Genomic DNA, 42,165 nt, shown 5'->3' with positions numbered 1-42,165 from the left:
GCGAGCTTGCAAGAGCTAAGCGAATCAGCAAAGGCGAGCGAGCGTGCGAGCTTGCAAGAGCTAAGCGAATCAGCAAAGGCGAGCGAGCGTGCGAGCTTGCAAGAGCTAAGCGAATCAGCAAAGGCGGGCGTGCGAGCTTGCTGATAGGCCACCCATAGCGGTCTAGAAAAATTTTCGGCAGGAGAGATTCCGCCGGCGCCCTCATTTCAGAGCGAATGAGGCACCGACGGGGCTCTCCTGCTCTCTTTTTAAGATTTTTTGGAAAAATTTTGAAAATTTTTTGCCCGGGTCGAAAACCGCTTATTTTCGCGGAATTTTGGGATTTCAGCCCGAAGAAAACACGCTTAAAAGTGGTGGCGGTTACTGAAAAATTGCCACCGGAGCCCTCTGCTGTGTCGGTTCGATTTGCACGGGTTGAAAAACTGTCATAAGCTTATTGAGGTTCGAGCGACGGTCTGAGAAATCAGAGTGAAGTTCCTACTAGGCCCCCATCGTCTAGCGGCCTAGGACGCCGCCCTTTCACGGCGGTAACACGGGTTCAAATCCCGTTGGGGGTACTGCAAATCCTCGGATTTGCAAAGCCAAGTTGGATGATATAGAGTTTATCTCTGTTGAAATCAACGATGGCCCCGTAGCGCAGTTGGTTAGCGCGCCGGCCTGTCACGCCGGAGGTCGCGGGTTCAAGTCCCGTCGGGGTCGCTCCGACCGCGTAAGTTCTCACTCGATGAGATGCGCGGTTGTGGCATATCTAAGGGTATGCCTGGCTCTGTAGCTCAGTTGGTAGAGCGTACGACTGAAAATCGTAAGGTCACCGGATCGACGCCGGTCGGAGCCACAAACCACTCACATGGGCTTCTAACGTGTGAGTGGTTTTTTATTTTAAGCCTTAGCGAGGTACGCGCCCCGCTAAGGCTTTTCTTGGGTTATAGGACAAATCTGTGTCCCGCCCCGGGCGCGCTACCTAAGATGTGAGTAGAAAAGCACGTCCTCAAACATGCTGGGCGACTATCAAGAATAGGAAATCGCACCGAGTCGCCGCTTCAGTGACGTTTCGCCGGTTCGTGACCGGCGAAGTTCGGCAGGGAATCTACTAACCACAAAGTTGCAATTTTGGTTCTTATTCAGAGGTTTTAAGAACCAAAATTGCAACTTTTGAGTTATGGGACAGCTCTATATTCCAGCCGGCTCCTTACAATCCAACGTTCAGTCACTTTGCCAGAATGGGGCCGTGTGCCGAGTCACCGTTTCAGCAAAACACGGTAATTATTAAAGTTGCCATGATCGCCGAGGGGCCATTTTTGTACCGAAAATCTGCGAAAAACGGTATAAAAATGGCCTCTCGGGAGAAGCTCTGGGCGGCTAACTGCGCCCTAGCCCCTACTCAGCCTTTTCTGAGGACGCCGAGCCCGAGGTAAAACCTGTGGGCTGGTCGGTGAGGCTGAGGTCGCGAACAATTCTCTTGGCCAGCTCTACCGAAGACTGGGGATTCTGACCGGTGTAAACATTGCGGTCTGCAACAACCTTGGAGGTAAAGGGCAGCACCGCCTTCTCGTAGTTCACTCCTGCTTTCTTGAGCTCGGTCTCCAAGAACCACTTGGCCTTCCAGGCAAAAGGATTCATGCGTTCTTCCACATTGGAAAGGCCGGTCATGGTGAAGCCGGAGAAGGCATTGCCCGAGTTGGTCTTAGCAGCAAGAACAGCCGCCGGCGCGTGGCAGAGCAGGGCAACCGTGCGCCCTGAATTAATCCGCTCTACCAGCAGCTTGCCCGAGGTCTCGTCGTAGGCGAGATCCTCCATGGGGCCGTGGCCGCCGGGGTAGAAGACCACATTGTAGTCGGTGTGGTCAACGTCGGAGAGATTGAGCGGGTGGTCAATCTGATCCTTAATGCTCTTCAGATAATCCACAATTTCCTGGCGCTTCTTGTGGGAGCCACCCATAGGGCCAATGCTAATGCGGTCAAGAGTGGGCGCTACGCCACCGGGGGTAGCGATATCAACCTGCCAGTTGGCCTCAGTGGTGAAAATGCGGTGTGGCTCCGCTAGTTCCTCGGCCCAGAAGCCGGTGGGGTGCTCGCTACCGTCTTTGAGGGTCCAGTAATCTGCTGCGGATACTACAAATAGAACTTTGGCCATGGTTAACATCCTCTCTTACCAAGTCTACTTATGAGTATTTCACAGGCGAGGGGCCAAAAATAGACCTTATTTTCTCGGCTTAACGGTCAATTTTTGGCCCCTCGCCTCCAGCAGAGCAGGCTAGCGCTCAGTCAGAGAAAGCAACTCCTCGTGCACCGTGGTGTCTCCGGTAAGCTCCGGATGGAAGGAGATTCCCAGCAGGTTTTCCTGCCTCACACCCACCACTTCGCCGCGATAGCGGGCGGCAACCTCAACCTTCTCACCCCAAGAAATCACCCTGGGGGCGCGAATAAAAGCCGCCCTGACAGGGCGCGCTGAACCGGCGGCGTCCTGCCAGGTAAGAGTGGTTTCGGCGGAGTCTACCTGCGAGCCGAAGGCGTTGCGGCCTACCTCGACGTCGAGTAAGCCCAGCGACTGCTGCCCGGGGGCTGGGTCGGCGATAGACCGAGCCAGCATAATGAGCCCGGCACAGGTGCCCAGGGTAGGCAGGCCGGCGGAAATCGCTTCAATTAGCGGTTCCCGCAGGCCCAGAATTCGGCTCAGCCGGTCAATCGTGGTGGACTCCCCGCCAGGTAGTACCAGGGCATCGAGTTCTGTGAGCTGCTCGGGTTTTTTTACCAGGACGACCCTAGCACCCAGCTGCTCCAGTAGCAGGGCGTGGTCGGCCACCCCGCCCTGGAGGGCAAGAACGCCCACGGTTTTTTCCAAAGCTACTCCTTATTAATGTGGCCGGTTCCGCTTCTGCGCTTTACCAGCCGCGCTCTGCCAGACGGTGGGGTGCGGGCAGGTCAGCCACGTTGATACCCACCATTGCCTCACCCAGGCCGCGGGAGGCATCTGCAACCGCTAGCGGATCATCGAACTGGGCGGTGGCTTTAACAATTGCCTTAGCGCGAGCCTCGGGGTTGCCCGACTTGAAGATACCCGAGCCAACAAACACGCCATCGGCACCGAGCTGCATCATCAGGGCGGCATCGGCGGGGGTTGCCACGCCGCCGGCGGTGAAGAGAACCACCGGGAGCTTGCCGGTTTTTGCCACCTCAAGCACCAGGTCGTAGGGGGCCGCCAGCTCTTTTGCCTTGACGTAGAGCAGGTCGGGGGAGGTGGCATAGAGCGCCTGAAGCTCGGCAATCTGAGACTTGATGGTGCGAATGTGCTTGGTAGCTTCGGACACATCGCCGGTGCCAGCCTCGCCCTTGGAACGAATCATGGCAGCACCCTCGGTAATGCGACGCAGAGCCTCACCCAGGTTGGTGGCACCGCAAACAAAGGGCACGGTGAAGGAATGCTTATCGATATGGTTGACGTAGTCAGCGGGGGAGAGCACCTCGGATTCGTCGATGTAATCGACCTTCAGCGCCTCGAGAACTTGTGCCTCTACGAAGTGGCCGATGCGGGCCTTTGCCATGACGGGAATAGAGACGGCATCGATGATTCCCTCAATCATGTCGGGATCACTCATGCGGGCAACTCCGCCGGTGGCGCGAATATCGGCGGGAACCCGTTCCAGGGCCATGACGGCCACAGCGCCGGCGTCCTCGGCAATTTTTGCCTGCTCGGGGGTCACGACGTCCATGATGACACCGCCCACCAGCATGTCTGCCAGGCCGCGCTTGACCAGGGGAGAGCCGGTGATGTTTTCGGTTGAATTCTTGTTTTCGCTCATGGGCACTAGCTTGCACCCGAAAACTGGTCTAAATTAGTTCCAGAAAGATAGAAATTTTTTAGACCAGTTGGAAAGTGCGAACTTTTCCCTGGGGGTAGGGTCGTTTCCCTGCCGATTTTCTACAGGGAAACGACCCTACCCCCAGGGAGAACCGAGAAGAAAAACCATGCCCCGCTACTCAACCTCCACCGATCTGCCGCTGACCATTGAGAAACAGGCGGTGGGCTCCATCCCGGCCCAGCTTGCCGAGCAAATTCGGGAGCACATTTTGGCTGGCACCCTCAAGCCCGGCGACCTGCTACCCTCTAGCCGCGGGCTGGCTAGCAGGCTTGAGATTTCCCGCGGCTCTGTGGTTGCCGCCTACGAGCAGCTTGCCGGCGAGGGCTACCTCAGCGCCCATAAGGGCGGCACCAGGGTGGCCGAAAACTTGGAATTACAAAAAATTATTCCGCAGGCATCCGGCGATAGTGCAGAGGGCAACGAAGAGAGCCAGCAGCCCCTGCCCCTTCCCCAGCGTCAGCTCATCGATCTCAGCCCCGGCACCCCAGACACCAGCCTGCTTGCCAGTTCCGCCTGGCGGTCTGCCTGGCGAAAAGCCGCTGCCGAGCCCGGCAAGTATTATCCGGCAGCAGGTTCCCCTGAGCTACAGGTTCAACTGGCTGAGCACCTGCGCCTGATGCGGCAGATGGTCCGTGAGCCTGCGGAAATTCTGGTCACCGCCGGTGCCCGCGATGGTTTTCGCCTGCTTCTCTCGGCCCTGCGCCAAGAGAACCGCCAGCGCCCCCTGCGCATTGCCGTGGAGAACCCCGGCTACCCCTCGTTACACCAGATTCCGGCGGCTTTCGGCCACGAAATCATTCCGGTTGCCGTCGATGAAAAAGGCCTCAACCCCGAGAAGCTGCCCACCACCAACCGCCCCGACCTGGTGCTGGTTGCCCCCAGCCACCAGTACCCTCTGGGCGCCTCGATGCCGGTTGATCGCCGCCTTGAACTGTTGCGTTGGGCGGAGGAGAACAGCGCCTACATCGTTGAAGACGACTATGACTCTGAGCTGCGCTATGTGGGCGACCCCCTGCCCGCTCTGGGTGCGCTGGCTCGCCAGCAGGGTATCGACAGGGTGGTGACCCTGGGTTCTTTTACTAAGACCCTCACCCCCGGCCTGGGGCTGGGCTACATGCTGACCCCGCGCCACCTCTTTGAACCGGTGAGCCAGCTCCGTGAGGTGCTGGGTTCGCCGGTCTCGGCCCTGCTTCAGAGCGCCCTGGCCGACTTTCTTGCCGAGGGCGGGGTGCGCCGTCATATCGCCCGTATGCGCCGCACCTATAGGAGGCGCCGGGAGCTTCTGCTGAATACCCTCCACAGCGCGCAGCTACCGCCCTATGTTCGGGTTCTTCCCATGGACGGCGGCCTGCACGTGGTACTCGCTTTCACCGGTTCCTCCGCCACCGAGCAGCATGAGGCCCGCGTGGTACAGACCCTGGCGCAGGCGGGGGTAGGCGTTGCTGCGCTGGGGGATTATTGGGCGCACTCGGGGCACCTTTCCGGTGCAGAGAATCAGGACGACGCCGCTGCGGCTCGCGGGGTAGTGATTGGCTTTGGCGGTGCGCAGGAGAGGGCTTTGCTGGCAGGTGTGAAGCTACTGGTTAAGGCTCTCTAGTCGGTTTGATACCCTAGACGGGTGACTTTTCAGCAGCTTCCCCAGCCTAATTCAGCTTCTCAGACCCACCGTTCGCTTCAGGGTGCTCTGACCCTGCCAGCCTTTGTGCAGGCCGGTGTCTACCTGGTTTTTGGGCTTATTACGGTCTTCTGGCAGCAGCCCACCGCTACCATCGATGCGGTTCTGCTGGGGCTTTTTATGCTTGCCCTGGGAGCCTCAACTGCTCTAATGGGGGCTCGGCTGAAGCCCTATGATCCCCAGCTGACCCAGAGTCTCAACTCCATCGCTATGTTGCTGGCGGGCGCTGCGGCGCTGACCCTGGTGTTGGGAACCAGTATCTTCTGGATGAGCATTATTGTCTCGGTAGCGCTGGGTCTTGCCAGTATTCTCAAAATCTTTTGCGGAGTGCGGGCCAAGCGCTCCCTGCCCTTTATCGCCAAAGACTGGCAACTTGAGGGAATTATTATGACCTGCGCATCGGTGGGTCTGCTCATGATGAGCAGCATCGGCTCTAAGGCCGTGCTGGGTACCGCCGGCGGTGGCGCGATTATTGCCGGGGTCTTCTTGCTCATCGGCGCTCTGTCGATTGCTAGCGAAGCAAAGAAACTTGAGCGGGACTAGTAGACTTAGAGGCAGATCATTTTCAGGAGGATTTTTCGTGGCTAACAAGCGCTCCCACGGTATCAAAGAACAAATCTCAGGCCCGCTGATTATTGCGGCGGTTTTGGCGGTTGTTACCTTTTTTGGGGTATCAATTTTTGGTGCCGGCGGTACCAACAATACCCCGCCCTACGTGCTGGGGCTGACCATTGCGGGCGCTGTTTTTGTGGTGACCCTGGTTGTCTGCGCAACCCTGATTCTGGTGGAGAAGCCCAATGACCCTGAGCTGGGCGAAGGCACCGGTATCAACCGTTCCTCTGCCAAGCTCTATGCTGAGGCAAAGGCCCGCCGTGAAGCTGAGGCCCGTAAAAAGGCAGCCGAAGGAAAGGACTAAGTTTTTTTTAAAAGGTCGTAATAGCAGCCCGAGAGCGCCTGGTCAACTGGCATCGGGGCTGGCGTTTAAGGGAGGTTGACCAGCGCTCTCGGGCTGGAATCTACTTTTTGAGCAAAGCCTCTAGGCGTTTACGACATCGACCGTCACCGCAAGATCGTCGCCCAGCCGATGGTGGATAATCTGGGCAACCTTGCGAGCTGTTTCGGGAACGCTGGCGTGAGGGGCGGTACCCACGCGAATAGAAAGAGTGTCTTGCTTCGAGAAGAAGGAGCGGGATGCTCTTTTGTCGTCTCCCCGGCTAGTGGAGTCGGAGGATTCTGCCTGGGGAGCAGACCCCAGCACCTGCTGCACCACCGACTGAACGGTGGACGCCGCCGCTGAAGCTACTCGGGCAACCCTGCCGGGTGCGGTCACGCGGGGATAGATTTTTTCAATGCATTCTAGGTCAAGTACCTCGTCGCGTACCTGAGCCAGAAGTTCCGCTGAGAACCTCTTGGAGGCTTCTACCTCTGTATCCTGCGGTTCAAGATAGATCTGATCTGCCATTAGCTCACACCCGATTCAGCAGGAGATAACTTCGCGGGGTCCTCAGAAGAACCCGTGCTTTCAAAAAATTCGTTGAACTCGATGCTGATTTTCTCAACATTCATTTCGCTGACCCGCGCCAGCTCTGCGACGATGAGCTCCCGCAACCTGATAGTGGACTGAACCCTGTCTCCACCGGAACGCAACGAAGCGGTGACCTCAACGGTCACGGGGGCGCCTAAGGTCTCGAGATCTCCGTGCAGGCGGCACTTACCAATCAGCACGTCGTCCAGGGTATCGGCGGCAGAACGCACAGCAGCAATCACCGCACCCTCGGTCACCGACAGCGAATCCTGCTCAAAGTCAGAAGCCAGGGGAATAGAGCGGCCCGACCGGGTCTCAAACACAATGTTGCTCAAAATGGTATCGAGCCAGCCGGTGTCTTGGGTCTGTTCAGCCAGATCATGTTCTTTCAAATCGCTGGTAACTCGGGTCAACTGACGCAGCGAACTAACACGCTGGGAGCATATGGGGCACCGGTCAATGTGGGCTGAGAGGGCAGTGTGCTCGCTAGTTTCTACCTGGTTCTCTTCGTCTAGAAGCCAGTCACTGAGCTCATCAAGCGTGGTGCTCTGTTCGCACTCTGCCATCATTTCCACGCATCCATTCCGTCAATCAAAGTACCTCGCGCTCGCGCAAGCCTACCCCGCACAGAGGCTTCTGAAATCTGAAGCGTCTGAGCTATCTCCTTATAGGAGAAACCACCAACTTCCCGCATTGTCCATACCTGGCTTTGCTCGGCGGGAAGCCTACGAAGTAACTCGTTAAGCGCACCCAGCTGAGAGCCCTGAATAGCATTTTGTTCAGGTGATATACTATTATCTGCCGACTCCAGAACTTCATCAAGCTCTGACGTTACTTTTCGCGATCGAATGTGATCGATTGCTGTACGGTTGGTGAGCGTCATCAACCAGGATTTAACCTTGGAAGGCTCTTGAACGGTATCAATCTTCTTCCAGGCCTTGATGAGCGTTTCCTGAATCACGTCATCCGCATCGCTGGTTCCACCGAGTAGACGAATTGCGTATGCCCGCATGAGCGGTGCATATCGCTGGATGAGTATCTGGAAGGCGGTGTTGTCTCCACTTCCAGCCCTATCACACAGCAGGCTGTCAGACGCTGTCTGAGCATCGAGCGGTGGTGCCACTACTAGCTATCCTTTCTCACGTTGAGTTCGTGAGCTTTGAGGGCGGTGAAGCTAGAAAGATGCTCGTGTAGCCAGCACCGAGCCGACTTTCCAGCAATAGATAAGGATACAGCGCAGCGACTATCTCGGTGAACAGGAACACACCAAAACCCACTGAGCACATGTGTATTAGGGGAAATTATGGGGATAGGAGCTTTTGTTCTATCTTTTAAGGGGACAAAGAGATATAGCACAAGCTCTGGATTACATATGCGCCCAGGGAAATCTCTATGTAGCCCGCCGGTGGTGGTTCCGCGAGCTCTGGTCGTTGCTCGCCCCCACGGCGGGAAAGTTTTTAGATGACGGCACCTCCAAGAGGTAATTGGTCGAAGCGTCCGGGGGCGCCGTCATCAATAAGACGACCCTCTCACCAGAAGTGTCACGGTTTTTCTAAAAATTATTTAAAACTTCCCAAACGCAGCGAATTGAGCACCACAAAGACGGAGCTAAAAGCCATAGCCGCACCGGCAATCATGGGGTTGAGCAGGCCTGCGGCGGCAATCGGAATTGCCACCACGTTGTAGCCAAAAGCCCAGAAAAGGTTGGACTTAATGAGCTTTAGTGTTGCCCGCGAGAGTCTGATTGCGGTGGGAATGGAGTGCAGGTCTGAGCGCATGATGGTCATATCTGCGGCCTCCATAGCAACATCGGTGCCCGAGCCCATCGCTATGCCCAAATCAGCCCGGGCCAGGGCAGCGGCGTCATTCACACCGTCTCCGACCATAGCCACGCCCTGTTGGTTGGCCTGTAGTTTCTCAATCTGAGAGACCTTGTCTTCGGGGCTGACTCCGGCGAAAACATCGGCGGGGTCGATGCCCACCTGCTGAGCTACGGCGCGTGCCACCGGGGCGGCGTCACCGGTCAGTAGCACCGGTTTCAGACCCAGCTCCTTGAGTTCGGCAATGGCCTTTCGAGCCTCTGGCTTGGGAGTATCCTGTAGGCAGATCAGCCCTGCCGGCTGGCGGTCAATGGCCACGATAATGGTGGTCAGTCCGCGCTCTTGCTGCTGGCGCAGGGCCTCGCGCTGGGAGCCGGTCAGCTGGATTCCTTCGGACTTCAGATAGGATTCCTGCCCCACGTGCACCGGGCGGGCGTTGGGCACCGCGGCGGCGTCGTCCTGAATCTCGCCCCTCACGCCCCCGCCGGCGGCAGAGACGAAATTCGTGACGGCGGGCAGGCTACCCTGGGCGCGCCCGGCAGCGGCGATTGCTGCGGCAATGGGGTGCTCGGAGCGGGACTCGACGGCGGCGGCAGCGGTGAGGACGGCGCCGGGGGAGAAGGTCTCGAAGGCCAGCGTATCGACCACCCGCAACTGGCCAGCGGTGACAGTGCCGGTTTTATCCATAACGATGGTGTTCACGTGCCGGGTGTCCTCAAGAACCTGGGCCGATTTGATGAGAATGCCCAGCTTAGAGCCGCGTGAGGTGCCCGCTAACAGGGCGGTGGGGGTCGCCAGACCCAGAGCACAGGGGCAGGCAATCACCAAAACCGAGACAGAGGCGATGAAAGCGGCGTTGACGTCGCCGGTGAAGACCAGCCAGCCCACCAAAACCAGCACCGCAATAGCAATCACCACCGGCACAAAGACCGCAGAAATGCGGTCGGCCAGGCGGGCAATCGGAGCCTTGGTGGACTGGGCCTCAGCCACCATGCGGCCCATCTGAGCCAGGGTGGTTTCGCTACCCACCCGGGTGGCTCGCACGGTCAGGGAGCCGGAGGTGTTGATGGTGGCTCCGATAACGGTATCGCCGGGGTTAACCTCTACCGGCACGGACTCACCGGTGAGCAGAGAGGTATCTACGGCAGAATGGCCCGAGATAATCTCACCGTCGGTGGCAATCTTCTCACCGGGCTTGACGATGAACTCGTCGCCGGGCAGAAGGTCTTTCACCGGAATCTGAATTTCCCTGCCCTTCTGGAGCACGGTTGCCGTTTTGGCACCGAGGTCAAGGAGCTTTCGCAGGGCCTCAGAGGACTTCCGCTGGGTGCGGTGCTCAACGTAGCGACCAATCAGCAGAAAGAGGGCCACCATGGTGGCGGAGTCAAAGTAGAGCAGGTGATCCATGCCCATACCGGCATGGGCGCTGTCTGCATGACCGGCGTGGGCGGTCATGGCGGGGTCGGCTAGCAGCTGCACCAGGGAGAAGAGGAAGCTGGCGACGATACCCAGGGAAATCAGGGTGTCCATGGTGAAGCTGGCGTGTTTGATATTCACCCATGCTGACTTATGGAAGGGCCAGGCTGCATAGGTTGCCACCGGAATTGAGAGAGCCAAGACTACCCAGCCCCAGTGCGGAAACTGGAAGACCGAGAACATGGAAATCAGAAAAACCGGAACCGCAAAGACAGCGGCAACAATAATGCGCTTCTTAAAAGAGGCGAGAGAGCGCAGGCCCTCATCTTCTTCGGCCTCTTGCGCATCATCTGACTTCAGCCTGGCGGTATAACCGGCACCCTCTACGGTTTCAATCAGCTTTTCATCGCTGATACCCTCGGGCGCCACTACCCGCGCCGATTCCAGGGGCAGGTTTACCGAAGCGCTCACTCCCTCGAGCTTGCCCAGCTTCTTCTCAACTCTTCGCACGCAGGAAGCGCAGGTCATGCCGCCAATCTCAAGATTGACAATGCGCTCCTTGCTGTCAAAGAGGTCTTCTGTGCGTTCGGTGGTATTGGTGCTCATGATTGCTCCTTGTTATGAGCTGCGGGGTCGAGCGGCCATTTTTAGACTGATTTTTGTGAAAAATCAGTCTAAAAATGGCCACTCGGCGGGAGGGAGGCTACTTGACCAGCTCGTAACCGGCTTCTTTGACGGCGGCCTCTACCGCGGCGTCGTCCAGCTCGCCCTCGTGGTCGATAGTCACGGTGGATTCGCCGCCGGCGACGACTTCAACATTGACGTCCTTGACGTTCTCGATTTCCTGCAGTTCCTCCGAGACGCTCATAGCGCAGTGGTTGCAGGTGAGGCCGGTGGCTTTGATAACGGTTGCAGACATTGTTTTCTCTCCTTTTTCTTACTCCCGGTAGTCCGGGAAAGTCTCTAGCTCTTCATCAGGCGCGAGATGGCGGCTGTGGCCTCCTGCACCTTGCGCTGAAGAATGGCGGGGTCTCCGGTTTCCTCTGACTCCTGGGCCGCCCCCACCACGCAGTGGCTAATGTGCTCCTCAAGCAGGCCGATGGATACCGCGTGCAGGGCCTTATTAATGGCGGAAACCTGGGTCAGAATATCGATGCAGTACTGGTCTTCTTCGACCATGCGCTGGATTCCGCGCACCTGCCCTTCAATACGGCGCAGGCGCTTGAGGTAGGCATCTTTGTTGGAGGAGTAACCGTGGGGCGGCTGAGGGGCCTGGTTCTCGTGGACTTCTGCCGTGTTCATACTTCCACGTTATACCCCCAGGGGGTATATGGCAAGGGGTGTGACGGCGCGTGACGACGGGTATGGCGGTACCCAATGATGTTGACCGGCAAGTGGTCCCCGTAGCGGCCAAATGGCCGGGCACGGGGCCACTTGCCGGTCAGGCGCGGCCCGGGCAAATCTCCCGCCAAGCCACCGCCCCAGCTTCTCAGCCTAAAACTAAGCATGCGATAGTGTTAAGGCATGGCTTCTTTTATCGAGGATTACGCCCTTCTCTCAGACATGAACACCGGTGCGCTGGTTTCCCGGGCTGGCTCAATTGACTGGTTCTGCGCTCCCCGGTTTGATTCGGGCGCGGTTTTTACCGCTCTGCTGGGCGATCGTGAGGACGGCCGCTGGCTGCTGGCGCCCCTGGAGTCGGTCAATCCCTCTCCGGTAGAAGAAGTCCGTACCGAGCGCTCCTACCGCGAGAACACCTTTGTGCTACAGACCGTGTGGCACGTGGGCGATGCCAGCGTGCGCATTACCGACTTCATGCCGCTTGCCGGAGGCACCTCGATTGTGCGCAACGTTGAGGGTCTGACCGGCGAGGTCACCATGCTGCAGGAGCTCAACCTGCGCTTTGATAACGGCAAGACAACACCCTGGGCAACCCGCTATGAGGGCCCCATCGATCCGGCTACCGGCCAGCCCGATGAAGACCAATCTATGCTGGTGGGCATGGCCGGCCCCCACGCCCTGGTTTTCCGCGGCTCGCCCATGCCCGAGGGCCAGTACGGCAACCACACCGATACTTTCACCGTCTCTGCCGGGCAGAACTTTGTGTTCTCACTGAGTTACTTTGCCTCTAACCACAATCCTCCGGCGCCGATTGACTATGCCACCTCGCTAACCTACGCGCTGGATCAGTGGAGCGAGTGGTCGGGCCTCTACGTCAACGAGCTGCCCGAAGAAAGCGCCCAGGAGCCCGAGGCAGAAACCGGGCAGACCCCGACTGGAAATGACCCTGCTGAAACCGAGATTTCCGCGGTGCGTACGCTCCCTGCCGATGCGGGCGTGGGCGGGGTAGCGGCGTCCAGCCAGCAGAACCTCCGCTCGCAGGACGACGCCGCGGCGGGCGTACCCGAAATCGAGAACTCCAACACCCAGGCGCTGGAAATTGACTCGGAGACCTACCACGAGCTGGTGCAGACCTCGGTGCAGCCCATTGTGCCCAGCACCCCCGAGGAGATTCAGACCCAGAGCGATGACACCTACCGGGAGGCCCGGTTGCGCTCGCTGCTGGTTCTGCGCGCGCTGATTTCCCGGGAAACCGGTGGTCTGGTGGGGGCGATTACCACCTCACTGCCCGAGACTATCGGCGGTCGGCGCAACTGGGACTACCGCTTTGCCTGGCTGCGCGATGTTGCCATGGCAATGGATGTGACCCTGGTGCACGGTCACGAGCGCGAAACCGCGCAGCTGCGCAACTGGATTCTGCGGGCCCTGGCGAACAATCCGCGAAGGCCCCACGCGGTCTACGGCGTGGCGGGGGAGAAGGATGACCTTGACCGTCGTCTGAACCTGCCCGGCTATGAGGGCTCGCAGCCGGTGCGCTCGGGTAACGGCTCTGACGACTCTTTCCAGGGCGATGCTCTGGGTCAGGTGCTGGTGACCTTTGCCAACCTGCGCGATAACGGGGTGGGGGAAGACCACCTTTCCTGGCCCCTGCAGAAGGCTCTGCTCAACGCGGCGGCTGACCGTATTGGCCAGCCAGACCGGTCTATCTGGGAGATTATGGGGGATCCGGCGGTCTTTACCCACTCGCAGGTGATGCTCTGGGCGGCCTTTAACGCCGGTGTTTCTGCGGTTGAGGAGCACGGTATGGCCGGTGACGCAGTACTTTGGTCTGAGTGTCGCGATACCGTAGCGCGCGAGATTCTGACCCGCGGCTATAACGCCGAGCTGAACTCTTTTGTGCAGACCTACGATGGTTTTACCGTGGATGTCTCCCTGCTTCAGCTGGCTCAGGTGGGCTTTGTCTCCTGGGATGATCCGCGCATGCTGGGTACCGTGGAGCAGATTGAGAAGCAGCTTCAGCACCCCTCGGGCATGATTCGCCGCTATATCAACCGCAACGGTTTTGATGGGTTTGAGGACCAGGACCCGCCGCATTTTGCCGCCTCGCTATGGCTGGCGGAGCAGTACATTCGCTCGGGCAGGGAAGCCGAAGGACGCCGCCTGCTCGACACCGTGCTTGAGGCGGCTAATGATCTGGGACTGATGAGCTCCGAGTATGACTTTGACTCAAACCGCATGACCGGTAATTTCCCGCACTCGCTGGCTCATATTGCGCTGATTCGCGTGGTGGAGGCGCTGGGAATCTAAGCCTGTTGCGCCGCCGAATGGTGGATTTTAGGCTTAAATCTAGCGATTTTAAGCCTAAAATCCACCATTCGGCTTGGCTTCCACTTCTGCGAGCTGGCTACTAGGCTTGGGAGTATGCCTGAAACTCCCGTAGCGATGCCCACCGCAGAGCATGACCCCTACCTCTGGCTCGAAGACCTCAACGATGAGACTGCCGCCTGGGCGGCCGAGCGAAGCGAAGAATCCCTGAGTATTTTCTCGGGTAAGCGGTTTGAGCGGCACCTGCGGGAAGCCGACGAAATCATGTCCTCCAAAGACAAGCTGGTGCTGGGCACCCGCCGCGGCGACTATGTTTACGCCTTTTATGCAGACGGCGACCACCCGCGAGGCCTGTGGCGGCGCACCCACAAGCATGACTATGACGCCTATGTGAGCCCCGAAACCGAGCCCGAGTGGGAGGTTCTGCTCGACATCGCCGAGCTGGGCAAGGCCGAGGGGCAGCCCTGGGTCTACGGTGGCATGAAAATATGCCGCGACGGTTATGACCGCGCCTTGGTTACCCTCAAGCCCGGCGGCTCAGACACCAACGTGATTAGAGAGTTTGACCTAGCCACCAAGGAGTTTGTTCCCGACGGTTTTGTGAAGCCACTGAGCAAGGGCGATATGCGCTGGCTCAACCGCGACACCGTTCTGCTCTCCCACAGCTTTGAAAACGAGGTCACCCGAGCGGGCTACCCCCGCACTGTTCGACTGTGGAAACGCGGCCAGGCAATCGAAGAAGCCTCCCTGCTACTCGAGGGTCAAGAGAGCGACATGGCGGTCTCGGGCCATAACTTCAACCTGCCCGGCTTCGAAAAAACCATGGTCTACCGGGCCATCAACTTCCGCAACTTCGAGCTCTATGACATGAACCGCCAAACCTATGAGCTTACCCGCCTGCAGGTGCCCCAGTCTGCTTCCAGCGGTGCGGTACGCGACTGGATGACGGTGCTCCTACGCGAAGACTGGACCATCGAGGGCACCGTTTTTAAGGCGGGTTCCCTGCTGGTATTGCCCTATACCGATGCCAAAACCACCCCGGTCGCCGCCCGCGTGCAGGTCATCTACGAACCCACCCCCGCGACGTCCTTACTCAGCTACTCGGGCGTGAAAAACGGCATCTACTTCACGGTGCTCGACAATGTGCGCACCCGCCTCTTTTTCGCCGAGGACGCTGCCGACAGCTGGGTGGTGCGCGATATTCAGCCTGACATTGGCGACTTCAATAACATCCGCGTGCAGCCGGTTAACCCTGAGTCCCGCAACGGGGTGAACCTGATCGTCAGCGGGTTCCTGACCCCCTCAACCCTCTACCGCGGTAGCTTTGAGGGCGATACCGCCTTCACCGCCGAGAACTTTAGGGTGCGGAAGCTGCGGTCGGCTCCGGCGCGGTTTGATGCCTCGGGGCTTCAGGTGCGCCAGCGCTGGGTAACCTCGGACGACGCCACCCGGGTTCCCTACTTTGTGGTGGGTGCTCCCGCCGCCCTGGACGGTAAGGAGCCGGCTCCTACACTCCTGACCAGCTACGGGGGTTTTGAAGTTTCGCAGACCCCCGCCTACAACGGGCTCATTGGCAAGGGTCTGCTTGAAAAGGGCTATGTATACGCCGTGGGTAATATTCGCGGCGGTGGTGAGTTTGGCCCCGCTTGGCATCAGGCAGCCCTGCGGGAGAACAGAATCAAGGCCTACCAGGACTTTGCGGCAATTGCCCGGGATTTAGTTTCTGCCGGCATTACCACCGTTCCCCAGCTTGCTGCCAAGGGTAGTTCTAACGGCGGATTGCTGATGGGGAATATGTACACCCGCTACCCGCACCTCTTCGGTGCCATTGTCTGCCAGGTGCCCCTGCTGGATATGAAGCGCTACTCGCACCTGTTGGCGGGGGCTTCCTGGGTGGCAGAATACGGGGATCCCGATACTGAAGACTGGGATTTTCTTAGGGAGTTTTCTGCCTACCACAACGTGAATCCCGCGGATATTCACCCCACCATGTTGCTGACCACCTCTACCCGTGACGACCGGGTGCACCCCGGCCACGCCCGCAAGTTCATGGCCCTGCTCGAAGATTTGGGTAAGCCCGTACACTACTTCGAGAACTCCGAGGGTGGCCACGCGGGCGCCGCCGACGTCAAACAGCGGGCTCACATGTTCGCCATGATCTTCACCTACCTGGACAACGCGATTCTGCCCTAGGCATGCCTAGCGAGAGGCCACTTTTAACCTGTTTTTAAGCAAAAAGCGGTATAAAAGTGGCCTCTCGCGGTGTCAAAATCTTTCCATGAAACTTTTTGCCCACCGCGGACTCTCCTCAATCTTCCCCGAAAACACCCTGGCCGCCTTTAGGGCCTGCACCGACCACGGGGTGAACTGGATTGAGACAGACGTGAATATTCTGGGTGACGGCACCGTGGTGGTAATCCACGACTCCCACCTTGAACGAACCACCAACGCTAGCGGTTCCATCTACAATCTCACCGCTGCCGACCTAGATTATATTGACGCCGGCGCCTGGTTTAGTACCGAGATGGCGGGGGAGCGGGTTCCCACCCTGGCTGAGCTAATCCAGCTGATGAATCAGACAGGGCTCAATGCCAACATCGAGATTAAATCCAATGAGCAGGGAGCGGCCCGAACCCGCGAACTCATGAGCGGAGTTCTCAGGGAACTTGAGGCCCTCAGGCCCGAGCGCGAGGTCATCATTAGCTCCTTCAACCACCTGATTCTGGCAGAGCTCAAGCGTCTGGCACCCCAGTACCGGGTGGCTGCTCTGATGACTAAGGAGATGATGGGCGCTGACTGGCGCTCGGTGTTGGAACTCATCGGCGCCGAGACCATTCATCTTGAGAGCAGGGGGCTCACCGAGAACCACGTAAAAAAGGTTAAGGACGCTGGTTTTGCTATCAACGTGTGGACCGTCAACGAGGGTGAGCGGGCTAGCCAGCTTAAAAACTGGGGTGTAGACGGCGTGATTTCCGACTATGCCCACGCCTTCCGCGAGCTGGAGCACAGCTAGACTTCTAAGCCTGAGATTTGGCTAGATTTTAGCCTGGTATCTTCTGTAAAAAACTTTCTTTCGAAAGCAGTTTGAGATTTTATAAGGGGAGTTTCACCTAGTGAGGCTTCCCTTGTTAGTTTCTATGACTCAGCTCATGTGGTATAGATTTACTTGAAAGGTAAAACGATGTGTGGGAGGGTTTTAACCGTGAAAAACACCTCTTTCTGATTCCTCGTGGGAACCTGCTGACACTGTGAAACTTCCTCAACCCCGGGCTGGTCGCCGGGGTTGAGGTGTTTAAAGGGGGTCTCGGGTTTAGGAGCGGTGCTTTTGCGGTTCCCGCCAAAGTGGTAGGTTCAAAATAACTGGTATTAAAAATACTGGATACCCTGCACGGAAAGGCTGACCCATGACCACCCAAGACTACGACTGGAATTCCCGCTCCCCAGAGGTTCAGGCAGACCAAATTGCAGCCTACGATGAGATGCGCGCAAAGTGCCCGGTAGCCCATGACGAGTACATGGGCTACTCCCTCTTCAAGAATGAGGACATTCAGTTCGCCCTGGCCCACCCCGAGATTTTCTCCAACGCGGTATCAACCCGCCACATCGCCGTCCCCAATGGAATGGACCGACCCGAGCACACCCCCTTCCGCGCGATTAATGATAAGTACTTCACCGATGAGCGCCTGGCGGAATTTGAGCCCAAAATCCGCCGGGTGGTGCGCCAGCTGGTGGAAGAACTGCCGCGCGGTGAAGAGGTTGAGATTATGGAGGACTTCGCCAAGCTCTACGCCATGCGCGTGACCAACGCTTTCATGGGCTGGCCCGACTCGGTGGAGAAGCCCCTGCTGGACTGGATGGAGAAAAACCGCCTCGCTACCCTGAAACGCGACCGCGAAGAGATGGGCAAAATCGCCCTGGAATTCGACGGTTACATTCGCGAGCTGCTGGATGCCCGCCGCGAGGCTCCCGCTGATCAGGACGTTACTGCCGAGCTGCTGCACGACACCGTGAAGCTGGACGGCGCCGAGGCAAGGACCATGACCGACGAAGAGATCGTCTCGCTAATTCGTAACTGGACTGTGGGCGAGCTTTCCACTATCTCGGCCATTGTGGGCGTGATTGTAAACTTCTTCGGTGAGAATCCCGAAGAAGCTGACCGTCTGCGGAAAGCCCCCGAATACATCGGCCATGCGGTAGAGGAAATCCTGCGCCTGCAGGATCCGCTGGTGACCAACCGCCGTGTAACTACCCAGGAGGTTGAGGTGGGTGGTCGCACTATTCCGGCGGGCTGCCCGGTAACCATTAACTGGACCAGCGCTAACCGCGATGAAGACGCTTTTGAAGACGCCCATACCTACAAGCCCGAGCGCTCGCAGAAAAATAATCTGACCTACGGCGCGGGTATTCACGTGTGCCCCGGTGCTCCCCTGGCTCGTTTGGAGCTGCGCATTCTGGTGGAGGAACTGCTGGCGGGCACCTCATCCATTAAGGTTCGCTCCACCGAGAACGCCCAGTTCCCCGTGGCGGGCTACTCCTCGGTCAAGGCGGTTATTCGCTAGGCTAGACCCATGACTATTCTGAAGAAACCGTTGCGCCTGCCCTGTGGCGTTACGGTAAAGAACCGCTTTTTCAAGTCAGCTATGCACGAGGGGCTGGGGAGCAAAACATATGCTCCCACCCAGGCCCATGTGAGTCTCTACCACCGCTGGGCAGCCGGTGGCTCCGGGGTCTTGGTGACCGGCAACGTGATGGTTGACCGTAACCACCTGGGCGAGCCGGGCAACGTGGTGATTGAGGACGAGCGGGATCTCGCTATACTCAAAAAGTGGGCTGCTGCGGGAAGCCGAAACGGCACCCAGCTGTGGATGCAGCTCAATCACCCCGGCAAGCAGAGCCCCAAGAGTATCAACCAAGAGCCGATAGCCCCCAGCGCCCTTGCCTTTGACGGCGATCTCGGCAAGCTCTTTGCGACTCCCCGCGCCATGACCGAAAGCGATATTCGCGAGGTTCAGGCACGTTTTATCACCGCCGCCGTCATTGCCAAAAAGGCCGGCTTCACCGGTGTTCAGATTCATGCCGCCCACGGCTACCTGATTAACCAGTTTCTCTCACCCCTGCACAACCAGAGGCAAGACAGTTACGGCGGTAGCCTGGAAAACCGCCAGCGTTTTCTGCTTGAAATTTATGAGGGTATGCGGGCCGCGCTGGGCCAGGATTTCCCGATTTCGGTCAAGCTCAACTCCTCCGATGGCGCCCTGGGCGGCTTCTCGGTAGCCGACTCCCTGAACACTGCCCAGCGCCTGAGCGAGCTGGGCGTCGACGTCATTGAGGTCTCCGGCGGAACCTACGCCGCGCCCACCATGCAGGGCGAGGGCGGTTATAACGGCGAGCCGGGCAAGGCAATCTTTGCTGACTTTGCCCTGCGCCTTTCCGAGCTGGTGGATACCCCGGTGGCCCTGACTGGTGGTTTCCGCACCGCTGAGTCAATGGTTGAGGCGGTCTCAGCGAGTGTCTCAGACCTGGTGGGCATAGCCCGGCCGCTGGTGCTAGACCCTGACCTGCCCCTGAAGGTCTTTGCTGGTAAGCTACAGCCGATTAAGCTGCCCCGCATTAAAACCGGGGTGCAGAAAATTGATGACTCCGCCGGTTCTATGCTGGGTATTATCTGGTACGAGCTACAGATGGCGCGCCTGGCTAAGGGGCACCTGCCCCGTTATACCAAGGACGCCGCCGCGCGGGTGATACTGCATGCTGTGGTCACGCACGGCCCGGCGGCTTTGAAGAGACGCAGAGCCTAATTCCGCGACTAGGTTAGTTGTCAGGCCTTATCGGGTAGCTGAGCTCCTCGTAGGAGAACCTGGGGTCGGGGTCGCAGGTGGTCTTGTACTTGGTGGTTGAAAGTTCGCTAATCTTCTTCACGTAGTTCTGGGTCTCGCCGTAGGGTGGCACACCCTTGAATTCTTCAACGGCGCCGGGGCCTGCGTTGTAGCCGGCTAGGGTCACCTGCATGAGCTCCTGCTCATTCTCGGCATAGGGTTGCAGACGATCTTTCAGATAGGCAAGGTAGCGGCCCTGTGCCTCTATCGAATCGTGGGGGTCAACAATGTCTCCGCCCCGACCCCAGATTTCCCAGGTCTCGGGGGTGAACTGGGCCAGCCCCTGAGCCCCGGCATGGGACGATACCCCGGTGCGCCAGTGGCTCTCGGTCTCAAGCTGGGCGGCAATTACTCCGGGGCGAAAGCCCGACTCAGCAGCGGCGTCCTCAATAGCATCCCGCACTTCAGCGGGGGCGTAGGTCAGATCGGTCATACCGCAGTAGTCCTCATAGGTGGCGGCAAGCCCGGTAACGCCCCCGGCTAGTAGCACACCGGAGGCTACAACCTGCCAGTGGGCCAGAAGCCCGGCCCCCACGCGGAGGGCAGGGTTGCGGCGCTGAGGTGAAGTTTTCTCTTTGCTCATCGCCTATAAGCCTAACTTACTCAGCATGCTTGATACCGTGTGATGTACTGCGCGAAAGTTGAATTTTAGGCTTAAAAACCGGCAATTTAAGCCTAAAACCACCGCTCGGCGCTAAGAGACTTCTATCAGTCCTCTAGCACCGCGCTCCATCTCCGCAAAGGAATGGTTCACAAAGGTATAGGTGCCCGGCTCTAGGAATTCCATCTCCACAAAGCCGCCCTGCGCCGAGGCAAGATCCAGGGCCTGGGCATGGCCGCCCTCTGTTCCAAAAGCATCGCGGCCGTTGCGCAGAAGGTAGCCGCCCTCCTTATAGACGGTGTCAAACTGCGAGCCCACCACGTGAAAGGAACAGCCCTTAGAAGGTCCCGCCGCTAGCACCCACAGGCGCACGCGCTCACCCGTGCGGGCCTGTAGCGGGGCAGAAACATACTGGTTGGCGTGGCCGTTCCACATGGTCAGGCTGGCAACGCCCGCGTCCACCGCCTCGGGTAGAACCTCCACCAGCTTGTTGCCGTTCTCTGCCCGATCACCGGTGAGCTGAAGGTAAGTCTCGTTCTGCACCAGCACATACTCGCGGTCCACCTTATTCAGGGACGACGGCGCGATAATCACCGCCCCAAACATACCCGCAGCGATATGGGTAGACATGGGGGCGGTAGAGCAGTGGTAGAGCCACACACCCGAACCTCTTGCCTCAAAGCGGTAGACCAGGCGCTCGCCGGGGGCGATGGTGCGCATGTTCTCATCGGGGGAGACCATGCCCGCGTGGAAATCAATCGAGTGGCCCATCTGGGCGTGATTGACCAGGGTGATTTCAAAAATATCGCCCAGGTTGCCGTGCAGAACGGGGCCCATGTAGCGGCCGCCAAAGGTCCATGCCTTCAGGGAGTAGCCGGGGGCAATTTCTTCGGTGATCTCTGAGACGTCCAGGGTGAGCCGGTGAACGGTACGGCCCTCTTCAAGTTCTCCCTCGGGCACGGGCTCCAAAACAGCCGAGCGGGTCTCAAAATCTTGGCCGGGGTCAGCCGCTAAATCTATCTCGCTACTGGGAAGGAGCTTCTGCGCCCCGGATGAGCCGTGATCGTGGGTAGCGGCCGCCGCGGCGTCGTCCTGTGCTCCGCTAGCCACCACGTTGAAAGTCATGCCCATGGCGCGGTGGCCGACGATGGTGCACCAGCCCTCTAGGTCGCCGGTAATCACGCCGGCGTCGAGCTCTTTGGTGGCGCCGGGGTCAATGCGGCCGGTCTCCACACCCGACTCCAGGGCGAGGTCGTGCACGTTGGTGTCATCGGAATTATAGACCTCAAGAACCAGCCGGTTGCCTGCCGGCACCTCAACGGTATCGGGCACAAAGCGCATGTTTGCGTTGGCTTCGACGCGCACACGGGTGGTTTGGCCGGTGCCGCCGGTGGTCTGTGCGCCGGAGCCGAGGCGGAAGAGTCTGGACGCCGCGGGGTCGGCTGCAAAGCCCACGGCAACTGCCGCCAGCGCGGCTGATCCGCCGATGAGTAGTTCGCGGCGGGCCCGGGGTTTTTCGGGCGCTACCTGCTCGGGGGTGCGGTGGGGTGGCTTCTCGCCCCGAGCGCGGGCGGCAATCATCTCTTTGCGGGCGGCAATGGACTTCTTGACCCCGCGCATCATGAGCGGGATAAATGCAGCCAGGGTCATAGCTCCCAGCAGGGAGGTGGTGGTGCGAACCCAGGAGCCGGTGATTGAGGCGGGCAGGGCGAAGAAAACCAGGCAGATATTGATGATAGCTACCCTGCCGAAGGAGAAGCGGTTGAATTCTTTATTGGCGGCGCGTACGGCGGCCGGGCCCCCGCCCATGCCCACCGGTAGCAGATAGCTCATAGCGCCCAGGAGCACCTGGAGCAGAAAACCGCCCACCAAAATGGGGGTGGTAGCGCGCAGGTTGAGGTTTTCAAAGTCGGTGGTAAAGACCATCACGGCGTTGACCGCCACCCCGATGATGAGCCAGCAAAAGCCAGCTGCCACCGAGAGGGTGGGGTATTCGCGGGGCGGTTTTTTGGCCGCGGTGCGAACCATGAGTAGCCCTACGCTGAGCAGCCCCAGCAGGTAGAGCACCATACCTGCCCCGGCGAGGGCGTTGATACCTGCCAGGGCACCGGCCACGGTTACGGCAATGCCCAGGCACATTCCTAAGAGGGAATATACAGAGGTTTTCAAAGCTGAATCGTGGATTTTGGTGCGCAGCATGGTGGGCCAGAGGGTCAGTAGGGTTCCCACCACGGTAATTCCCACAAAGCCCATCATGTTAACCGCTTCGTGGCCCACCAAGAGACGGGCATGCCAGCGGGCGGTCAGCGAATCGTTGGCGAGAATTGCACCAAAGGTGGCACCCACCGGCAGAAGCCAGGCGGCGGTAATGTAAAAGCGCACGGTGGTGTCAAAACGGGCCGGAAGTGCCTGGCGCAGCTGCTTGAGCAGAAAGAGCCCGTGCCAGGCGGCCATAAGCCCCACCCCGAGAGAGCCAAGAACGGTCACCGGATAGATATTGAAGAGAACACCCACCATCAGCACCACAATGGAGGCATTGAGCAGATAGATGCGCAGCACCTGCCACTTGCGGGTTTCATCGGGTAGGCGGTGCTTGAGCAGGGCCTCGGTAAAGTGCTGGCCCCAGACAAAAATCGAGTTGGTAATCAGGCCCAGGGTGACCATATGAACCATGAGCCAAATGGCATCGGGAATCCAGCGGTGAATAAAGAGGGTCACAAAGAGCACCATCATCCAGATGCTGACCGGCTTAGACGCTTTGCGGTGCCAGCTGGCTCGTCCGCTGGCTTTTGCCCTGATTTCTTTATCGCTGAGGTTCGAGCCGGGGGAACTCAGATTCAGATTGCTCAAGGGTTTCTCCGCTGCTGGGCATTAATTGGTACGTTTTATGCAATTATAGGCGGTAGATGCGGCGCTCCTTATAGACGGTTCGTCACAGCTAGGTCGTAAGATGTAGACCAATGGATATCATCATCACTCTCATCTCTGCCCTGCTCATCGGTGTGGGAGCCGTGGGCATTATCTACCCCATTCTGCCCGGATCGCTGGCGGTACTCGCCGGTGTGGTGCTGTGGTCCCTGGTGATTCGCGGCCCCGAGGGCTGGACGACGCTGGCTCTAGCGGGTGCCCTGGTGCTGGTGGGTATGGTGGCGCAGTTGGTTTTGACGGGCCGCACCCTGAAACGCGAACGCATACCCAATCGGTCTACACTTTTTGCCGCCGTGGGCGCCGTCATCGGTATGTTCCTTATTCCGGTGGTGGGCCTCTTTGTGGGCTTTGCTCTGGGACTCTACGCTAGCGAGGCACTACGCCGCCGGGGCCTTCTGGAGGCCCTGCCCGCAACCCTGGCAGCCCTGAAATCGATGGGCCTGGGAATCGTGGTGGAGTTTACCTGTGCTTTGCTGGCGGGAACAGTCTTTACCATCGCCGTCATCACCTATTTTGTGACCGGATAAGTAGGGCGATAACCGGTAAACTAGCCAGCGTGAAAGCTTTGCCTACTTCCGTAATTCTTGTGGCCACCGCGATTATTCAGGCGCTGGGAATGTATAAGTGGACCGGCGACTCCATGGTGGTTTCCGGCCAGATCTTCTTTCCCATTCTGTTTGCTCTGATGGCCTTCTACCTGGTCTTCCGCAACCCCGAGACCGGCTCTCGTTTCTCTAACGCCCACATCGTTTTGCTGGGCCTGGGCGTTATTCTGCTGGTTGCCACTCTCGCCGGTACCGTTGCCAGCATCTTCTGGCTCTACCCCCAGGTCTTTATCTACTACACGGCCTTTCTGCTGCTGGTGATTGAGCTGGGTCTGCGCATTGCCGCCCTACCCAAGAAGACCCCCAGCGAAAAGCCCCGCAAGGTCTCCAAGCGCGAGCAGCGCCGCAACCGCGGTTCCAACCTGGTAGCCAGCGTGAAGTCAACCGATAAGAACGAAACCAAGTAGAAGCCCATGAACCCAGCAGTCTCCTCCCGCGCGGCCCAGGACGAGCCCCGGCGCGCCCACTCTACCGCCGCCGTCATCGCCTATCTCATCTTTGCGCTGGTCTGCGCGGGCAACCTCTGGTACTCGCTCACCCTGGGAGGACTCGACTTTACCGTCTACCGCTCCGGTGCTATGACCGTCTTTGATAACGAGGGCTTCACCAAGGAGCTCTACGTTATCGACCTGATGCGCCTGGGCCCCGACTTCTCCCTGCCCTTCACCTACCCCACCTTTGCCGCCCTGCTCTTTGTACCCTTTGCTTTCATGCCCAAGTGGGCGGGTATTACCATCATGATGCTGCTGGCTTTCGGCATCTCCTGGTGGCTGGCTACCTGGATCTACGACTACGCGAACCAGCGCGGCCGCAAGATTCCCTTTCAAGACACCTTTGGTCGCACAGGCACCATTGCCCTGCTAGCGGCGATTATTCTGCTCTCGGGCCCCTGGCGCCGCGGGCTGGGTCTGGTGCAGGTCAATCCGCTGATTATGCTGTTGGTGCTCTGGGACCTGGTGCGCCCGGCAACCAGGGTTCCCCGCGGTCTCTTTATCGGTATTGCCGGCGGTATTAAGCTCACCCCGCTAGCCTTTGGCCTGATTCTGCTTATGCGCAAGGACATCAAGGGGGTTATCACCCTGGGTCTCTCCTTCGCTGCAACCCTGGCGATTGGCTTTGCCCTGTTGCCCCGCGAATCCGTGGAGTTCTGGACCTCGGCGGTCTCTGACCCCTCCCGCGTGGGCAACATCAACTACGCCGATAACATCTCGATTCAGGGCTGGCTCATGCACCTGGGTCTTGGTGAAGGTGCCCTGCTCTCGATACTGCACTACGGCCTGATTCTGCTGCTTCTGGTGGGAGTTGCCGCCCTGCTTCCCCTGCTGGAAAAGCGCGGTATGCTCATCTCTCAGATTGCGCTGAACGCCTTTTTGATGCTGTCGATGAGCCCTATCAGCTGGTCTCACCACAACACCTGGCTACCGCTCATGGCGGCTGCCCTGTGGCTGGATGCCTTCCCCGCCTTCTTCTCCCTGCTCTCGCGCGCCGCGCGCAGGACGGCGCAGGTTCTCACCTGGGTTGCGATGGTGGGCCTCTACATCTCCCCGCTGTGGATTGCTATAGCTCTCTACGGCTCAGACCAGGAGCTGGACGACGTCACCCCGCTACCTCTCTTTGTCTCTGCGCTACCAATCATCTGCCTCTTTGCGGTGGTGCTGATGTGGATTTACGCGGGCGTGAGATACCGCAAGCAGCTGGCCCGCTAGGCTAGCTGGTGGCGCGGATAGATGCGAAAGGACGCCGCCCCTCACCTTTTCGAACCTACGAAAGGGGAGGGGCGGCGTCCTTTAAAACTTGGGCTAGCGCGCCTTACTTCTTGGTGGAAGCGGCGTAGAGCAGGCCACCTGCGATAGCCAGGTTTTTGTAAGCCTGCAGCTTGTGGGTGTTGCGCTCATCGCCTTCGTGCTCCCAGAAAGCGTGGCCAACCAGGGTGGTAACAACCATCTGACCGGCCAGAACGGTTGCTGCGGGCTGGGGCAGAATGCCCAGACCCAGGGCAATACCGGAGGCAACCATGCTGGTGCCAGCAATCTTAGAGATGGTCTTGCCGTCAGCGGGAAGCTGGCCAGCTACACCGTACTTAGAAGCGGTGTTCTCTACAGCGCCACCAATGTATTCTGCGCTCTTGATCTGGTTGAGGCCGCCCTCAATCATAATGGGGGCCATGAGTGCGCGTCCTAGGACTTTTGCGATGTTCATTGTGTTCCTTTTGTAGGGTAATCGTCTATAGGTTGCTCTAGCAACGAATTTAACTTTACCGCTTTAGCCTAACAAAAGTGAAAGTTTTACACGTAAAGCAATGTGCGTAATGTGTCACGTTGTCTAGAATCTGTAGCCTTTCTCAAACAGGGAGAACTAGGCAATCGCGGTGCCCAGCAGCATACCGATTAGGTAGGTAGCTGCCAGCGCCAAACCGCCACCAACCACCACGCGGATTGCCGCCCGCACGTAGCGGGGCGAGCCACCCCACTTAGCACCCAGGGCACCGGTAATAGCAAGAGCCACCAGCACTCCAATGAAGGTTGCGGGAATACGAATGGAAACAGGCAGCAACAGAATCAGCAACGTGGGCAGCAGCGCACCCAGCAAGAAGGCGCCGGCCGAGGCGAGGGCCGCCGTCCAGGGAGAGGGAATATCTTCGGCGTCAATACCCAGCTCGAAGTCCAGGTGGGAGCCCAGTGCATCTTTGGCGGTCAGCTCGCGCGCCGCCTGCAGGGCGGTGTGCTTGCTCAGACCGCGCTGGGTTAATAGGCCCGCCAGCTCGGCCAGCTCTGAGTCGGGGTCGGTTGCCAGCTCGTGGCGTTCCTTCTCAATCAGCGCGTGCTGGCTATCAACCTGAGAAGAGACAGAAACGAACTCGCCCAGCGCCATAGAAATAGAACCGCCCACCACAGCAGCGGCGGCTGCAATGCCGATAGCGCTGGTGGAGGTGGTAGCACCGGCAACACCCACCACGGTGGCTGCCACCGAAACAATGCCGTCATTAGCGCCCAGCACCGCGGCGCGCAGGCGGTTGAGCTTCTCCTGGTAGTCAGAGTTGGCGTGCGGCTCGTCCCCGTGAAAATCGAAAACGGGGTTCTCGTGGGAGACCCGGGCCAGAAGGTTCTCGCCCTCGGTGGTGCGACTCAGGGGGCTAAGCGAAGGTTCAACTGAAGCTGTCATGCTTCAAGTAAACCCCTATAAAACCGCAGAATCTAGGGAGTTTGCGCTTGCTTGCTGGGCCGGGGCGCCAGCCTAAAATCCGGGTAAGTTAGCACTGGCATACCGGGGTATCAGCTACCCCTGAAACCCGCGAAAAATCAAGGAAGATAGCCTAAAACGCAGGCAAAAGGCCCGAATTTTTAGCTCTCCAGTCTTATCTCAGAGGTAAAAATTCGGGCCCTGTACGCTAAAAAATTATTTGAAGGTGACTTCCCACTCACCGGCAAACATGGTGTCAAAGTACATGGGGGTTCCGCCGTCGCTGACCCGCACGCTACCGGTGCCGTCGTAGGGGGATTCGCCCATCATGTCGATGGTCATCATCTCCAGCTCGGGGTCGTAGGTGCGCAGCGAGTAGTTTCCGATGTCATCGGGGGCGTTGTACTTGATGTGGGCCTTGGTGGTGGAACCCTTGACAACAAATGCCTCGCCCGTGTTGCCGGTGATGGTGTCGTCGCTGGTGTAGACCGGGGCATCAGCGGCGGGGTGAACGCGAATGGTCCAGTCGCCGCTGGCGGTAATCTCAAACTCTTCGGTCTTTCGATCGCTACCTGAAACATTGAGCCAGAAGGAACCCTGGTCTTCGCTTCCCTCATCCAGGCTGACGCTCGCGCTGTCGCCTGTGTTCTCACCGGCAGAATCCAGGCCCGAGATAGAGAAGGAGTTGTAGGTGTCGCGGGTGCTCTCGAAGCCGTATTCCACCCAGCCCTCTTGGCTGCCGGCGGGCTGCTCGATTTCAATCACGTCGTCGCCGCTACCGGAGTATTCCTTGTAGTTGCCCGAGCCCTCGCTCAGCGCAATTGCGGCACCGCCCCTGCTCGAAGAGGAGCTCGTGTCGCTCGCTTCAGAAGAATCATCTGACTTGAAAGCAACCGCGAGAATCAGCACCAGCGCCAGAATCAGAGCCAGCAGAATCGCACCGATAATGGTCAAAATACCGGCTGTCGTGGTGAAAAAGTTCTTCTTCTGCGGCGGCGTCCTGCCCGGTCTCGTCGTCTTCTACCCAGAACTTCCAGCCCTCGGGGGCGGGACCCCAGGCGGGGTCGGGCTGCCAGCCCGGCTCGGGAGCCCACCCTTCGGGAGGGGTAGGCCAGTTGGGCGGAACATGAAAACGCAGAGCCATGAGATTCACTTTCACGGGATAGGTAGAAACGATATTCGGTCAATACCATACACAGAATTTACCCAGTTTTACTGCATGTAACGAGTGGTTACAGGGGCTCTCGCGTAGGCTGGATACATGACTGAGAATCGGCAGCCACACGAACCTTTGGATAGGCGGGAAATTCCCTGGGCTAGGCAGGGTGTGCCCCCTGTACCACCTATAGCCCAACAAGCTCCCGCTATACCCCCTTATCAGGGCGGGAATCCCCCGGTGTATTCCCCCTACGGCATGTGGGCGCAGGTACCCACCGAACCCCGCGAGCTGGCCTATCATCGACTCGGCTTTGCCGACCCGAAACACCGCTGGTGGAAGCCCCTGATTGAGGCGCTGATTGGCGGGCCAATTTTTGTGGTGCTCTCAATCCTGGTGGCCATTCCCTACATGGTCTATCTCTTCCAGAGTTCCGGCTCAGCCAACGAGATGGACTTTGCCCTGCAGGATCTTCAGAACAGGGCTGTGGAGTACCCGGCAGACTTTCTGATGGTGTTCCTCTCGATTGTTATCATGTGGCCCTGCCTGCTGATTGCCCGTATTTGCATGGGGCCCAAGCCCTGGGGGCTGATTCACTCGGTGCTGGGTCGGATTCGGTGGAGCTGGCTTGCCCTGTGTGTGGCGATTTCCCTTGTCTTTTACGTGATTGTTCCGGTCACTATTGAGCTACTAGCGGGCGGGGAACTGGCTCCCGAACCCCACGCCCACGGCAACCGGCTTCTGTTGATGCTGGGCCTGGTTCTTCTGGTGGTGCCCTTCCAGTGCTATGCCGAGGAGCTGGTCTTCCGCGGCTACCTCATGCAGACAGTGGGCCGCTGGCTCAAGCACCCGGCCTGGGCGATTATTTTACCCGCACCCCTGTTTATGCTCGGGCACGCATATGACTTCTGGGGGCAGGCTTCGATTCTGGTCATGGGCTTAGCCGCCGGTTTCATGGTCTGGTATACCGGCGGACTTGAAGCGGGTATCGCCATGCACGTGGTCAATAACCTCTACCTGATGATTTTGGGTGTGCTGGGTATGGCCGACCCCTTCGCCCAGGGCGGCACTACCTGGGTGGATTTCGTCTGGGCCGTGGGCGCTGAAGTTCTACTGGTGCTGGTGGTTATGTTTGCCGCCCGCAAGGTGGGAGTCTCCCGAACCCATACCTATCGGGTGGAGGTGCGCTAGCTTCATCCTCTCCCGCGAGGGGTCACATATCGTTCAAAAATCCCTTATTTTGGGGTGAAAATTGAATGATATGTGACCCCTCGCGGCGGTTAAACTGGGGGCATGACCAACCAAGCACTTGACCCCCGTGAAAACATTGAAGACCTGGCCCGCTTCGTAGAGGCTTCACCCACCAGCTACCACGCTGCCCACAGCGTTGCCGAGCGTCTTGCGGCAACCGGTTTCACTGAGCTCAAAGAAGATGAGCCCTGGGGCTCCGAGGTGGCCGACGGCAAGCACTTTGTGGTGCGGGACGGCGCTGTTATCGCCTGGATTTCCGGCAGCGGTGGAGCAGGCAGCGGCTACCGCGTGCTGGGCGCCCACACCGACTCACCCAGCTTCAAGGTCAAGCCCAAATCATCTCTGAAAAACTTTGGTTGGAATCAGGTGGGCGTTGAAGTCTACGGCGGTGCCCTCTTGAATTCCTGGCTCGACCGAGAGCTACGCCTGGCGGGCCGACTGACCGTTCGCTTGGGAAGCCAACTGCGCGACGTCCTCGTCTCCACCGGCCCCCTCGCTCGTATTCCGCAGCTGGCTATCCACCTCGACCGCTCGGCCAATGACGGCCTGAAACTCGACCGACAGAACAACCTCTACCCCGTCTGGGGCGCGAGCACGGTGGAGGCAGACGTGCTCGGCTATGTTGCCGAACACGGAACCGCTGAGCAGATCAACGCCGCCGACATTGTGGGTTACGACCTGCTCTTTGCCGACACCCAGCCGCCGCGCACCTTCGGCGCCCAGGAGGAATTCTTCGCCTCGGGGCGACTCGATAACCTCTCCTCTGTTCACGCCGGTATGACGGCGCTACAGCGGCTGGCGGCCTCGGGGCAGCAACTCGAGCAGACCGTGATGCTGGCGGCCTTTGACCACGAAGAACTCGGATCTCAGTCTCGCTCGGGAGCCTGCGGGCCCTTCCTCGAGGATGTTCTGGTTCGTATCTCAACCGCCCGGGGCGAGAGCGCTGAGGAATACCGCCGGTCTCTCGCTTCTTCTGTCTGCCTTTCCTCTGACGCCGGGCACCTGGTGCACCCCAACTACGCGGGCCACCACGATGTTGCCAACCGACCTGAAGCCGGAGCGGGACCTCTGTTGAAAATCAACGCCAACCAGCGCTACGCTACCGACTCGGTGGGGGCCGGTATTTTTGCCCTAGCCTGCGACCGGGCGGGAGTGCCCTACCAGGAGTTCGTATCCAACAACAACGTACCCTGTGGATCCACCATTGGGCCGCTGACCGCCACCCGGCTGGGTATGCGCACCATCGATGTGGGTGTGGGTCTGCTGTCCATGCACTCGGTGAGGGAAATGTGCCACGTTGATGATATGGCCTATCTGGCTCGGGCAATTGAGGGCTTCTTTACCCTCTAGCTGGATATACTAAGGGGATTTAGTTTCTCCTTACGAACGGCTATTTTCTATGGCATCTCAGGTTGCAGCTCTGCTGGCCAGCGACACCGCCGAGCGGGTTGACTCAATGAACGAAGCGCAGGCTCGGCGGGCGCTGAAAACCCAGCTCCACCGGGTGCGCTTGCTGACCCTCTCCAGCTTTGGCTTTATTCTTTTTATCGCACTGATGCTGGTGAACGTGCGAAACCCCAGAAACCCGGTGGATCAAGCAATCTGGGATTTCTTCGTTTCGAACCGGGCGGGGTGGATGGACCCGGTGGTTGCCTTCTTCACCCAGTCTTTCAACACCCTGCCCGACATCGTCTACTCGCTGGTGGCAATCATTGCCATTGGTATCTGGCGTAAATCTTGGTGGCCGGCGCTGACCATCTCGCTGTCTATGATTTTGGCGCCTGCCGCTATGGTGGTGGTCAAGAACGTGCTGGATCGCTCGCGCCCGCCGCTGATTGACCGGCTGGTGGAGGAAACCTCGTTTTCTTTTCCCTCGGGGCACTCGACCGGTATTGCCGCCCTGGTGGTCTCGGTGTATTTGGCAATGCACGCGGTACTCTCCCGTCGTGCCCGCTTGATTGTGGGTATTCTGCTGGCCCTGCTGGCTATTGCCGTGGCCTGCTCCCGTCTCTACGTGGGCGTACACTGGGGCACCGACATTCTGGCTGGCCTGACCCTGGGCACCACCGTGACCTGCCTGGTCTATGCGGTCTTCCCGCAGATTATGCAGAGAAAGTAGGTGGCCTCGGGTTTTCCCTGGGGTTAGTGACGTTTCCCTGTCGATTTCCTACAGGGAAACGTCACTAACCCCAGGGAGAAGTGGCCGCCGGTTAAAGTTCCAGATTCTGGCACTCCGCAGCAGGGCATATGCCTGGTGGGCGGGGTGTCATTTTTATACCGTTTTAAGCGATAGAAGCAGCTCGTTCAAAGGAGAATTCCGTGGCTGAACACACCCCTCTCGGTATCGACCCCGACTGGTGGCGCCAGGCGGTGGTCTACCAGATTTATCCCCGCTCCTATGCTGATCTCGACGGCAACGGCATCGGAGATCTCAGGGGTATCACCTCTAAGGTTCCCTACCTCAAAGAGCTGGGCGTAGATGCGGTCTGGCTTTCGCCTTTCTACCCCTCCCAGCTGGCAGATGGTGGCTACGACGTAGATAACTACCGCGATGTTGATCCCAAGATTGGCAGCCTGGCTGACTTTGATGAGATGTCTGCGGCCCTGCACGAGGCCGGCATTAAACTGGTGGTCGATATTGTTCCCAACCACTCATCGAACCAGCACGAATGGTTCAAGGCTGCCCTGGCGGCAGGCCCCGGTTCCCCTGAGCGTGACCGTTACATTTTCCGCGATGGTCAGGGCGAAAACGGAGAGGAACCGCCCAGCGATTGGGTTTCTATCTTCGGCGGCCCCGCCTGGGAACAGGTGGAAGACGGCCAGTGGTATCTGCACATTTTCGCCCCCGAGCAGCCCGACCTCAACTGGCGCAACCCCGAGGTGCACGAGGATTTCAAGAAGACCTTCCGCTTTTGGTCTGACCGCGGGGTAGACGGTTTCCGCATTGATGTTGCCCACGGCAATGCCAAGGGCGATATGTGGGGAGACCTCCCCTCCGAAGAAGAGCTGCAGGCAATGCCCAAGGACGGCACCCACCCCATCTGGGACCGCGACGAGGTGCACGAAATCTATAAGGAATGGCGCGAGGTCTTCAACGAGTATACCCCGCCCCGCACCGCAGTTGCCGAAGCCTGGGTGGAGGCCGACCGTCGTCCTCCCTATGCCTCTCCCGAGGAGTTGGGTCAAGCCTTCAACTTTGACCTGCTCTCTGCCCGCTTCGATGCCGGTGAATTCCGCGAGATTGTTACCAGAAACCTGCAGCTTTCTGCGCGGTCGGGCTCGTCGAGCACCTGGGTGCTGTCTAACCACGACGTGGTGCGCCATGCCAGCCGCTACGGCCTGCCCTTTGCTGAGGGCGAGAGCAATGAGCAGGTGGCCCGTCAATGGATTCTGGACGGCGGCGCTGAGGCTGATCTCGACCGTGAGCTGGGTGCGGCGCGGGCTCGTGCGGCAACCCTCTTTGAGCTGGCGCTGCCCGGCTCGGCTTACCTCTACCAGGGGGAGGAGCTGGGTCTGCACGAGGTGGCCGATATAGCCGATGAAGACCGACAAGATCCCACCTTCTTCCGCTCGCCCGGGGTCAACAAGGGCCGTGACGGCTGCCGCGTCCCCCTACCCTGGGCCCGCTCCGGCGAGTCCTTTGGCTTTGGCTCGGCAGGGGCACATATTCCCCAACCGGAATGGTTTGCTGACTACTCTGTTGAGGCCGAGGATGCCGAGGAAAACTCCACCCTCAACCTTTACCGGGCTGCCCTTGCCGCCCGTCGCCGACTACAGACCGGCGAGGAGCTCGAGTGGCTGGACACTGGCTCCGAGACCGTGCTGGCTTTCCGGCGTCCCAACGGCTGGATCTCGGTGACTAACTTTGGGCAGGACGCCGCTGCCCTGCCCGCCGCTGTTGCTTCGGCTCGGGTGGTGCTTTCATCCCACGATGTTACCGCCTCGGAAATCAGTGAACTTCCCGCTTCGACCACGGTCTGGTTTCAGGGCTAGACGGCTCTAACTGTCACCGGTGCAGAAAAGCGGTTTTCGGCTTCAAATATGAAACCGAAAACCACCTTTCTGCACCATGCTCTTTTAAGCTGCTCTCTGGCCTCGCCCATCCCCGGATGAAAGACGTTCTTTGGGCTTTCTGTCGAGCTTAGTTCGCTGGCTGTAAACATAGCATCTGAACTGAAAATTCAGGGATATTATTTGAATGTAAAAATAATTCGAAGGAGAATATTATGTCACTCAATAAAGTCACCGTGCTCGGCACGGGTGTTCTTGGTTCACAAATCGCTATGCAGGCTGCCTACCACGGTAAAACCGTTGTAGCTTACGATGTAGCCGAGGAACTTCTGGAAAAGCTACCCGATCGCTGGGAGTGGATGCGCGGTTACTACAAGCGGGACCTGCCTGACTACAACGAAGAGAACTTCAACGCAGCAATCGCCCGTATTCAGACCACCACTGACCTGAAAGAAGCGGTGAGCGAAGCCGATATCGTCATCGAAGCGATTGTTGAAGATGTCGATATCAAGAAGAAAGTCTGGGCTCAGGTGGGTGAAGCGGCACCTGCTCACACGATTTTTGCCACCAACACGTCGTCCCTGCTCCCCAGCTCTTTCGGCCCCGCTAGCGGCCGAACCGATAAATTCCTCGCCCTGCATTTTGCCAACATGGTGTGGAAATCCAACACCGGCGAGGTCATGCGTACCACTGAAACCTCAGATGAATCCTTTGAAGCAACCCTGAAATTTGCCGAAGAAATTGGTCTGGTTGCCATTCCTATCTACAAAGAAATCCCCGGCTACGTGCTCAACGGTTTGCTGATTCCCTGGCTTGAAGCGGGCTCCAACCTCTTTGTAGACGGAATTGCTCAGCCAGCGGATATTGACCGAGTGTGGAAGGTTGGCACCGGTTCTCCTCACGGACCCTTTGAGGTCTACGACGTGGTGGGCTTCGGTGTAGCCTCTCACGTAGCGAAGAATAATCCTGACCCCCGAAGCCAGGAATTTGCTACCAAGCTGGAGGAATCCCTTGCCCGCGGTGAAACCGGTCTCGGATCCGGCAAGGGTTTCTACATCTACGATGAGCAGGGAGAAATCGTAAAGCCCAACCCTGCCTGGGAGCTCTAAGAAGTAAAACGGTCACCGGTGCAGAAAAGCGGTTTTCGGCTTCAAATATGAAACCGAAAACCGCTTTTCTGCACCGGCGACTTCGGCAGCACCCGGAACTAGAGCGAGTTAATGGGCCTGCCCAGGTTCTTCTGTAGCGCCTCCACGATAATCTCTGACCGGGTGGGGTGAGGTAGCATGGTGCGGGCAAAATCCTCTGCCGAGAGCGAGGCGGTGTGGCCCACCGCTACCATGCCAATGAGCTCGGTGACCCCGGCTCCCACCAGGTGGGCTCCCAGAATCTCGCCGCTAGAAGAAACCGTCAGCTGGGCAAAACCGACGGTCTCGCCAGCGCCCAGGGCCCGGCCATTTTCTGCCAGCGCAACGGTAGATACCGATGCCGAGATACCCCGCTCCTTGGCCTGCTCAGCGGAAATGCCAATAGAGGCAACCTCCGGCGTGGTGTAGGTGCAGCGGGGCACCCAGTCGCGCCAGTCGTCGTCCTCTTGAATCCGCCGAACACCCGCAATAGCGTCAACACAGCGCACCGCCTCGTGGGTGGCTTTGTGGGCCAGGCAGGGAGCGCCGGCGACGTCGCCCACCGCGTAGAGGCCCCAGGCGGCAGTTTTGCCTAGCGAGTCGGTCTGAATAAAACCTCCTCGACCCAGAACCTCGAACTTCTCCAGACCCAAGCCCGCGGTGTTGGGCACGACTCCGGCAGCCACCAGCACTTTAGAAACGGTCTCGGAGTGGGAGGTGCCGTCAGCTGAAGTCCACTCAATCCGCGCGCCAGAGGCGGAGTCAGACTGAGCCGAGCTTACCCGTGCGCCCGCCTCTACCCGTATGCCGCGCTTGGTGAAGGACTCTTCAACGGTAGAAGAGACCGCCTCGGGCTCGTTGGGCATAAAGCGGGGCAGGGCTTCAAGCAGGGTCACCTGAGAACCCAGGTCTGCGTAGAGGGAGGCAAATTCAGCCCCGATAGCGCCCGAGCCAATCACCACCAGAGATTCGGGAATGGTCTCGGGAACCAGGGCCTCGCGGTAGGTCCACACGTTCTTGCCGTCTGGCTCTAGCCCGGGCAAAACCCGGGGTGAAGCACCGGTTGCCACAATCACGTGAGGAGCCTTCAGAAGCAGCTCACCGCCCTCTGCCAGGGCAACGGTGACCTCGCCCTTGCCGGTGACCTCGGCAGAACCTCGAATCACCTCGGCGCCGTTGGCCTTGAGCAGGGAGCCCACGCCTCCGGCCAGGGTTTGAGAGACCGAGCGCGAGTGCGCTACCAGCTTCTTAACATCAACGCTGGGGGTACCCAGGTCTATGCCGAACTGCCGAGCAGAGCGCGCCGACCGAACCAGCTCCGCCCCGTGCAGCAGAGCCTTGGTAGGTATGCAGCCCCAGTTCAGGCAGATTCCGCCCAGGTCGGCTTTTTCTACCACGGCGGTGCGCAGCCCCAGCTGGGCCGCCCGGATTCCGGCGGGGTAGCCACCGGGGCCAGCCCCGATGACCACCACATCGTAGTTTTCAACTCTCTGTGCCATGACTACCTCACGCAAAAATCAGGGCGGGAGTTTCCAGCAGGGCTTTGAGTTCTTTGCAGAACCTTGCACTGGTGGCGCCGTCCACCACCCGGTGGTCTGCCGAGAGCGTGAACTCCAGAACAGTTGCCGCCACCGGCTTTCCCTCGGAGTCTGGAACAAACCGCTTCTGAGCGCCTCCCACCGCCAGGATTGCCACCTGCGGCGGGTTGATAATCGCATCAAAATTGGTAATTCCAAACATGCCCAGATTAGAGATGGTGAAGGTTCCTCCCTGGAACTCATCGGGCTTGAGGGTTCCCGCCTTGGCCCGGGTGGCGAGGTCGGTAATCTGCTCCGAAATCTGCCCGGGGCTGAGGGTGTCAGCCGCGCGAACTATGGGGGTAATCAGCCCCTCCTCGGTGGCCACCGCAACGGAAATGTCAGCGTGGTCGAACTGACGGATGGTCTCCCCGTCAAACTGCGCGTTGACCTCGGGCACCTTCTTCAGCGCCCGCGATACCGCCGTGGTCACCAAATCATTGACGCTGAGCTTCAAATCCACCCGGTGGTCATTAACCTCCCTGCGGAAGGCCAGCAGACGGTCAAGCTTCGCCTCGGCAGTTACCCGGAAGTGCGGCGACTCACTGTAACTTTCCTTCAGCCGGGAGCCGATGACCTTGCGCATGGTGGTCAGCGGAATCTCTGTAGCGGAGTTCTCCTGCTGGTTCTGTGAGGACGGCGCCGAGGCGGCGGGTGCGCTCGCGGCGGCTGGCTCCGGGACCCGATTGAGAGCCAGCCAGGCTTGAACATCAGCCAGGGTAACCCGCCCGTTGCGACCGGACGCCCGCACTGCCAGCAGGTTGACTCCTTCTTCCTCGGCGAGCTTGCGGGCGTGCACGGTGGCATCTACGGCTGAATCATCGCCGGTAATAGCCGCCTTTCCCTTACGAGGAAGGGTGTTGCCGAAGCTCAGATGGCCGCCGGCATCGGCTACCGCCTTTTGCAGATCGGCCACCGTGACCCGGTTGCCGCGGCCCGTTGCCTCAATCTGTGAGAGGGCAATGCCGTGCTTCTCTGCCAGCTTTGCAGCGTGGGGAGTTGCCGCAACCTCTTCGGAGTCAGAGCCCCTGAGAGAGTCGGGAATGGAATCTGCCTGACCCGCATCGGTCTGCTGAGCAACAGCAGACTGCCTACGGGAGGGCTCAGCAGAGGTGCCTCCCTGAGGTGAACTGCCCCGGCCGGGGTCAGATTCGGCAGCTGCCTTCTGGGTAGAGGGAAGCTCCTCAGATTCCTGACTCAAATCCCCGGTCTGGGCGGTCTCGGCGGGAGGTGCCGCGGCGGCGTCGTCCTGGGCAGAAGCCCCCGCACCGGAGCCACCCAGGTCCGCGACGAACTGGTCAATCTCGGTATCGCTGGCTGATGAATCAGCCAGCACCGCCAGGGCGGCTGCAACCGCTACGGTCTCACCCTCAGAAACGAGAATGCGGGCAAGCTTACCGCTCATAGGAGACTCAATCTCACCGGTGAGCTTCGATGACTCGGCTTCAGCCAGAACATCCCCCTCAGATACCGAGTCACCCTCAGAGAAGAGCCACTTAGTCAGCGTGCCCTCCTCCATGGTCATGCCCCATTTGGGCATTTCAAGGGAGCGAATGTCAGCCATTTTAAGCCTCCACTACTGCGCGAATTGCCGCCTCGATGCGCTTCTCGTTGGGGAGCCACTCCTGCTCAAGCGGGGTTGAGAAAGGAACGGGGGTGTGCGGCGGGGTAACCAGCTGAACCGGCGCCTTGAGGGAGTCAAAACCCTTCATGGCAACCATGGCAGCAACGTCGTGGGCAAAGCCGCAGCGGGCCACCGACTCATCGGCCACCACCAGGCGGCCGGTAGAAGCCACCGATTCTAGGATTCCGTCTTCATCCAGGGGAGAGGTGGTACGCGGATCAACAATCTCTACCGAAATACCCTCGCCTGCCAGGCGGTCTGCTACCTTAATAGCGGTGTTGACCACGTTGCCCAGGGCCACCACGGTCACATCTGTGCCCTGGCGGGGGTAGGCCGCCACACCCAGAGGAATGGTGTAGGGCTCATCGGGAACCTCGGTCTTGAGGTCGTAGATTGCCTTGTGCTCGCAGAAAATCACCGGGTCATCATCGCGGATAGCGGTTAGCATGAGGCCGCGGGCATCGTAGGCGTTCGAGGGGACTACCACCTTCACACCGGCGGTGGAGGTAAAGATATGGTAGGGAGAATTCGAGTGCTGGGCACCCGCTCCAGCACCCGCTCCAATAATGCCTCGAATCACCAGGGGAGTCTTGGCCTTGCCGCCAAACATGTAGCGGAAGCGGGCCGCCTGGTTCCAGACCATGTCATAGGCAACACCAAAGAAGTCCATGAACATGAGCTCGGCTACCGGGCGCAGGCCGGTGACAGCGGCACCGGCTGCCATACCCAAAATAGCTGACTCGGTAATGGGGGTATCGATCACGCGGTCATTGCCGAACTCGGTCCACAGGCCGCTGGTTACACCAAACACGCCACCAAAGGTTTCGAGGGTCTCAATGTCAGGATTCTGGGCACCGTTGCCACCGCGCAAATCCTCACCCATCTGAATAACTGTTTCATCTTCGCGCATGGCATCAGCCATACCGGCATTGATTGCTTCGCGAAAACTCATCTGTGCCATTGCTCAATCACCTGCTTCTAGTATGAGACGTAAACGTCAGTCAGAACCTCGGAGGGTTCGGGCCATGCAGCCTCATGCGCCTTAGCAACCGCTTGGTCAACAAGCTCGCGCGCTGCCTGATCGAGGGAGTCAAGTTTCTTAACCCCTACCTTCTTGCCGAACTTTTCCCTGAACTTAATCAGTGGGTCGGTCTCCCCGCGCAGCTTCTTCAGCTGCTCCTTGGTGCGGAAGAGGTAGCGGTCGCCCTCGAAGTGGCCGTAGAAGCGGGTGCACTGGGCTTCAATGACGGCGGGGCCGCCACCGGAGCGGGCACGGTCAATTACTTCTTTGGCTGTGTTGTAGACGGTCTCAAAGTCGGTTCCATCAATCTTGTAGGCGGGCAGACCGAAGGACTCTGCGCGGGCCGAAATATCCTTTGAGCCCACCGAGTAGCTGGCGCCGGTTGCCTCACCGATACCGTTGTTTTCAAAAACGAAAATTGCCGGCAGATTCAGCACCACCGCCATGTTCATCGCCTCAAAGACAAGGCCCTGGTTGGAACCGCCGTCACCGGTGAAGGAAACCGCCACATTGCCCTCACCCTTGGTCTTAGCGGTCAGCGCTGCACCAATCATCAGCGGCGGGCCACCGCCCACAATGCCGTTAGCGCCCAGCATGCCGGTGGAGAGATCGGCAATGTGCATGGATCCGCCCTTGCCGTGGCACAGACCGTCATAGCGGCCGTAAATCTCATACATCATCTTCTCAATGTCACAGCCTTTGGCAATACAGTGGCCGTGGCCTCGGTGGGTAGATGCGATGTAGTCGGCATCGGTGAGGTTCTCACACACGCCTACCGCAATTGCTTCCTCACCGGCATAGAGGTGAATAAAACCCGGAATTTCACCGCTGAGGTTCTCTGTGTGCAACCGTTCTTCGAACTCTCGAATCTCGGTCATCTTTTGATAAGCGTGGAGCAGCTGCTCCTTTGAAAGCGCCATCGCTTTCTCCTTTCTGCTTATTCCTTCTTCGACGCGAATCGATAGAGGGCTTTTCTGGTGGCCCCGATAAGTGCTTTTACTTTAATTTTGAGTAAAAAATGTAACAAGGGTCACAGTGACCCTATCTATCAAAACATGCTCTGGCTAGGTGAAACTCTTCTTTGCAACCTTCTGCAACCCCTTTTGGGCATGTGTTGTGGGTCACTGATTAATGGGCTGGAAAGAGTAGGCTGGGGCTAATTCACCAAGCCCTGACCAGGAGGCAGCCCCTCAGCCTGGTAGAGCATAGGAGGCCCCATGCGACCCACCAAAGAACCTCACTCTCTTGAAACCGCTGTGCCCCTAGACCTCGACTCCAGCGCCTACCTCGCCACCCTCGAAAGCATCCACGCCGCCGCCGTCAGCGGCAGTAGGCTCCCCGCCCACCCGCGCGCCGTCGTCCACAGCTCCTGGCAGCGTATGCAACGCCGCCATCTCTCGGCGCACATTGCCGTGCCCGACGTCGATGCTCACGCCCTCGAAAACAGCCTTGCCACCTTCAATTCCTACTCCAGCGTGGACCTCGCCTATATCTCAGACTTTCTCAAAATTCAGCTCGCCCCCATTCTTGAGGGAACCCAGCTGGTGGGCATCTTTACCACCGCAGATTCCCGGCTGATTGACCGCTTTGGCCCGGCCCAGTCCCTGCGCAGGGCAGACCACCTGGGCTTTGTGCGCGGTGCCCGCTGGTCTGAGCCGGTGGTGGGCACCAACGCCATTGGAACCGCCGCAGTTACCGGTCGCCCGCTACAAATTCACGGCCCCGAACACTGGTGCGTGAGTCAGCACGAGTGGAGCTGTTCTGCCGCACCCATTCTCGACCCGCGCAATGGCTCGGTACTTGGGATACTGGATATTTCCGGGCCCCTGGACCAGGCTCACCCGGCGCTGTTGGGAATGGTGACGGCGCTGGCGCGGCAGGTTGAGTTGCAACTGCGGTCTTCCCACCTGATGCAGCTGGAGCGGGTACGCTCCTCGGGCTGGGCGGCGGTTGCCTCCCTGCCCGGGCCCTGGGTGCTGGTGGACCGCTGGGGCTGGGTGGCGGCGTCCTCGGGGCTGGACGTCGGCACCCGGCTTGCGCACTTCACCCCGCTCACCGACTCGGCGGGGGAGGGGCCGGCGGCAGTTTCCGGCGGTGAAACAGGGGCTGACCCTGGGCCTGGTCCCACTGCCCGGGATCTGAGCCCGGGAATTTGGATGTTGGAGGGGCTGGGTACGGTGGAGGTCACCCGGGCAGGTAGCGGCTTTGCGGTACAGCCAATCTCCCAGGCAGAACACGCTTCTTACCGCTTAGATACCGAACATTCCCGCCTGCTGGTGCGGGTAGCGGGGGCAGAAAACGTTTTTAAACTTTCACCCCGGCACTGTGAGATTCTGCGGTTTCTGGCGGATTCCTCTCAACCCCAGCCTCTGGACGCCGTTATGGCAGCTGTCTGGGGAATCGGTGTTTCCAAGGTAACCGCCCGGGCCGAGATGTCTCGGCTGCGCAAGAGGTTCCCCGAGCTGGTCTCGGCGGCACCCTACCGGCTGATGCAGGAGCTGACCTCCTGATTCTCGCTGGTGCAGAAAGCGGTTTTCGGCTGCGAACTTGGCGCCGAAAACCGTTTTTCTGCACCGGTGACCTGTCGGGCACCCTACTTCTGCGGGAAAAGCAGGGCCAGCGCCTCCGGTAGTGAGGCAACCTCTCGAACCGTGACCCCGGCGGGCACCTCACCCACACCGGCGGGAGAGGCGGGGGCAATCACGTGGGTAAAGCCCAGCCGGGTTACCTCGGCTATGCGCTGGCGAATTCCGGGGACGGCGCGCACCTCGCCCGCCAGCCCCACCTCGCCAAAAACCGCCAGCTTGCGGGGCAGGGGCTTATCCTGGGCCGCAGAGGCCAGAGCCATCACCGCCGCCAAGTCCACGGCGGGTTCGGAAATTTTAGCCCCGCCCACGGTGGAGATATAGCAGTCTAGCTTGCCCACGTTAAAGCCCGCCCGCTTTTGCAGAACAGCCAGCAACATAGAAATGCGGGCGTTATCCAGGCCAGAGGTGGCCCGGCGGGGCTGGGGTGTTGCTGACTGGTCCAGCAGGGCCTGAATCTCGGCCAGCAGGGGGCGGCGGCCCTCCATGGTCACGGTCACGCAGGTGCCCGAAACCGGCCGGGGAGTGCGGGAGACAAAAAGACCCGAGGGGTCTCTCACCGGGGCAATGCCGTTCTCGTGCATGTCGAAACAGCCCACCTCGTCGGTGGGGCCAAAGCGGTTTTTCACCGCCCGCAGCATACGAATGGCCGAGTGCTTATC

At 59.2% G+C, this 42,165-nt stretch carries 37 protein-coding genes and 3 tRNA genes (1 of these 40 only partly in view); 20 read left to right on the top strand and 20 right to left on the bottom strand.

Going from position 1 to position 42,165, the window contains the following annotated elements; translation table 11 throughout:
- Positions 1–484 precede the first annotated feature (484 nt).
- From IEV00_RS06195 to IEV00_RS06185, 3 genes are all read left to right on the top strand, one after another.
- Positions 485–557, top strand: a tRNA-Glu gene (locus tag IEV00_RS06195).
- Between the two features lie 68 nt (positions 558–625).
- Positions 626–699: transfer RNA gene (locus IEV00_RS06190), tRNA-Asp, on the top strand.
- A gap of 63 nt (positions 700–762) precedes the next feature.
- A tRNA-Phe gene (locus tag IEV00_RS06185) sits at positions 763–835 on the top strand.
- Positions 836–1,377: 542 nt separating this feature from the next.
- On the opposite strand, the gene IEV00_RS06180 is transcribed toward IEV00_RS06185, so the two are convergent.
- From IEV00_RS06180 to pdxS, 3 genes are all read right to left on the bottom strand, one after another.
- On the bottom strand, positions 1,378–2,133 hold the full coding sequence (locus IEV00_RS06180; RefSeq protein WP_188359378.1) for a type 1 glutamine amidotransferase domain-containing protein: 756 nt from the start codon (positions 2,131–2,133) through the stop codon (positions 1,378–1,380).
- Positions 2,134–2,253: 120 nt separating this feature from the next.
- A complete protein-coding gene (gene pdxT, locus IEV00_RS06175) occupies positions 2,254–2,841 on the bottom strand; it encodes a pyridoxal 5'-phosphate synthase glutaminase subunit PdxT (protein ID WP_188359377.1) in 588 nt (195 codons plus the stop codon).
- A gap of 40 nt (positions 2,842–2,881) precedes the next feature.
- The gene (pdxS, locus tag IEV00_RS06170; protein WP_188359376.1) at positions 2,882–3,799 is read right to left on the bottom strand and encodes a pyridoxal 5'-phosphate synthase lyase subunit PdxS; all 918 of its coding nucleotides are present in this window, start codon (positions 3,797–3,799) and stop codon (positions 2,882–2,884) included.
- 166 nt (positions 3,800–3,965) lie between these two features.
- Here pdxS and pdxR point away from each other — a divergent pair, with 166 nt between their 5' ends.
- Genes pdxR through IEV00_RS06155 form a run of 3 tightly spaced genes read left to right on the top strand, consistent with a single transcriptional unit; the run spans position 3,966 to position 6,450 of the window.
- A complete protein-coding gene (pdxR, locus tag IEV00_RS06165) occupies positions 3,966–5,456 on the top strand; it encodes a MocR-like pyridoxine biosynthesis transcription factor PdxR (protein WP_188359375.1) in 1,491 nt (496 codons plus the stop codon).
- 21 nt (positions 5,457–5,477) lie between these two features.
- Positions 5,478–6,077: a hypothetical protein gene (locus tag IEV00_RS06160; protein WP_188359374.1), complete on the top strand. Its 600-nt coding sequence runs from the start codon at positions 5,478–5,480 to the stop codon at positions 6,075–6,077.
- A 37-nt stretch (positions 6,078–6,114) separates the two neighbouring features.
- Positions 6,115–6,450, top strand: coding sequence for a hypothetical protein (locus IEV00_RS06155; RefSeq protein WP_188359373.1), 336 nt, complete (start codon positions 6,115–6,117; stop codon positions 6,448–6,450).
- 120 nt (positions 6,451–6,570) lie between these two features.
- Here the strand turns inward: IEV00_RS06155 and IEV00_RS06150 are convergent, their stop codons facing one another.
- The 6 genes from IEV00_RS06150 to IEV00_RS06125 all read right to left on the bottom strand — a co-directional run bounded on the left by IEV00_RS06150 (position 6,571) and on the right by IEV00_RS06125 (position 11,597).
- A complete protein-coding gene (locus IEV00_RS06150; RefSeq protein WP_188359372.1) occupies positions 6,571–6,996 on the bottom strand; it encodes a hypothetical protein in 426 nt (141 codons plus the stop codon).
- Positions 6,996–7,628, bottom strand: coding sequence for a hypothetical protein (locus IEV00_RS06145; protein WP_188359371.1), 633 nt, complete (start codon positions 7,626–7,628; stop codon positions 6,996–6,998). Before IEV00_RS06145 ends, IEV00_RS06150 begins: the two co-directional genes overlap by 1 nt.
- Positions 7,625–8,182: an RNA polymerase sigma factor gene (locus IEV00_RS06140; RefSeq protein ID WP_229723089.1), complete on the bottom strand. Its 558-nt coding sequence runs from the start codon at positions 8,180–8,182 to the stop codon at positions 7,625–7,627. Before IEV00_RS06140 ends, IEV00_RS06145 begins: the two co-directional genes overlap by 4 nt.
- A gap of 436 nt (positions 8,183–8,618) precedes the next feature.
- Entirely contained in the window at positions 8,619–10,901 is a 2,283-nt protein-coding gene (locus IEV00_RS06135; protein ID WP_229723088.1) for a heavy metal translocating P-type ATPase, read from the bottom strand.
- Positions 10,902–10,998: 97 nt separating this feature from the next.
- Positions 10,999–11,214 (bottom strand): heavy-metal-associated domain-containing protein, encoded by a 216-nt coding sequence (locus IEV00_RS06130; protein WP_188359370.1) that lies wholly within the window; start codon positions 11,212–11,214, stop codon positions 10,999–11,001.
- Positions 11,215–11,258: 44 nt separating this feature from the next.
- Entirely contained in the window at positions 11,259–11,597 is a 339-nt protein-coding gene (locus IEV00_RS06125; protein ID WP_188359369.1) for a metal-sensitive transcriptional regulator, read from the bottom strand.
- Between the two features lie 222 nt (positions 11,598–11,819).
- Between IEV00_RS06125 and IEV00_RS06120 the strand changes: the two genes are divergently transcribed.
- The 5 genes from IEV00_RS06120 (at position 11,820) to IEV00_RS06100 (ending at position 19,759) form a co-directional block, all read left to right on the top strand.
- Positions 11,820–13,943, top strand: coding sequence for a glycoside hydrolase family 15 protein (locus IEV00_RS06120; RefSeq protein WP_188359368.1), 2,124 nt, complete (start codon positions 11,820–11,822; stop codon positions 13,941–13,943).
- Positions 13,944–14,057: 114 nt separating this feature from the next.
- On the top strand, positions 14,058–16,154 hold the full coding sequence (locus IEV00_RS06115; protein ID WP_188359367.1) for a prolyl oligopeptidase family serine peptidase: 2,097 nt from the start codon (positions 14,058–14,060) through the stop codon (positions 16,152–16,154).
- Between the two features lie 85 nt (positions 16,155–16,239).
- Positions 16,240–16,974, top strand: a complete 735-nt coding sequence (locus IEV00_RS06110) for a glycerophosphoryl diester phosphodiesterase (protein ID WP_188359366.1) — start codon at positions 16,240–16,242, stop codon at positions 16,972–16,974.
- A gap of 391 nt (positions 16,975–17,365) precedes the next feature.
- On the top strand, positions 17,366–18,520 hold the full coding sequence (locus tag IEV00_RS06105; protein WP_188359365.1) for a cytochrome P450: 1,155 nt from the start codon (positions 17,366–17,368) through the stop codon (positions 18,518–18,520).
- 9 nt (positions 18,521–18,529) lie between these two features.
- A complete protein-coding gene (locus IEV00_RS06100; protein WP_188359364.1) occupies positions 18,530–19,759 on the top strand; it encodes an NADH:flavin oxidoreductase/NADH oxidase family protein in 1,230 nt (409 codons plus the stop codon).
- Between the two features lie 13 nt (positions 19,760–19,772).
- On the opposite strand, the gene IEV00_RS06095 is transcribed toward IEV00_RS06100, so the two are convergent.
- Both IEV00_RS06095 and IEV00_RS06090 read right to left on the bottom strand, forming a co-directional pair.
- Positions 19,773–20,420, bottom strand: coding sequence for a lytic transglycosylase domain-containing protein (locus IEV00_RS06095; protein WP_188359363.1), 648 nt, complete (start codon positions 20,418–20,420; stop codon positions 19,773–19,775).
- A 111-nt stretch (positions 20,421–20,531) separates the two neighbouring features.
- Complete coding sequence (locus tag IEV00_RS06090; protein WP_229723087.1) at positions 20,532–23,288, bottom strand: multicopper oxidase domain-containing protein; 2,757 nt, start codon at positions 23,286–23,288, stop codon at positions 20,532–20,534.
- Between the two features lie 110 nt (positions 23,289–23,398).
- Between IEV00_RS06090 and IEV00_RS06085 the strand changes: the two genes are divergently transcribed.
- Genes IEV00_RS06085 through IEV00_RS06075 form a run of 3 tightly spaced genes read left to right on the top strand, consistent with a single transcriptional unit; the run spans position 23,399 to position 25,677 of the window.
- Entirely contained in the window at positions 23,399–23,893 is a 495-nt protein-coding gene (locus IEV00_RS06085; protein WP_188359362.1) for a DUF456 domain-containing protein, read from the top strand.
- Positions 23,894–23,931: 38 nt separating this feature from the next.
- Complete coding sequence (locus tag IEV00_RS06080) at positions 23,932–24,378, top strand: hypothetical protein (protein ID WP_188359361.1); 447 nt, start codon at positions 23,932–23,934, stop codon at positions 24,376–24,378.
- Between the two features lie 6 nt (positions 24,379–24,384).
- Entirely contained in the window at positions 24,385–25,677 is a 1,293-nt protein-coding gene (locus IEV00_RS06075; RefSeq protein WP_188359360.1) for a glycosyltransferase 87 family protein, read from the top strand.
- A 103-nt stretch (positions 25,678–25,780) separates the two neighbouring features.
- Here the strand turns inward: IEV00_RS06075 and IEV00_RS06070 are convergent, their stop codons facing one another.
- From IEV00_RS06070 to IEV00_RS06055, 4 genes are all read right to left on the bottom strand, one after another.
- Positions 25,781–26,170, bottom strand: a complete 390-nt coding sequence (locus tag IEV00_RS06070) for a DoxX family protein (protein ID WP_188359359.1) — start codon at positions 26,168–26,170, stop codon at positions 25,781–25,783.
- A gap of 156 nt (positions 26,171–26,326) precedes the next feature.
- Entirely contained in the window at positions 26,327–27,133 is an 807-nt protein-coding gene (locus IEV00_RS06065; protein WP_188359358.1) for a VIT1/CCC1 transporter family protein, read from the bottom strand.
- 234 nt (positions 27,134–27,367) lie between these two features.
- The gene (locus IEV00_RS06060) at positions 27,368–28,105 is read right to left on the bottom strand and encodes a hypothetical protein (protein ID WP_188359357.1); all 738 of its coding nucleotides are present in this window, start codon (positions 28,103–28,105) and stop codon (positions 27,368–27,370) included.
- Positions 28,026–28,295, bottom strand: a complete 270-nt coding sequence (locus IEV00_RS06055) for a hypothetical protein (protein WP_188359494.1) — start codon at positions 28,293–28,295, stop codon at positions 28,026–28,028. The genes IEV00_RS06060 and IEV00_RS06055 overlap by 80 nt, the downstream gene beginning before the upstream one ends.
- A 252-nt stretch (positions 28,296–28,547) precedes the next feature.
- Here IEV00_RS06055 and IEV00_RS06050 point away from each other — a divergent pair, with 252 nt between their 5' ends.
- The 5 genes from IEV00_RS06050 (at position 28,548) to IEV00_RS06030 (ending at position 34,678) form a co-directional block, all read left to right on the top strand.
- Positions 28,548–29,498 carry a CPBP family intramembrane glutamic endopeptidase gene (locus IEV00_RS06050; RefSeq protein ID WP_188359356.1) on the top strand — a complete coding sequence of 317 codons (951 nt, stop codon included), beginning with the start codon at positions 28,548–28,550 and terminating at the stop codon, positions 29,496–29,498.
- Between the two features lie 102 nt (positions 29,499–29,600).
- Positions 29,601–30,908: a M18 family aminopeptidase gene (locus IEV00_RS06045; protein ID WP_188359355.1), complete on the top strand. Its 1,308-nt coding sequence runs from the start codon at positions 29,601–29,603 to the stop codon at positions 30,906–30,908.
- A gap of 49 nt (positions 30,909–30,957) precedes the next feature.
- Positions 30,958–31,677: a phosphatase PAP2 family protein gene (locus IEV00_RS06040; protein ID WP_188359354.1), complete on the top strand. Its 720-nt coding sequence runs from the start codon at positions 30,958–30,960 to the stop codon at positions 31,675–31,677.
- A gap of 200 nt (positions 31,678–31,877) precedes the next feature.
- A complete protein-coding gene (locus IEV00_RS06035; protein ID WP_188359353.1) occupies positions 31,878–33,551 on the top strand; it encodes a glycoside hydrolase family 13 protein in 1,674 nt (557 codons plus the stop codon).
- A 233-nt stretch (positions 33,552–33,784) separates the two neighbouring features.
- On the top strand, positions 33,785–34,678 hold the full coding sequence (locus tag IEV00_RS06030; RefSeq protein WP_188359352.1) for a 3-hydroxyacyl-CoA dehydrogenase: 894 nt from the start codon (positions 33,785–33,787) through the stop codon (positions 34,676–34,678).
- Positions 34,679–34,776: 98 nt separating this feature from the next.
- Here IEV00_RS06030 and lpdA read toward each other — a convergent pair whose 3' ends face one another.
- Genes lpdA through IEV00_RS06010 form a run of 4 tightly spaced genes read right to left on the bottom strand, consistent with a single transcriptional unit; the run spans position 34,777 to position 39,838 of the window.
- A complete protein-coding gene (gene lpdA, locus IEV00_RS06025; protein ID WP_188359351.1) occupies positions 34,777–36,195 on the bottom strand; it encodes a dihydrolipoyl dehydrogenase in 1,419 nt (472 codons plus the stop codon).
- A 7-nt stretch (positions 36,196–36,202) separates the two neighbouring features.
- Positions 36,203–37,837 (bottom strand): dihydrolipoamide acetyltransferase family protein, encoded by a 1,635-nt coding sequence (locus IEV00_RS06020; protein WP_188359350.1) that lies wholly within the window; start codon positions 37,835–37,837, stop codon positions 36,203–36,205.
- A 1-nt stretch (position 37,838) separates the two neighbouring features.
- Complete coding sequence (locus tag IEV00_RS06015; RefSeq protein WP_188359349.1) at positions 37,839–38,858, bottom strand: alpha-ketoacid dehydrogenase subunit beta; 1,020 nt, start codon at positions 38,856–38,858, stop codon at positions 37,839–37,841.
- Positions 38,859–38,875: 17 nt separating this feature from the next.
- Entirely contained in the window at positions 38,876–39,838 is a 963-nt protein-coding gene (locus tag IEV00_RS06010) for a thiamine pyrophosphate-dependent dehydrogenase E1 component subunit alpha (RefSeq protein WP_188359348.1), read from the bottom strand.
- 297 nt (positions 39,839–40,135) lie between these two features.
- Between IEV00_RS06010 and IEV00_RS06005 the strand changes: the two genes are divergently transcribed.
- Positions 40,136–41,428, top strand: coding sequence for a GAF domain-containing protein (locus tag IEV00_RS06005; RefSeq protein WP_188359347.1), 1,293 nt, complete (start codon positions 40,136–40,138; stop codon positions 41,426–41,428).
- Between the two features lie 83 nt (positions 41,429–41,511).
- On the opposite strand, the gene radA is transcribed toward IEV00_RS06005, so the two are convergent.
- Positions 41,512–42,165, bottom strand: partial view of a DNA repair protein RadA gene (radA, locus tag IEV00_RS06000; RefSeq protein WP_188359346.1) — the final stretch only. The gene runs 741 nt beyond the window's last position; 654 of the gene's 1,395 nt are visible here — the last part of the coding sequence; its start codon lies off the right edge, out of view — the gene reads right to left on this strand; its stop codon occupies positions 41,512–41,514.

The sequence above is a fragment of the Rothia aerolata genome, from assembly GCF_014635585.1.
In the GTDB taxonomy this organism is placed as follows: Bacteria; Actinomycetota; Actinomycetes; order Actinomycetales; family Micrococcaceae; genus Rothia; species Rothia aerolata.
The sequence above is the reverse complement of the archived record's forward strand: the minus strand, read 5'-3'. Positions and strand labels throughout refer to the sequence as shown.

Coding starts and splice junctions, on each gene's coding strand:
- IEV00_RS06180 (WP_188359378.1), bottom strand. CDS start 2,133: ATGGCCAAAGTTCTATTTGTAGTATCCGCAGCAGATTACTGGACCCTC.
- pdxS (WP_188359376.1), bottom strand. CDS start 3,799: ATGAGCGAAAACAAGAATTCAACCGAAAACATCACCGGCTCTCCCCTG.
- pdxR (WP_188359375.1), top strand. CDS start 3,966: ATGCCCCGCTACTCAACCTCCACCGATCTGCCGCTGACCATTGAGAAA.
- IEV00_RS06150 (WP_188359372.1), bottom strand. CDS start 6,996: ATGGCAGATCAGATCTATCTTGAACCGCAGGATACAGAGGTAGAAGCC.
- IEV00_RS06145 (WP_188359371.1), bottom strand. CDS start 7,628: ATGATGGCAGAGTGCGAACAGAGCACCACGCTTGATGAGCTCAGTGAC.
- IEV00_RS06135 (WP_229723088.1), bottom strand. CDS start 10,901: ATGAGCACCAATACCACCGAACGCACAGAAGACCTCTTTGACAGCAAG.
- IEV00_RS06130 (WP_188359370.1), bottom strand. CDS start 11,214: ATGTCTGCAACCGTTATCAAAGCCACCGGCCTCACCTGCAACCACTGC.
- IEV00_RS06125 (WP_188359369.1), bottom strand. CDS start 11,597: ATGAACACGGCAGAAGTCCACGAGAACCAGGCCCCTCAGCCGCCCCAC.
- IEV00_RS06120 (WP_188359368.1), top strand. CDS start 11,820: ATGGCTTCTTTTATCGAGGATTACGCCCTTCTCTCAGACATGAACACC.
- IEV00_RS06115 (WP_188359367.1), top strand. CDS start 14,058: ATGCCTGAAACTCCCGTAGCGATGCCCACCGCAGAGCATGACCCCTAC.
- IEV00_RS06110 (WP_188359366.1), top strand. CDS start 16,240: ATGAAACTTTTTGCCCACCGCGGACTCTCCTCAATCTTCCCCGAAAAC.
- IEV00_RS06105 (WP_188359365.1), top strand. CDS start 17,366: ATGACCACCCAAGACTACGACTGGAATTCCCGCTCCCCAGAGGTTCAG.
- IEV00_RS06100 (WP_188359364.1), top strand. CDS start 18,530: ATGACTATTCTGAAGAAACCGTTGCGCCTGCCCTGTGGCGTTACGGTA.
- IEV00_RS06095 (WP_188359363.1), bottom strand. CDS start 20,420: ATGAGCAAAGAGAAAACTTCACCTCAGCGCCGCAACCCTGCCCTCCGC.
- IEV00_RS06085 (WP_188359362.1), top strand. CDS start 23,399: ATGGATATCATCATCACTCTCATCTCTGCCCTGCTCATCGGTGTGGGA.
- IEV00_RS06075 (WP_188359360.1), top strand. CDS start 24,385: ATGAACCCAGCAGTCTCCTCCCGCGCGGCCCAGGACGAGCCCCGGCGC.
- IEV00_RS06070 (WP_188359359.1), bottom strand. CDS start 26,170: ATGAACATCGCAAAAGTCCTAGGACGCGCACTCATGGCCCCCATTATG.
- IEV00_RS06065 (WP_188359358.1), bottom strand. CDS start 27,133: ATGACAGCTTCAGTTGAACCTTCGCTTAGCCCCCTGAGTCGCACCACC.
- IEV00_RS06055 (WP_188359494.1), bottom strand. CDS start 28,295: ATGGCTCTGCGTTTTCATGTTCCGCCCAACTGGCCTACCCCTCCCGAA.
- IEV00_RS06045 (WP_188359355.1), top strand. CDS start 29,601: ATGACCAACCAAGCACTTGACCCCCGTGAAAACATTGAAGACCTGGCC.
- IEV00_RS06040 (WP_188359354.1), top strand. CDS start 30,958: ATGGCATCTCAGGTTGCAGCTCTGCTGGCCAGCGACACCGCCGAGCGG.
- IEV00_RS06030 (WP_188359352.1), top strand. CDS start 33,785: ATGTCACTCAATAAAGTCACCGTGCTCGGCACGGGTGTTCTTGGTTCA.
- lpdA (WP_188359351.1), bottom strand. CDS start 36,195: ATGGCACAGAGAGTTGAAAACTACGATGTGGTGGTCATCGGGGCTGGC.
- IEV00_RS06020 (WP_188359350.1), bottom strand. CDS start 37,837: ATGGCTGACATTCGCTCCCTTGAAATGCCCAAATGGGGCATGACCATG.
- IEV00_RS06015 (WP_188359349.1), bottom strand. CDS start 38,858: ATGGCACAGATGAGTTTTCGCGAAGCAATCAATGCCGGTATGGCTGAT.
- IEV00_RS06010 (WP_188359348.1), bottom strand. CDS start 39,838: ATGGCGCTTTCAAAGGAGCAGCTGCTCCACGCTTATCAAAAGATGACC.
- IEV00_RS06005 (WP_188359347.1), top strand. CDS start 40,136: ATGCGACCCACCAAAGAACCTCACTCTCTTGAAACCGCTGTGCCCCTA.